Here is a 57,671-nt window from a genome sequence, read left to right on the forward strand (position 1 = left end):
CGATTCGCTGAGGTCCTTGTCGTACCCCATGTACATCAGCGTCAGACCGGTGCGCAGGCGCTCGTCGGCGCGTTCCACCAGGCGATAATAGTAGCCGCCCATGGCCATGCGCCGCTGGTTGCTTTCAGTGTTCTCACCCAGCAGCCAATGGTTGCTCAGGCTCGCCCATACACCGTCATTGCCGCCTGTGTCATGGCTCAGGCCGAGGGTGAAACCGTTGGCCGTGACACCGCCCCAGTGGGTACCGGTGACCGGATCGACCGCACCGGCGTAGGACACCAGCGAATTGGTCAACGGTCGCCGCGATGCCGTCAGGCGATAACCCACGTCATTCCAGTCACCGCTGTAGGTTCCCCCGCCCACCCAGTTCGACACCGTGAACTCCTGCGGCGTATGACCAAGGTCAAAAGCCCAACGGTCATCATGCCAGCCCACGCCCAGCAGCGTGCCGCGCACGCTTTGTGAACCGCCGGCACATCCCCCCTGCACCACCGCGCACAAGCCGAACTGGTCGGTACTGGAGAAACGGCTGACATCCAGGTTGATCTCTTCGGCCTGGACGAAACCCTGCCCCTGCGCCACGGGTGCGTCGATGCGCAGGACGGTGGTCTGGGTGGTCAGGTCCGAGATGCCCGATGCGCTGTTGTCGGTGCGCCAGGCAATGTCGTGGTAGAGGTTCACCGTCGGGTTCTGCTGCTGGTACAGCTCGTCGACGTCGCTGCGGATGCTGCGCTGCAGCCAGTCATCGCTGTCCCTGGCACGACTCGCCCGGGTCATGGCGCGGTTGTCACGCGGTTCGACCTGTTGCGGTTCGATCATCCCGGCTGCGCCCATGCTGCGCGCGTAATGATCCAGCGCGAGCTGCGGTGCCTGCCAAGACAACAGGCGCGCCGCGTCCCGATGCACCAGCGGATCACTTTGCGGGGTCTTGAGCAACTCCTCGAACAGCGCGTTGGCACGTGCCTTGTCACCCAGCCTCGCCCAGGCATTGGCCAGGCGGCGCTGGAACGATGCCTGGGCCGGTACTGGCATGGTCACTGCCATCAGGCTGGCCTTGGCCGCGTTCGGACGACCGCGTTCGATCAGCACTTCGCCCAGGCCCAGTTGCGCTTCGGCATTTTTCGGCTCGCTGGCCAGCAGCTTGCGGTAGCGACTCTCGGCCCGTACCAGATCGCCACGCTGCCGGGCCCAGTCAGCCAGGGTCAGGTAGTCGTCAGGGGTCGGCGCTTCCATCAGCAGCAATTCTGCCTCGGCCTCACGTCCTTCATCATGCAGTGTCCGAGCCTTGGTGAGCAGTTGGCGACGCTGCAGGCTGGCCCACAGCGCGTTCATGTTGTCGTTCCAGACGGCGCGGGGGATCTGTCGCAGGCTGTCCATGGCTTCGCCGTCACGCCCACCATTGGCCAGGAACAGGCCGTGGGCATAGCGCGCCTCGGTGTCCTGGCCCAGGCGTTGCAGCAGCAGGTTGAAGTTTTGATGGGCCTCGGCCTCAATGCCCAGTTCCCGCTGGGCATTGGCCAGGCGGTACACCAGCCAGGGATTGTCCGGGTCCAGTACTCGGGCCTCGTTCAAGATCGTCGCCACCAGGGGCCAATCGCCGCGTCGAGCGGCGCCATCGGCCTGGGTATTGAGGCGCTCCAGCGTCAGGCCCCGGCGCACGCTCTGGAACCCCTCGCGTTCCTTGGGCGCCAGGCTGTCGAGGTAGCGCTCGGCCTTCTCCGGTGATTGCGATTGGAACAGGCGGACCATGGCACGCACCACACTCGCGTTGTTCGGATCAAGCTTGCGCGCTTGCACCAACAAGGCTTCGGCGGTGATGTCATCGGATTCGCCCCGGGCAACATAGGACAGGCCGATCAGCGGCGCAGGATCCTTCGGCTGGGTTTTGCGCGCCTGCTGATAGAATTTTTTCGCGACGGGGTAGTCCTTGCGCTCCAGCGCTTCATCGGCCTTTTGCAACAACATCCACTGGTAGTTAATGGTCTTGAGGTCCTGCCACTTGGTCATCCAGTCGGTGTCCTGCTCGATGGCCGAGGCACGGACAAACGCGTTGTATGCCGCTTCGTGCCGGTTCTGGCGCATCAGCGAAATCCCCAGGGAACCAAGCAGGTTGGAGTCTTGCGGATAACGCTTGAGCGCCCGGCGCAACTGAGCTTCGGCACCGACGTTGTCGCCGGCCTCGATCAATGCCTTGCCTTTGACACCCGCTTGCCAGGCCGGATCAGCCAGGTATTGCTCCTGTTCTTGCAACTGCCGGGTCGCGTCGGCGCGAAAGCTGGTGTAGGGGTAGAACGCTAGGAACGTCCGCCAAGCCTGCGCGGTTTCGGGCCCTATCGGCTGTTTAAGCAAATAATTGTATTCGCGTTCAGCGGCGTTGTTGCTGGTGCCAGGATCGCGGGCCAATTGATGCAAGACGTCCAGCGCCTCAGCGTCGCGTTTCTCGGCAAACAGCAGGCCAGCCAGGGTCTGGCGCAACGAGGCATTGCCGGGGTACTGCTGATCCAACTCGCGCAGTTGCTCGATCACGCGCGGGCGCTGCCCCTTGATGCCGCTGCGCACGCTCAGGTATTCCAGGGTGATGGCAAAGTCCGGCATGTCATCGCCGAACAATTGCCGATAGGCCTGGGCGGCGTCTTCAGAACGGCCGGCGGTGACCAGCAAATGCGCTTCTTGCAAAGCCTTCTGGCCCTCGGCACTGTGCATTTTCAGCAAGCTCTCGGCTTGACGCAGCAGCGCCGTGCCAGGCACCTGCTGGCGCAGTTGGGCAACCAGGCGCTCGGCTTGCGAGCGATTCTGTTGCAGCAGCGCCTGGCGGACCTCGATGACTTTCACCTGTGGATCGTCCGGAGCGATCAGTTCCAGGCGTGCCAGCGAGTCACGCACCAGGTCTTCGCGATGCAGCGCCTCTCCCACGCGGATCTGCTCCAACAGCCATTGCTGCTGGTCGGGCGGACTGAAAGGCTGAGCCAGGGCGACGCCGTAAATGCTGCTCAACAACAGCCCAAAACCGTTTACTTTGCGCATGCAGCCGTCCAATCTGGCACGAGGCGTCCATCCTTATCGAAGCGATAACGTTGTTGGTCCCAGCCTTGGCCGAACAGCGCCAACGACTGGTTGTAGTAGTCATCTGCCAACGCTGGCTGTTGTTGCAAGCGTTGGCGCTGGGCCGCAAGGGCAGCCGCACTGTCCGGACTGGCGGCCAGCATGGGCAGCAATGCGGCGCTGAAGCCGACCGGGCCAGTGCCCTTGTCGAGGCCGGTGGCGCTGTCGACGACTTCCGGCACATAGCCCCGGCGCGCGGTCAGATTGACCATGGGCCTGAAATGTTCGATCAGTGCGAAGCGACCCGGTGCGTCCTTGGCCAGCATGCCCGTCCAGAGGTAGACGCGGATGGCGTCATAGCTGCCGACACTGCCCTTCTGGCTGTCGACGCCCCACCCCTGCCCGGCTTCCCAGCGTTGCCAGTCGGACGCCAGGCCCTTGGGCGAGCTTTCGATCAACAGGCGCCGGGCGTTGCTGGCCAACTCCTGCCAGACCGATGCCTCCTGGCCGAAGCGCGCCAGCAATTGCGGCGGCAGATAGCTGGCATTCAGGCGCCATTGCCCGGCGCTGTCGAACCCGACATCGCCGGGCAACAACATCACGCCCAGGCCTGGCAGCTTGCGCAAGCTTTGCGCGGCGCTGCGCCAGAGCAGGTTGCGGCCCAAGACCTGGTAAGCCGGTCGATGCCACAGGCGCCCGGCTTCGAGCAGGCTATAGGCGATGAACAAGTCGGCATCGGTGGCGTTGTTGCCATCGAGGACCTGCCAGCGCCCTTCTTTGTCGCGCCCCCACAACCATGCCGGAAGTTGCCGGTCAAAGTTCCCGCCCGCCAGGTTGTCCTGGGTCCAGCGCAGTATCTTGGCGAAGCTTTCAGGGTCGTTGCCCACCAGGGCAAAAAACAGCCCGTAGCTCTGTCCTTCAGACGTGGAGATCAACGCCTCCGAGGAGCGGTCGATGACCCGTCCGTCCGGGCTGAGCATGGCCTGACGATAATTCTCCCAGGCCGGCCAGGCGCATTGGGCAGCCCCGGCAAAGCCGGGCATGGCAAAGATTGCGGTCAGCACCCGCGCGACGACAGCTTTCACCCGGTCACTCCTGGCCAGCCAGACGACGACGGGCAGCCCAACGCAGGGCGCGCCACAGCAGGAAGGCCGTCAGCAGAACGCTGGTGAAGGCCAGGCCCGCCAACAGGACCGGGTGCTCGGACAACTGGTACCAAAGCAGCAGCCACCACGGAAGGCGACCGACGAAGTACTGCTGGCCCACCCAACTGCTGCCAACGCCGCTGCTGCGGATCAGCGTCACGGAGCCGGCCACGGCGTCCATTTTGCCGCTGTCGCCCAAGGTGTCGCGCAGCAGTTGGTAATCGGCCTCATCGCTGGCCAGTAGGGCCACAATGCTGCGCTGTTCATGACGGGGCGATTGCAGGCCGACGATGGCAGCGATCGGTGCCTGGGCGCTGACTTCGACGCGGTTGGTCCCCTGGTCGCGTTCATCGCTGAGCTGGCCGGCCCGGGGTGACTTGCCATTGTGCTCACTGGCAGGTTTCAACAGCCAGTCACGAGTCTGGTCCAGCACCAGGTTGGCATCGGCGCCATTGCCCACTCCCGGCGCCATGGCGCCGAATACGAGCAGGTCGACATCCGCCTTCGCGTCGTCCCAATTGTCCGAGAGGCGCAGGCCGAACGCCGGCAGCCCAGTGCGCGCGGAGATGGCGGCGATGGTCTCGAACAAGGTGCTCAGTTGTACAGGAAGGCTGCGAGCCGGGACCATCACCAGGGTTTCCGACAGGTCGGCCATGCGGCTGTACGGAAAACCGCTGCGGGCAAAGACGCGCAGGTCGGGCATGGCGATGTAGTGATGGTAGCCGGTCAGGTCGATCGTCGATTCTTCATCGATCACCGCCTGGTTGTTCACCGGCAGCGACGTCTGGCAACGATCGCGCTGGGCGCTGCCGAAGGTGCTGGCGAAGTTGAAGTCGAAACGCAAGGTGTTGCGATCGCCAATCTTCAACCCAGGCACCAGCAGCTTTTCGTTGAGGTCAGCCGATTCGCTGGACAACACCGCCAGGCGCAACTCCTCCAGACGGCTGCCGGCCTTGCCTTGCAGTGCCAGGCTGGTGATGAACTGGTTGTTCAGGCTGACGGCCAGGCGCGATTCGTCGTTGACCGACGGTGGCGTGTAACGGAACCGGGTTTGCAGTGCAATTCCCTGGCTGCGCCAGACGAACAGGTCGGGCGGCAGATTCACGTCCACGGTGATCGGCCGTGGCTGCAGGCCATTCGCCTGAAGCTGCTCGGGGTATTTGATCAGCTCGGCGAAGCGCACCGCACGGTCCGTACGCACCCAATTCGGCGCGTCATAAGGCACCCGGGGCTTGAGCTGCCGGACCTGGTTGACGGTTACACGCGAACCACGGAACAGGTCCCCGCCCAAGGCCAGGGCACGGGCGGCCACAGCCAGGTCATCGTCGTTGCGGCCCAATACCAGCAACACCTTGCTGTAAGGGTCCTGGGGGTTGTCGATCATTTGCACCACAGGCGCATCCACGGCCGGGTACGTGTCCATGTCGGCCAGGAAGGACGGGCGGTGATCGTTGGTCGCGAAGACAATGGCCGACGGGGCGCGATTCTGCCCGTCGGCGGGCGGCAACTGGTCGAACAGCACAGGGAACTGTGCACCACGCCAACCGGCCTGGCTGCCGAAGTAGGATGCCAGGATACCGGCAGCACGTTGCTCGCCCAGCGTCGGCGCGTCGGCGAAGACCAGGTTGACAACCGGCTTGCCCTGGCCCCGGATGTCGAAGAAAGGCATCGGGAAATAGGCCAGGTCGTTCTTGAGCGTCAGAGGCTGCTCCTGCACCTGGATCTGACTGCTACGCCCAACGTTCAACCATAACGTGCTGTTGGCCGGATCTTCGCAGGTATCGGTGTAATGGCCGACGAACTCCAGGCGCACGCGGTTGAAATCGGAAACCAGGCGCGGATCCAACGCCACCGACTGGGTGACCTTCCTGCCCAACTGGTCTTTCTCGATCGGTACAACGCTCATCAGCACGTCGTTGAGATACACACGCAAGTGCGAGGTCTGGGGCAACAGCGAAGGCGACGGTGTGTATTCCAGCTGCAATTTTGCATCGCTGGCGATGCGGTCGCGGCGCAGGCTGAATTCGATCTGGTCACTGTTACGGATACCCAGCAACAGGTTGTCGGCAGGACGCCCCAGCTGTTCAAAGCTATAGGCGGTGCTCCAGCCCGGTAGGCTGCTGACCGCAGCTGGCATGTCAGGTGTTGGCTCGGTGACTGCCTGGGCGCAATCCATGGTCAGGAGCGCCAGACTGGCAACAAGGTGTTTGCTGAAGAAGCCGCTCATAGTGCGCTCACTGATCGGGAATCGGAAAAAGGGGAAGCCGCTGGCATACGCGGCAGGAAACTGAACACCCCGCGCAACAGGCGCAGCGGCGGGCGGGCGATGCGACGGACCCAGGCAGGCAGGTATTCGTAAAGGCGGTAATAGCCGATGCCGCCAAGCTTGAGGATGTCGACGAAGCTGTGCAGCGGACGATCCGGGGCAAAGTTCTCGCCCCAGTTGAGCCAGGCGTCGGCACGGGCGAAGGTGCACTGCACAAAATCGATCTTCTGCTGCGTACTGAGGGCGGTGAAACTGATACCGACGAAATTCTTGTGGCTGCGGCTGATGTGGCCCGGGAACAGGAACTCGCGATCGCCGCGCTGCATCATCAGCGAGATACGCCCGCCCAACGGCAGCGACAACGAAGCGTCGAGCTGGATGCCCACGCCACCGTCCGAATAGTCCTGCAATGTGCCGGGGTAAGAATGACCACTCTCCAGGCGCACCGCAGCGGGCAACTTGGCGTGCACTCGGTGGGTCTGGCGAACCTGGCGCACTTCAGCGGCCACCGCCACGGCGGCTCCGATGATCAGCAGGTTGTAGATGACCCAGAGAATGCTCACCCACACGGTGGCGATCTCGTTGTCGGGTCCGCAGACCAGACGCCAGGCGGCAAAGCCCAGGCCCGCAACGTTCAACAACGCCAGCAGCAAGTACGGCTGGGCGATTTTCCAGTCGAACTGGTTGCGCTCCATCAGGCCGCCCTTGGCGGTCACGTTGAACTTGCCCTTGCTGGGGTTCAACAGTGCCACCGTGGTGGGGCGTGCGATGTACCAGGCCAGCACGGTCTCGTACACCTCGCCCCAGAACGTCTGGCGATAGGCGCCCTGCATTCGCGAGTTGGTCAGGCTGGCGTGGATCATGTGCGGCAGCACGTACAGCAGGATCATCAGCGCCGGCGCGTAGATGATGTAGGCATGCAGGAACAGAAAAGCCAGCGGCGCCGTGAGGAACACCAAGCGCGGCAGACCGGCCAGGAAATGCATCATCGCGTTGGCGTAGCAGATGCGCTGGAAGAAGGTCAGGCCCTTTCCGAGCAAGGGGTTATCGGTGCGGAAGATCTGCGCCATGCCTCGGGCCCAGCGAATGCGCTGGCCGACATGCGCCGACAGGCTCTCGGTGGCCAGGCCCGCCGCCTGAGGGATCTTGATATAGGCCGAGTTCCAGCCGTTGCGGTGCAAGCGCAGCGCTGTGTGGGCGTCCTCGGTCACGGTCTCGACGGCAAAGCCGCCGATCTCGATCACCGCCGCGCGGCGCAGCACCGCGCACGAGCCACAAAAGAACGCGGCGTTCCACATGTCATTGCCGTCCTGGACCATCCCGTAGAACAGCTCGCCTTCGTTGGGGCGCTCGCGGAACACATTGAGGTTGCGCTCGAAGGGGTCTGGCGACAGGAAGTGATGCGGGGTCTGCACCAGCGCCAGTTTCGGATCACGCAAGAAACCGCCAGTGGTCATTTGCAGGAATGAGCGCACGGGCACATGGTCGCAGTCGAAAATGGCGATCAGCTCGCTGTCGAGCAACGTCAGCGCGTGGTTGAGGTTACCGGCCTTGGCGTGACGATTGTCGTTGCGGGTGATGTAGCCGACACCGACTTGCGCGGCGAACTGGCGGAAACTCTCGCGCTTGCCGTCGTCGAGAATGTAGATGTTCAGTTTGTCGGCCGGCCAGTCGATGCCCATGGCCGCATACACCGTGCCCCGCACGATGGACAGATCTTCGTTGTAGGTCGGGATCAACAAGTCGACGCTGGGCCACAGCCGCGTGTCGCGTGGCAGCGGCGCCGGCTTGCGGCCCAAAGGCCAGCAGGTCTGGATGTAACCGAGGATCAACACCACCCACGAATAGGTTTCGGCCACCAGCAGGATCAATCCGCACGCCAGGTCCAGCGGCTGGTTCCAATTCAGGGTGGAGGTGTAGCGCCACCACAGGTAACGGCACGAGACGATGACCGACAAGACCACCATCAGCAATGTCGTAAAACGCCCCGGCACCCGTCGCACAAGCATGGCCAGGCCCCACAACAACAGGACTAAGACCAATTGGGCGAGGTAGCCGAAAGGCTCGGTGATGCACAACAACATCAACATGAAGGCGACGGCCCCAAGGGCCACGTTGATCAGCCGCTGGTTGCGACGGTCCAGCCCCTTCCACCAATGGCTGCCCTGGCGAATCTGCTGGTTGGTCCAGGCGCGCCGGGGTGCGCTTTCCAGCGCCTCCCCCATCCACGCCCCCAGGCGCAGATATCGCCTCCCGAGGGCCTTGAGCCAATCGGGGGACGCCAGTCTCCTGGCCCGCCGCGGTACCGGGCGAACCAGCAGCAGCCAGAGACTTTGCACGGCATAACGCAGCGGGTCGCCCAGCCTCGGTGACCGATGGGCCAGTTGCGGATACCAGCGCTTTGGCTGATCGAGCACATAGCGCCAGCTCGGCGACTCCAGACGAAAGAACATCCACGCCAAGGCGTTCAATGTCGCCAGCAGCAGCGCAACCGGCAAGCCACTGTCATAGCGCCGATACAAGCGGGCAAACGGGAAAATGCGGGCAATCATACGGCCTCCAGGCGTCGAGCCAGGCACCAGGTGGCCAGGCTCAACACGTCCTGGGCCGCTAGGCTGGCCTGGGCATAAGCCCCCACCGGCTTCTTGAAGGCCAGGGCTTCGTGCATGGCTTCATCCCGATGCACGTTGAGTGGCAACAGCCGGTCGCCATATTGTTTGCGCCAGATCAGTTGCAGGTCGCGCTGCAATTGACTGACCGGGTCGAAGCGGTTGATCAGCAGATACTCGCTAGGGTCTTCTTCCTGCTGCAACAGCACATGGCAGGCGGCATCCGCCTCGACAACCTGCAGGCGCAACGCACAAGGCCCGACACGGGAATGACCGGGCAGGCGCAGCGGTACATCGAACAGAATCCAGTCAAAGCGCTCGGCGAGACTGGCCTGTCGGTGAAGCCACAGCTCCGGCGTCTTGCGCAGGTTTTGCTCGACCTGCTCCTGCTCGGCCAGTTTCAGGCGGCCATAAGGCAGCACGTCCAATCCCGGCTGCACGGTCCAGGCCTGGGTGTACCAATCCTCCCCGTCGATCATGGCGCGCGCCCAGCCGCTGCGCTCGCTGACCCGGACATTGAAATGCAGGCGAAGCAGGTTCTGCGGACACATGTCGACCAGCAGTACGCGCTCGCCAAGACGATGCAATGCATGGGCAATGGCCGCCACCAACGCGCTGGTGCCAACGCCCCCGCGCAGACCTCGCAGGCTCAGAGCTGTCACGACAGCGCCTCCTGCTCAGACTTTCGTGTCGGTACCAGGACCGCCGTTCGCAGGCGCTCCACCTCTCCCAGCAGTGGCCAGCGATGCAGGGCCTTCTGCAATTCGATCTGCGCCGAAATGTCCACGTAGTCCAGTTCGGGCAGCTCGATCTCCAGTTTCAAACGGGCGATGTCGTCGGCACGATCCGCACGCGACTGCGCCCTGGCTTTCACTTGAAGCGCTGTGGGTAGGGCAGCCATCCACCTTTCTCCTTGATTCGTACGTAAGGTTTTCCGGCGTAGTCGACGACCACGGTGCCAGCGTTCTCGGAAACTGCCGCCGTCTGCGGCAGGTTGCTCAGCAGGGCCGGCCAGTCGGGACCCTGGCCATCGCCCTGGGGCTGGGCGGTGTAGAGACGGCTGATAATTTCCGACAGGGCCAGGAAACTGCTCGGCTCGGCGATGTGCAGTGGAGCGGAATTGGCGTTGCGCCCCATGCCCACCAACTTGATACCGACCGGCACGTGGGTGATGGACCGGCTTGGGATCTCGCGCATGCCGGAGATCTGCATGCGATCGCCATGCAGCGCCGCACCATGCTCCGGTACGATCACCACGACCACCCGCCGGCCAGTCGACTCCAGTTGCTTGATGAAGCCACTGAGGTCATCGATCAGCCCCTGGGCACGCGGTTTGTAATCGGCGCTCTTGGTGCCGCCATCGGGGGTCAGCGCACGGTTGCCGTCATGCAGCGTGGTGGTGTTGTAGAACAGTGCCACGCGCTCGTTCGTCCCGGCTTCACGGTGCTTCCACCAAGTGTCCAGGACCTGCGAATCGCGCAGGATCGGCGAACCGTCGAAGCCCACCAATGCACGGGGCAGTTTGCTGGTATTCACAGCAGGCCCCGGCAACGAGCCCTGGGCACGGACTTCGTCAAGAAAACCTTCGAACTGGCCGGTGTGGTTGAGCATCACTTCGCTGGCAAAGCCCAGCTTGCTCAGGTCGGCCATCAACATGCACTGCGGTGGCGCAGTGCCGTAGAGCTGCATGTGGGGGACCTGCCCGCAGCTAGCGCGCAACAAACGGATGGCAGCCGGGCCACTGTAGGCGGTGGCCGAGTTGAAGCTGTCGAAAATCACGTCCATTTGCTGAAAGAGTGCGTTATCGCGCAGGCCCACGGCTTCCAGATCATCCCAGGCCATGGAGCAGATATTGATCAGCAACAGGTCGAACGGCTGCGCGGCAGAGGTCGACGGCATGAACTCCACCTGACGCCCGGCTTCGGTGCTGTAGAACTTCTGCAGGTACGCCTCAAGCGTCGCACTGTCCGGCTCGGCGGAGCTCGCTGCCGCCACGGGGGCGTCGCTGGTCGACGTTGCGGCCGGTTCGCTGCGCGCATGCAGGGCCAGCACATTGGCGCTGGCCAGCCAGGCCAGCCCTAGCACACTCAGGGTAGTCAGGCGCAGCCAGTGACGGGCAAAGGCATAGATCACCACCAGTACGGCCAGCAGTGCACACAGGTTCCAGTCGATGAAACGGCCAGCCAACTCGACCACGTAGGCACCGCTGAAATTCAGCACCCCTGGCTGGTCGAGCAGGCGGCTGAAGGGGGGCAGCCAGGTGTCCTGGTAAAACAGCGCAACGCCCACCGGGATTGCAATGAACGTGCGCAGGTAACGCAGATAACGGTACGGCAACGGCAGCAGCAAGGCAGCCGCGAACACCAGGTTGGGCCATACCTGCAGGTTCAGGTAGCCCGCCCACAGCAGTGCAAACTTGAGGATGAAGTACAGGTTCCACGCCCCCAGGCCCGGCCAGACGGGCACTGGCGTTGGATAAGCGACTTCAGACCGATTCATGGGGCTCACTCCGGGCTGGGGCGCGGCGCCGCACCCCACCGGATTTCAGGTAACGCGGGGGCAAGAAGCCCTGCACAACATCGAGAAGATGGCGCCCCACCCTGGCCAGCACCAGGATCAGCGCCAGGGTCAACAGGCTGCTAAGGCCGATTACCTGAAGCAGTTCGGAATAACTCATGGACAATGCCCCGCAATGGCAAGCGTGATGCGTTCAGGAGAATAAGCGCCACACTCGGCGACGTCGGCAGCGCCAGCGGCCCCGCGTTCTTCTACCGGAGGGAGCCTGGAAGGCAGCGACGCCTGCGCAAGGAAAGCCTCGCGCGGCAAGGCGTCGACGCCGGAGAGAATCTGGATGTCGCTGAACAGATCGCGCCAGGCCAGCCGGCAGATATTCTCCAATGCCGGCTCCAGCCCATCCGCGCGACAGGCAAACAGGAACAGATAAAAAGCCCCATCGACCACGCAGGCGACATCACCGAAACGACGCAGGTCGATCTGATTGAGGTACTGCTCGATCTCCAGGCCACCGCGCGGTGTCAGCCTGAGCATCTGGTGGCTGATTTCACCGGAGGCACCGCCATAGACGCGTTCCACCGTGCTGATGAATTCGCGCGGCAACAACAGACCGCGCTCGGCAGGTGGACGCAGGCGTTTGAACAGCGACTGGAGGTCGGAGGTACGACTGTGACGCCAGGTCTGGCCCTGGGCGCTGTCGATAATGCTGAAGAAGTACGCCAGCGTAGTGCCATAAGGCACCGTCATGTTGGCCCCACAGGACACCAGCAGACGCTCGTCCCGGTAACGCAGGCAGGGCTCCATTTCACGTACGATGATTTTCAGCGCGCTACCGCAGCGCTTGCGCAAGGCATGGATCTGACGGGCCAATTCCTCGACCTGCAAGTTGCTGTCGATGGCGACGATGATGCTGGCGGCGCGGGCGCGGCTCGCTTGTTGGAGCAAGTCCTCGCGGTTCTCGAACAGCCTCCACTGATCCGACAACGGCGGTGCGCCTTCGAGCACGGCACGCTGGGTCAGGTAGATGCGCTGATCGTCGGTGTGGGTGAGTTGCGCGCCGCTCTGCTCATTGGCCGACAGCGCAAAACCGTCCACGCGCAACTCCAGCTCGAACGCCTGCCCACTGCACACGCCCAGCTCGCTGTGCCAATAGTGCAGTTGGTAATGAATACCGCCGTCACGGCGATAGAGCTGGGCAAGCCCTGAAATGGTCTCGTTGAGCCGCAACAGACGCTCATGCAATTGAGGCGCCTGGCCGTGACCGATCATCAGCAAAGTGCATTGGCGTCGCCCCAACCATTGCCCCAGGGCCTGGCAACAGTGCCGCAGCCCTGGCGCGACTTCGCTCTGCCAGGCGCTGGTGGGCAGCATCAGCACAATGGCACTGCCGGCCACCGGCGCTGCACGGGTCAGCTCGCCGACCAGCGACTTGAGGGCCCGGCCGACGTCGGCTTCGTTGATGTCGAACAGCTTCAGCTCGCCGGGGCCGGCATAGGCCGCCATCTTCTGGGCGACGTCCCGACTTGAATGCCCGCAACACACCAGCATCGCTCGCGCATCGGCCGGCATCGCTGCCAGGCACTGGGCTGCCAGCGTCGCCGCATCGCGCGCCTGATCCACAGCCACCCAATAAAAACCGCCCTCGCGCAACAATATCTGCTCATCACGCAGATCGCGGATGGCTAAGGTGACCTGACTCAAATGCAACTCCCTTTCCCTTTGAACCGGATACAACACGAGCGTGATCGGCCCCTCGACGCCTGCTCGCGAGGGACTTTTTCTAATGACGTACACAAGCGCCCCGAGCCAGGCTCAGGGGGAGACTGTTAAGTCAGCGAAATTGGCTGGGCCGAACCCTGAAACTCGGGGCTGGAAGCTTTAAATGCGGGATAGTGCCGTTGGAAGAAAATGAGAAATCACTTTTCCGCCGTTCATCACCGATCATTCACCGATCACCCTTCCGGACGCTCCTGCGCCCGGAAATGGCGCGCAATTATCATGACGCCGGGCGAGAAGTGTCAATAACCCGTTAACGGTAGGCAAAAACCATTTCAGATGAACGGTAATCGCCATTTTATTGGCACCCCGCACTTGAGGAACGAGGCCGGACCCGTAGCCTCGTTGCCCGACGGGGCTTTGTGGCTAGGCCCTCTTGACCTTGAAACGCCCCAACACCCGCTGCATCAGCGATACCCGCTCCGAAAGGTCGCGGGCCGCCAGCGCACATTCCTGCGAGCTGGAATGGTTCTTCTGGGTGACTTCATCGATCTGCTCAAGCCCGACGCTGGCCTGTTGCAAACCTGACGCCTGCTCGCTGGAAGCCTGGTAGATCAGCGACACCAGGCTGGACACCGCGCTGGTGCCATTGACAATGTTCTTGAGCGACTCGGCTGTCCGGCCTGCGATGATCATGCCGCGCTGGGTCTTGTTCGAGGAGTCGGCGATCAGGGCGGCAGCAAGCTGCTGGCGTGATCCACACCGACTTAGAGAAAGGCTTCATCCGCGCCGAAGTCATCGCCTACAACGACTTCATCCAGTTCAAGGGTGAAGCCGGTGCCAAGGAAGCTGGTAAATGGCGTCTGGAAGGCAAGGAATACATCGTCAAGGATGGCGACGTGATGCACTTCCGCTTCAACGTGTAAAGAGGAACCGTGGTTTTCCACGGACCTCGATAGACACAAAATCCCCGTAATCACTCGCTGATACGGGGATTTTGCATATTGGCCCCCCCCTCCTCCATCCGTAGCCTGTCCGGTAACGCGGGAACGCTGCCCAGTTATGCAAGAATAGTTTTATTGGCAATCACTACAGGGATGAAGAGCATGCCATTTCCTTTCGAGTGTCTCCTGGTTTTGCTTGATGGCATTGCCATCAGGTCCCAGATCATCGCCGGAGAACACCTGGAAAAACATACCTCAGGCTTGCCGCTTCAGGTCGCCAGCGTTTTCGTGCAGTGGGCACACAGGAATTTCAACAAGTGAGCCTGGTTACAACCAAAGACGCCTCTTTCGCCTATCAGGCGGTGTACCGCTATCTGGTCGAGCTGATCGAAACCGCCAATTCGGAACGTGAACAGAAATTGCCGTCCTTGCGGCAACTGGCCCGGCGCCTGAATGTGTCGGTGTCGACGACCAAGTACGCCTATTCGCTTCTCGAAGACGAGGGACGGATCTATGCCAAACCCAAGTTCGGTTATTTCACCAAGGCGATGCCGGCCCCCTTATTGAACGAGGGCTCGCCCAATCTGCTGGACAGCGTATTCTCCAACGCGCGCCAGCCGGGGATGCTGGCCCTTAGCAGCGACGCGCCGGCGATGTTGTTGTCGCTGGAAAACCCGTTGTTGATGATGGAGCGCGAACTGGCCCGGCAATACCCGCGCTCCCATGCGCCACTCTATCAGCCGTTCGGCGAGCCCGAGTTACGCGGCGCCCTGGCCGACCGCTACACCCGTTCCACTCACAGCTACTGGCAGGCCGAGCACGTGTTTATCGGCTCGGACCTGCGCAGTGTGCTGGAATTGTCCCTCAGCGCCTTGAATCTGGGGGGCACTGTGGCGCTGGTGGAGTCGCCTTGCTCATGGGCGATCCTGCGTCAACTGCAGGCAGCAAAGATTCGCGTGATCGAAGTCCCGCTCGGCGAGGATGGACGCTTCGATCTGTCCACGCTCAGTGAGTTGCTCAGGCGTGAGCCCATTCGGCTGGCGGTGCTGTCGTCGACCGTGAATATTCCCCAAGGCAAGCTGATGCCGGCGCAGGATAAACAGCAAATCTGTCGCTGGCTGGCGGAGCGGGATGTCTGGCTGTTCGAAAACGACAGCTACGGCGAGTTCTATTTCTCTCCCAAACCCGCGCGCTATCGCGATTTTGCCGATCCGGAAAAGCTGCTGGTGTTCTCAACCTTCGACAAGATCATCGGCTCGGAAGCGCCCTATGGTTATGTACTGTGTCGCCGACACGGGCCTCAGTTGCATCGGCTATTTCTGGAACGGGCATTTCGTCTGTCGCCGATCCGTCAGAAAGCGATCGCCAAACTCTTCAGCTCCAAGCGCATCGACCAGCATCTAATGGTGCTGCGGGCCATGCTGCTGGACCGGATGAAACGGATGGAGGCCTTGCTGGAGGCGCACGGCGATGGCCAGTTACGGGTTGTCGCCCCGCAAGGCGGAGCGACCTTCTGGCTCGAGGCCAGACACTCGGTGGACATGCGGCGGGTGTTCGAGCGCTTGCTGGCCCAGCGCATCGTTATCGCCCCCGGGGAAATATTCAGCCAGCAGGGGGCCTGGCGGCATCACGTGCGCCTGAGCTACACCCTCGACTGGAGCAAGGATATTCCCCTGGCCCTGAAGAAACTGGCCCAGGCTATCAGCGAAGAACCATAGCTATGCCTAGAGCCCATAGCAATGCCGCGATTCAGGGAAGCGGCCATCGCGCACCTCTTCGGCAAAACGCTCACAAGCGCCGCGAATCACCGCGCCGACATCAGCGTACTGCTTGACGAAGCGCGGCACCTGTTCACCGCCCAGACCCAGCACGTCCTCGGTCACCAGCACCTGGCCGTCACAGGCCGGTGAGGCGCCAATGCCGATGGTGGGCATTTTCGAATCCAGGGTAATTTGCCGGGCCACGCCTTCGGCCACCCCCTCGAGCAGCAGACTGAAGGCACCGGCTTCGAGGTTGGCCCGAGCGTCCTCGGCAATCATCGCACCGGCTTCGGCGGTCAGGCCCTGGGCCTTGAACCCTCCCATGACATTGACGAACTGCGGCATCAGCCCGACGTGGGCCATGACCGGAATACCGCGTGCCACCAGAAACTCGACGGTACCCGCCAGGGCCTTGTTGGCTTCCAGCTTGACGRCATCGCAACCGGTGCGCGCCAGGACCTGCGCGCAATTGCGAAAGGCCTGTTCGTTAGATTCCTGATAGCTGCCGAAAGGCATGTCGGCGATGACGCAAGACAGGCGCGTGCTGTCGACCACGGCCCGGGTGTGTCCGATGATTTCTTCGAGCTGCATACTCAGCGTCGAGGCCCGACCATAGCCGACCATAGCAGTAGAGTCACCGACCAGAATGAAATCGACGATTGGGTCTATCAACCTGGCAATAGAGCTGGAGTACGCCGTAAGGGATACGATTTTCTGTTGGCCCTTCATCGCGACCAGTTGCGGAACCGTCAATCGTTTAGTACGGGTATGAGCGCTCATAAGTGTCTTCCTGTGATGATTGAAAACCCCGGGGATGGGGCGTCTGTCACTACAACCAGTCTTTCTCCCATTCACGCCAGGTTTCATGGTCCTGGCGGATTCTGTCGGCGCTCGGGTGCACAAGGAATACGGCACCCGGCGAGCTGTTGAGGTCGATGGTCGGCGTTTTTGGGCGACCTTCGGTAAAACGAAAGCGCGCGTTATAAAAGCTCGGCAGAGCCTCCAGGCGCTTGCGTACATCGAGTTGGGCGAAGACGCCGCTATGGCGGGCGATCAGGTTTAGTCCGCGGGCGTGCTGCTGCAAGCGATAGCGCTTGGGAAACGATGCCAGTCGGGCCGGCTCCAGATAGCTGGTGCAGGTCAGCGCGACCTGGTCGTTGCCAGTCGCCGCTTGCAGCGCCGGTGGGTTGGCCAGCCCGGAAAGACGGGCACCGGTTTCCAGCAGGCGCGGGCCGCGAGTCGTGAGGATCACTTCGGTATGGGCCGGACCGTGGGTGATGGCCAAGGCATCGAGCACGCCTTCGACGTAATCGATCAGCCCATCAAGCTCCGGCGCATCGGCGGGCAGCAGGTCTTCACGGTCATAGATCTTGCGACCGTCGGCGCTCAACGTCTTGGTGCATTTCCAGACATCAGTGATCCAGTGCTCGCCCTGATGACTGACACTGTTGATAACGTACTCGTCGCCCTCCAGGTATTCCTGCAACAACAGCGCCCGGTTGCTGCGCATCATCAGGTTAGTAGCGCCGAGAATGCAGTCGATGGCCGCATGCAGTTGAGCGGCATCGTGACAGATGAACACATTATCGGAGCCCGCACTGTCCAGTGKCTTGACCACCACCGTCGATTCGCCACGAGCCTGGAACCAGGCCAGAGCCTCTGCGCTGGAGGCGGTACGCAGTTGCGCAGCCACCGGCAATCCGGCAGCAGCGACCTGTTCGGCCATCAGTGATTTGTCACGACGGGCGGCAGAGTATTCGGGATCATTACCGGGCAGGCCGAGACGGGCGGCCAGCAAATCCGCCAATTCGACACCGAATTCGCTGCCGGTCAACACCGCCGCTGGCGCCTGGGCCGCGAGCTTTTCCAGCAACGGTTCAAGGCCTTCCTCATGCACGCCGTAGTGCACGCGGAACAGTGTCTGCGGGCAACTCGCGGCAAAGGCCGGTGGCATGTCGTTGCGTGAACGCACATGCAGCAGTGGGCGATGCTCCGCCAAAGCCTGGGCCAGCAGAGCGCCGGTGGAATAGGCGTCGACCAGAATCAGCGGCGCCAAAGTGGAGTCAGTGCAAGGGTTGGTCATAACGGTTCACCGTGTAATGCAACATCTGGAACAATTCGGACGAGGTAATACCCGGTCCGATCGAAGAAAGACCGCAGCTCTGGGGCAACGGCAGGCCACCGACATTGCCCCAACGCAAGGCACCGTGGTCGTCAATGCGGGTCGTGGCGCGGCCAGGGTTGTCGGGGTGCAGGCAGTAGGGAATGTCGAGCCGCCCACGGGCGAAAGCCTGGAGTAACGCGACGCCAATATCGGTGTGCAGGTCCAGCGTGCTTTCCACCAGTTGCCGTGCCTCGAACAACACTTCCTGGCGATAGCCTTCACTGACCGGGTCGATCTCCAGTGCGTCGCCCGCGGCGGCTTCGGCCGCCATTGCCAGGGCTTCGAGGTTGTCCTCGACCGATGGAATCTGCCGGGATTCGGCAACGGTCTTGACGATCAATCGCTCGCAGCCGGCAGCCTGGGTCAGGCGCGCACTGTCATAGATCAGGCGGCGAGCACCATGACCGGTGGAGGGAAAGACCCCCATGTAGGAATACACCACGACATGCCAATGGACGCCGTCCAGATAGTCGGCAGCCAGTTCGCGCAGGGCCTGCAAAGCTCCGAAATCCTGGGCCATGGACGTGCCTTGGGCGTAGCTTAACGAGACGCTGCGAATGCCCTGCTGGCGAAAGAACAAAGCCTCGAGCAAGGTCATCGCGATCAGCATTGACGGCGGGCACAGCTGACCCAGCAAACAACCGCCGAAGCTCTCGATATGACCATGGGCAGTGGCATCGGTCAGCAACTGACAACTTTGCGCCCAAGCCTCGACTGCCCGCGCCAGTGGCAAACGGCTGTAAGGCATGCAGTAGGACACCGGGCCGCCTTCGGTGGCGTCGAGTCCGAGGGCCGCCAACCGCTTGAAAACATGCTGCGGTTGGGCGGTGCCATGGCGGACCTGGATCGGGAACGACGGGCCGTAGAGCCCATCGAGCATGCCACGCACCGCTTCCAGCGGATGGCTGATGATCGGGAAACCGTTCAGTGGGCTGTCGCTGTTCAGGCACTGCAGCGCGCTCTGGTAATCACCGACCCGGGTGTAACTGTCCAGGGTGATGGTTCCGATGGTGGCGCAGGGCAACCCGGCCACCGCGGCCAACCCGGCGCGCATCGGCGCCAGTCCGCCGAAGCCCATGCGTGGTTGCACCACCAGTTCGCGCCGTTCCCGGGCCTGCTCGATGAAGCGCTGGAAATGACCTCCTGTCATGTCCATCACTTAGCGCCCCGACACCAGTTCAACCACGTTTTCACCCGTGGCCGGGTCGAAACGGGTTATCCGGCCCTTATGCGGATCACCGGCGCGAACCCGGGCAATCAGGCTGCTGTCGCTATCGAAATCGATCTGTTGATGGGCGTACAGACTACGTAGCGCCGGCAACGGCAAGCCGCTGACCTGGTTCAGCCACAGGCTCAGAGCGCTGTCCTGGCGACTACCGGCCAGGACGCCGTGAAGGTCCTCCAGATCTGCCAGGCGCTCAGGGTGACAGGTCGTGATGAAGCTCGACAGCTCGCGGCCACGCTCGACGAAGGGCGCGAACTGCAGACAAGTCAGTTGTATCTCGTCGAGCCCGAACGCCTCGCTGGCGAAACGGTTCGCCAGCGCCCGACGAGCGTCCTTGCCTTCGGCCCCGGCGTAGGCCGACAGTGCCAGGTCGATCAGGCGCTGGGGCATTTCCTTTTTGCGCATCAAGCCCTGGGCCAGCTCCAGGTATTCGCTGATACCGTCATGGTAGTGACGACCCTGTACGTACTGCGCCTTGAGCCCGCGAAAGTGCGCCATCAGCATGGGGTTCGCGCAGTCTGATTCGGTGAAACTGAACGCCAGTTCTTCGAAGCGGAAACCGAGAAACTCGGTAATCAACTCCCAGTGGTCTTCCACCCGGTAGCTCACCAGGTCGTAGATGCTGATGAAGTCCGGGTCGGCGCTTTCGCTGCCGCTGGCCACCCGACGTTCAGCCCGCTGTTCGTCGAAGCCCTCACCGAACAGTTCGACGAAATACACCTGGGCCACACCATCAAGGGCCTGGAGCAGGCCGCGAAATCCCTGGCGCCGACACTCGTCGACGTTCAGCCCCAAACGTTGGGCCAGGCGCATGATCCAAGTGAAGTAATGCTTCTGTTCCTTGCGCGAATCACCCGTGACCACCGCGTCGACACCGCCTTGCCACCAGGCCGCACGCCCGTAGAAGTCGGCGACCGCCAGGTTGCAACTGTTACAGAACGTCGGGCGGCCGTCGCCAGCGGTACGATGGCCGTTCATCAGCACATCGAAGCGGTTCATCGCGCGCACCTGCCCAGGGAATGGCAAGTGACGTTCGAACGGGCGAATCTGCTGGTGATCGACCACCAGCATCTCGACCCGAGGATCGTCATACAGGTGCAGGGCCCGATAGACCCGGTCGATGTTCGCCATGACCGCATCCGGGACCCCGGCGTGACGCATATTGGCAATGCGCAAGAAGAAGGTGCGGCCATGCAGTACGTTCAGGTGCAGTTGCACGGCGCGGATCAGCGATACGGTGTAGGAACTGTCCTTGCCGCCGCCATAGGCCACCATCAGCTTGTAGTCCGCGAGCCCGTCAACACCGCCAGCGGCATCGACCAACCGTTCCCCCAGGGTGGCGACGGCACGTCGGTCCACCGCACTGAGGTAGCGATTCAACTCGCCGAGCAAGGGGGCGTCGGCCATTTCAGAGGTAATGGCAATGTTCATATCGGTTCGGCCTGGAAGTGAAAGTTCTTGATCGCGTGCTGGATGTCGCTCTCGATATCCATTTCGCTCGCGTCGGTGAAAATGAAGCGACCGCTGTGCAGGGCGTCGTAGCTGCCGCCGGCTTCAAGGATCTGTCCGGGCCGGGGCAGCAGTTCTCGCCAGAGCGAGTTCAGGTGCGGGCGCAGCGTTTGCGCCTCGATTACCCGGCATGGCAGTTGTGCCGGTTTGGGGACGACCAGCCAGCCACCGCTGGGATCCGCCTGGATCGTCGGCAAGGGCACGCGCTCACCGGCCAGGCCTTTGAGCCAATGCTCATAGAGGTTCACACCGAAGACTTTGTTGATCAGATGTGGCACTTCGGCGCCGCCCACCCGGGCTCCCACTTCAAGGAACACTAGCGAGCCATCCGCCTCGACGAATATCTCCAGGTGAAAGGCGCTGTTGCGCAGGTCCAATGCCCGCAGGCAGGACTCGCTGAAGACTTCGATCCGGGTGCRCAACTCCGAAGACTGGAGGATCACTGAACCCAGCGGTTTGGCGTTGGCGAAATCCAGGCAGCTGTTGATATAGCGCGACACCACCTGGAAAGGCACCCCGGCGCTGTCATCGGTGAAACCGTCGATGTGATAAGTCTGGCCCTGGATGAAGGCCTCGACTTCATAGCGCCCCAGGTCCACTTCGCTGAGTATCACGCGCAGGGCCTGGGCGTCCTCGACCTTGGCGACGCCGATGCTGGCGGCGCCATCCACCGGTTTGACGATCACTGGATAGCCGACAACATCGGCGAACTCCAGCGCCTGTTTCACGTCATTGCAGCGAATGAACGGTGGCACCGCCAGGCCGTGTTCCTGGAGGACTTCTTTCATTCGTGCCTTGTCGCGGTAAACCGCCACCTGCTCCAGGCCGTGACCAGGAATGTTCAGGGTCTGTCGTACCCACGCCGCGATCTCCAGAGTGAACTCCGACAGCGCGATCAATTGGTCCACGGGACCGACGCGATCGATGATTTCCTGAACGCCTGCCAACAACTGAGGGTACTGATTGACGTCATCGACCTGTACCAGATGGGCGATGTGCTCCCGGGGGGCCAGTACGCCCTCGGCGCCAAGGCCGTCGACCACATAGCTGATCCGATGTCGCTGATGATCGAAGAACTCTTCGTAGCGGGTCAGTTCATTGTCCCAGCGACTTGGGTCCTGGAAACGCGGCCAGCGATTGACGATAACGATATGCATCGATTCGATCCTGTGAAAAAAAGAGGGCTGGACTCAGGTCCAGCACGGTGCCGTGCCGGTACCCAGGACGAGCGCAGGTTTCGAGCGCTCAAGGGTGTTCAGGTAGTTTTCGAAGTTCTCGATGGCGTCGGGGCCGATGAACACCTCGTTGAAACCGGCGGCCAGCAGCTCCTGGCGAACCGCCCGCGTGTGGTCTTCCGAGGTGGTCAACTTGCCACCGATGACACAATGCAGATCCGGGTGCTGTTGACGCACCTGACGAATCAGCTCCAGCCCCTGGAAATGTCCATGGCCGTTGACGCTGCTGACCACCAACAATTGCGTGCGCCGCAGCTCAAGGGTGGCGAGAACCACCTCCACCGGAGTGCAACTGCCGAGGTTCTTGACGTTGAAACCGTGCTCCGCCAACCACAGCTGCAGATAAACCAGATTCCACATGTGCGAATCCGATTCGACGGTTGCAATCAGGCAGTCTTGCGATCCTTTCATTGCGTTGCCTCCATGGCTGAGGGGGGAAAGTCCAGGGCGGTGCGAAAGCGCCGGGTGGTCAGGTTGAACAGCAAGGCGCCGGGGATGGCGAGCAGCAGCGCGAGGGCCAGGATCAATGTCTGGACTCCGTACTCATGGCCGATACTGGCGGTCAGCAGGCCGCCCAATGGGTAGGACAGCAGGTTGACCAGGTAGAACGGGCCCATCACCTTGCCCAAGTGGTCGGCGGCAATCGCCTTGATACGCTGAGTCCGATTGAACACGTTGAACAAGGCACAGCCGGCCATCGCCAGGAGAAAACTGATGGCATAGAGCGCTACACCGCTGGCCGCGCCCATACAGATCAGCCCCAGGCAGAGCAAGGCAAAACCCCATGTACCGAGGCGGTAGATCGACATCCGCGCCAACAGCCGCGGCACCAGAATGAAATTGAGCAAGCCCAGTGCACCGGCCCCGGCGTTCATCAGGCCGAACACCCCGTCGGCGGCACCGAACACGCCACTGATGACAAAGGCATTGGCACTCAGAACGCAGGCAAAGGCCAGGTTGATGGTGAAATTGAGCAGCGCCAGGGATAAGACCGGCGGATTGTTCAATAACAGACTCCAGCCCAGGACCAGGTCCTTGCGGATGCTCTTCGGCGGGCTGGCCGACTGGGTATTGGGCAGGCCTTTCCAACACACACCCGCCGCGGCGAATGCCAGCGCCGCCAGCCCCAGAAGCAGGCGCTTGTCGGCGTACATCGCCAGCAGTGCCGCCAGCGCCGGGCCCAGCGCCATGGCCAGCAGCTCCATGTTCTGCACCAGGGACTGGCAGTGGGCCAGGCGTTCGGGGCCAGCGATCAGCGGTACGCTCTTTTCCACCGCCATACGCACCGGCGCCATCAGCAGCGAGAGCACGATGCCGTTGCCGATCAAGGCCCAGACCGTAAGCATTGGCGCATACCAGCAGACCCCGGCAGTCAACCCCAGGCTTACCGCTCGCGCGGTATTGGCGTGGCGAAACAGCAGACGCCCGCCGAAGCGGTCCGCCAGCAGTCCGGCAAACGGATAGGCCAGCAGTGCCGGTAGCCACTCCAGAGCGAACGCCACTCCGGAGTAACGGACATTGCCGGTGAGCTGGAAGATCATCAACGGTACTGCGAACAGCACCGTTTGTTCCGCCAACAGCGCGAACAGCAGGCCGGCACCGAAACGCCGCAACCGGGCTGTGTCATGCATGCTGGCTTTCCAGTTCGGCCTCGAGCTTGCGCAGGCGTGGCAACACATGGCGACAGAAACCGCGCATTTCGTCACGAGTCGGCCAGCCGGAAAAGATGAACTCGCTGACCCCTACTTTCTTGTATTCCAGCAGATATTCGGCCACTTCCTGATAGCTGCCGACCACGCACAGCGCCGGGCCGCCACGGTAGGCCACGGCACCGGACCAGAGCATTGGCGACAGCCAGTCATGTTCAGCCTTGTCGGCCAGACGGAACGAAGTCTTGACGGCTTCGGAGTCGCAACGCCCGACGAACTGACGAACCCATTCGCGATGCTGCTCATCCGGGTTTTCCATCATGCTTTCAACGGCCGACAGGGCTTGCGCACGGGTTTCCCGAGCCAGCACATGCATGCGAATCCCCACCGAACAACCCGCCTCGAGCACTGCCCGGCTGGCCTCGGCGATACCCTGCGGCGTGTCGCCGTAGCGTAACCAGCAATCGCTGTGTTTCACGGCGATCTGCTGGGCGATTTCCGAAGCGCCACTCAAATAGATGTGTGGACGTTCGTTGTCCTTGAAAGGCAGTCCCAATTGCGCTTGCTCGATACGGTAATGAGCGCCGTGATGGGTCAGGGGCGTTTCGCCTTTCCAGAAACGATGCAAAATCTCGAGGAATTCGCTGGTGCGTTCATAACGTCCATCGTGGGCCACGAAGTCGCCATAAAAGGCTTGTTCATCGGGGGAAATACCGGCGACCAGGTTCAATGCAATACGCTTGTCGGACATCCACGACACGGTATTGACGATCTGCGTGAACAACGTCGGCGGCAGCAGGCCGGGGCGATACGCCAGGATGAATTTGACTCGGCTGGTCTCTCGGACCAGGGCGCCGATCATTGGCAGCGGGTCAGGCATGTGGTAGCTGATACCCATCAGCAACGAGTCGATCCCTAACTCATCGGCTTCCTGAGCGAAGTCGACAATACCGGCAAAGTCCAGGGCACCAGTGTTGTATTTCTCGGAAGCCTTTTGTTGACCGCTGTCGAGCGGTGAGCACCAGTGGATACGCAACGCGGGCATGGTTTTTCTCCAGAGCAGCACCTGCCGCCGCCTGAAAGCGGGGCAGCGCAAAAGTGACGGTGGGTCAGAACAGGAAGCTGGTACCGACGGTGCGGTCGAACAGCGCAACATCGCGGATGCGACGTTTGCCGCAGATAAACTTCAGCAGTCGCTCGATCCCCAGCCCGCCGCCGGCGCTCGGATGAAGCAGGCCGCGCTTGGCGACTTGGAGGTAATTGGCGAAGGGCGCAAGGTCCATCGACAACTCTTCCATGCGGTAGATGATCTGTTCGTACTCGAACTCTCGTTCGGCACCCGACAGGGCTTCGCCATAGCTGTCGGGATAGATCAGGTCGTAGTTGTTGTACTGGCCGCGCTTGCCGGGTGTTTCGCGATCATAGAATTCCCGGCGGTAGTTGGTGACGAAGAACGGCGTGTGGGCCTTGGCCGACATGATCTTCTCGAAGTCGTCGCCATACTCGGCGCGCAACTCGTCCGAGCTGTATATCGGAAAGTGCGTCTCGTAGTGCGGCAGCTGGCGATTGAGGTGGGCCAGCTGGGCCGAGCAGTGTTGCCTGACCTCGGCGAAGGTGTGCTTGATCAAGCCTTCGATCAGCGCCATGACCTGGTGCATGTTGCCGCCACGTATTTCGAAGTCGAACTGGGAGAATTCCAGCAAGTGGTTCTCCGAATCCTTGATCTCGGCTTTTTCCAGACGAATGTTCGGCGCCACGATAAAGATCTTGTCATGACCTCTGGCGGTCAATGCCAGCTGTTTATGGAAGATCATGCTGGCGGTCAGTTTCAGGCGCCGCGTTTCGTACTGGAGTTCAGCGGGGTAGACCGCATGGTTCAAGGGGTCAGTGATGGGCGACATGAGAATGGGCATCAGCTGCTTGAAGTCGCGCTCCAGCAAATATTGTTGCAATGCCTGCAACACGCGACCGCGGATAATCGCGATCGCTTCAACGTCCGGGTGATTAAAATCGTCGAAATTACGCTGAATTTCTTCCATGTTGCGCTCAATATCCAGGGTTAGGAAGTGCCCGATTATTGGTTAAACACGCAAAAACTCAATGTACAGATTTGCCCTAAAAAGCAACCCAGATGCATTGTCTGGTTGTCCCGCCCGGTAATTGGATGGACCATTACCGGCTATGTACCTGATGGCTTCATTCGAACGACACTGCCTGTTCAAGGGCGTGGTTTCGAATGCTGTTTCAGTCGCGAGTTTTCATGAGTTCCTGTTTAGAGTCCCTTTATGACGGCCCACATTGATCCACAACCCGGTCGCTTTTCCCGGTCTGACTACAAGACCCTGGGCCTGGCGGCGCTGGGTGGTGCGCTGGAAATCTACGACTTCATCATCTTTGTGTTCTTCGCCCTGACCCTCAGCCAGTTGTTCTTTCCGCCAGAGATGCCTGAGTGGCTGCGCTTGCTGCAAAGTTTCGGAATTTTCGTCACCGGCTATCTGGCCCGTCCGCTGGGCGGCATCCTGATGGCGCATTTCGCAGACCGGGTGGGGCGCAAGCGGGTGTTCAGCCTGAGCATCCTGATGATGGCTTTGCCCTGCCTGTTGATCGGAATCATGCCGACCTACGAACAGATCGGTTACTGGGCGCCCTTGACGCTGCTTCTGTTGCGGGTGCTGCAAGGCGCCGCTGTGGGCGGCGAAGTGCCTAGCGCCTGGGTGTTCGTGGCCGAGCATGCACCGGTCAGGCGTCGTGGCTATGCCCTGGGTGTGCTGCAGGCCGGATTAACATTTGGCTATCTGCTGGGGGCACTGACCGCAACCCTCCTGGCGCGGCTCTATAGCCCCGCCGAGATACTCGACTTCGCCTGGCGCCTCCCCTTCCTGCTGGGTGGTGTATTCGGGGTGATCGGGGTCTGGCTGCGGCGCTGGCTGAGTGAAACCCCGGTGTTCATGGCCTTGCAGGCGCGACGTGAGTTGGATGCGGAGTTTCCATTACGGACAGTATTGCGCGATCACCGCAAATCCATCCTGCCGGCGATGCTTTTGACCTGTGTGTTGACATCGGCGGTGGTGGTGCTGGTGGTGATCACCCCGACTGTCATGCAGAAGAGCTTCGGCATGAGCGCCAGCCATACGTTCGCGCTGAGCAGCCTGGGCATAGTGTTCCTGAATATCGGCTGTGTACTGGCTGGATTACTGGTGGACCGGATCGGCGCCTGGCGCGCGGTGCTGGTTTATAGCCTGCTGCTGCCGGTGGGGACCGCGGTGCTTTACGCCAGCCTGATCAGTGGCGGCTACTGGATCAGCGTGGCCTATGCGCTGGCCGGCCTGACCTGCGGCGTAGTGGGTGCGGTGCCCTCGGTAATGGTGGGGTTGTTTCCGACCCGGATCCGGGTGTCCGGTATCTCCTTTACCTACAATATTGCCTACGCACTCTGGGCCAGTACCACACCGCTTCTGCTGATCGGACTGATGCCGTGGAGCCCCTGGGTCTGCGTAGGCTATTGCGTGGTCATGGGGGCCGTCGGGGCACTCATGGCGTTGTTCTTCGGCTTTCGCTCCTCGTCGGTGGCTGACGTTTCGGTGGTTCCAGGCGCCTGAGCCTGACCTTTTCGCGCCGCCGGTCGCGGCGCTTGCCCCTGAATACCAAAGGACGGCAATTGGCATGAGCTGCGTCAACGATTTGCATGATCTATCGGCGGTGCAACTGTTGGTGTTGTTCGCCAGCAAGGAACTGTCACCGCTGGAATACTACGACCATTTGCTGGCCCACATCGAGCGCTGGGAACCCCATCTGAATGCCTTGTACGCCTTTGACCCGCAACGGGTCCGGGAACAGGCAGCTGCCGCCAGCGAGCGCTGGAGCCGGGGCCAACCCCGTGGTCTGCTCGATGGTTTACCCGTGACACTCAAGGAGTTGATAGCGACGCAAGGCGACTGCATTCCCCTGGGCTGCGCCGCGACCGAGCTGATCCCGGCCACAGCCGACGCACCACCGGCGGCGCGGATGCGTGAGGCCGGAGCGATAGTCCTGGGCAAGACAACGGTTCCGGACTACGGGATGTTGTCGTCGGGGCTGTCGAGTTTCCACGGCGTGACACGTAATCCCTGGAACCTGGCGAACAATCCCGGAGGCTCCAGTGCCGGCGCGGCGGCGGCAGCAGCGGCCGGCTATGGGCCGCTGCATGTCGGCACCGACATCGGCGGGTCGGTCCGTTTGCCCGCAGCCTGGTGCGCCCTGGTGGGGTTCAAGCCGACACTCGGGCGCATCCCCATCGACCCCTATTACACCGGCCGTTGTGCCGGCCCCATGACCCGCAGCATGGATGACTGTGCGCTGATGATGCGCTACCTGTCCCGCCCCGATGCGCGGGATGCCACCAGCCTGCTACCGGAACAAGGCGATTGGGCCCTGGGACAGTTGTCGGTCCAAGGGCTGAAAATCGGTCTGATGCTCGATCCCGGCTGTGGCATTCAACCAGACGAACAGGTGTGCTCGGCGGTTCGGGAAGCGGCTCGCCTATTCGAAAGCAGGGGCGCCCAGGTACGTCAGATCAAGCCACTGATGGACCGCGCCGTGCTCCAGGGCCTGGATCAATTCTGGCAGGCGCGACAGTGGAGTCAGTTGCAGGCCCTGAGCCCCGAGCGGTTCGATCAGGTCTTGCCCTACATTCGCGACTGGGCGGCAGCGGCCGAGAACCTGAGCGCCGTGCAGGCGGTTGAGGGGTTCAACCAGACGTTTGAAATCCGGCGCCGGGCAGCCGAGGTCTTTCATAATGTCGACCTGGTGTTGTCGCCGACCAACCAGGTCAGTGCCTTTGCGGCTGAATGGGCCTCGCCCACCAATGACCCGCGCCTGCCGTTCGAGCACATCGTCTTCACTGTGCCGTGGAACATGGGCGAGCAGCCAGCCCTGTCAATCAACTGCGGCTTTACCGACCAAGGCATGCCGATCGGCCTGCAGATGATCGCTCCGCGCTTCGCAGACCAGTGGTTGCTTCGGCTCGGCAAGACCTATGAAAACTGGCGCGGCACGATTCGCCACTGGCCCAGCCCGCCGTCTCGCCTGTGGGAGCGTGGCTTGCCCGCGAAGAACGATAACGCGTAATCGCTGAAAAACCGCGGTGCATTCTTCGCGGGCAAGCCTCGCTCCCACAGGATTTTCGTTGCTCAAATTTCTTCACTGACAGCATTAGCGACGTGCGCCTGATTTGTTCCTCTAGAGACTTATCGAAATGGATTTTCGTGTACTTCTGATGGCCGGCATTGCCGTCGGCAGCCCTTTGATTGTAACGGCGGATGAAACGCCGAGCACTCAAGCCCAGGCCCCGGGTTTTGTCGACGGCAGCCATTTGGGGCTGAACTTGCGCCATTACTATGCCAACCAACACACCCGACGTTCTACCTACCTGGGGATCAAGAAAGAAGATGGCCTGGAGCGGACCCGCATCCGTGAAACCTGGGTGCAAACCGCGATGCTCAACTACAGCTCCGGATATACCCAAGGGGCGGTCGGCTTCGGGCTGGACGCTTCATTGTTCAGCGCCATCAACCTGGAGCGCGGACATGGGCGTGTCGCCAATGGTGGCGATCGGGTGCTGGTGGACAGCGATGGCGATGCGCTACCGACCTGGAGTCGTTTGGGTGTCGGTGATCTGCGGCTGCGTTTTTCCAGCACAGAAATCAAGGCCGGTCGCTTGCTCACCGACAACCCGATTCTGCGTTACAAGGACAATCGCGCCCTGCCCTCGAGCTTTCAGGGCGTAGGCCTGTTCAGCAACGAACTCGATTGGCTGTCATTGCAGGCCGGCAGCTTCGAACGGGCGATTCCACGTACTGGTACCGGCAGCGAAAAACTCACCACCACCTTCGGTAACCGGGCGTATTCGGGGTCGCGTATTTCCTACCTCGGAGGAATGGCCAAAACCCCTTACGGTCTGGACGTCAGCCTCTACACCTCACGCTTCGAGGACATGTGGCAGCAGACCTATCTGGGATTGACCCAGTTGATCGGGGATCGGCGCGAGATTGCGCTCAAGACTGCACTGAATTACTACCACACCGGGGATCAGGGCGAGCAGCGCCTGGGCTACATCGACAATGACGCCTTCAGCCTGGCGTTCACCGCATCGCACCGGGCCCACAGCCTGACTCTGGCCTGGCAGCAGGTGTTTGGCGACGAGTATTTCGATTACGTCTGGGAGTCCACGGGCAATTACATGGCCAACTCGTTGTACTCGGACTACAACGGCCCGAACGAGAAGTCCTGGCAACTGCGCTACGACCTGGATCTGGCGTCTTTAGGGGTACCGGGCCTGACGACCAGTCTGTGGCACGCAAAAGGCTGGGACATCGACGGCACCCATTACAGCGGCGACCGTAACGGGCGCAATACCGGTTACAACGTGCGGGGTCTGGACAATGCCAAACACGACGAAAACGGTTTAATGGTGGCGTACGTGGTGCAATCCGGAGCACTGAAAAACGCGGTGTTTCGCACCATTGTCTACAATCATCGGGCCACGGGCGGGCAGATCGACGGTAGCTACGACGAGGTCCGCCTGGTGGCGAATCTGCCGATGTGGATTTTTTGAGGCGGGCTTTTTGGGCCGAACAGAATCATCGGCCCCACTTGCGAAACACTGTGGAAGCTTAGCGAGCTCGCCGGTCCCCACAGTGGAGGGATGTTGGTTCAGACTTTTTTGGTTCTTGGCAGAAAGATCGCCAACACCCCAAACAGCGGCAAGAACGAACACAGGAAGTACACATACTCGATGCCGCGAATATCCGCCAAATGCCCGAGCAACGCCGCACCAATCCCACCGAAACCGAACATGAGGCCGAAGAACACTCCGGCAATCATCCCGACATTCCCCGGCACCAGTTCTTGCGCATACACCACGATGGCCGAGAACGCCGAGGCCAGAATGAAACCGATCACCACACTCAACACACTGGTCCAGAACAGGTCCACATGGGGCAGCAGTAGCGTGAACGGCGCCACACCGAGGATCGAGAACCAGATCACTGCCTTGCGCCCGATCCTGTCGCCGATCGGCCCGCCGAAGAAGGTCCCTGCCGCTACCGCGCCGAGAAACAGGAACAGATGCAGCTGCGAGCTGGCCACCGACAGGTCGAACTTCTCGATCAGGTAGAACGTGAAGTAACTGGTGAGACTGGCCATGTAGAAATACTTGGAGAACACCAGCAACCCCAGTACCACCAACGCACTGATCACCCGGCCCTTTGATAAGCCGTGCGTCGCTGCCTGACCTTGTTTGAGTTTGAACAGGTTCAAGTGATTGGCGTACCAGCGGCTGATCCGGTACAGCACGAACAACGCAAACAGTGCGAACACGCCGAACCAGGCCACATTGCCCTGACCATAGGGAATGATGATCGCCGCCGCCAACAACGGCCCGAAGGCCGAGCCCGCATTACCGCCGACCTGAAACGTCGATTGCGCCAGGCCGAAGCGCCCGCCCGAGGCCAGTCGCGCGACGCGTGAAGCTTCCGGGTGAAAAGTCGACGAGCCGATGCCGATCAACCCTGCTGCCAGCAAAATCATCGGAAAGCTACCGACCACCGACATCATCAGAATGCCGATCAATGTGCAGACAGTGCCGGCCGGCAACAGCCAGGGCTTGGGATGGCGATCCGTGTGGTAACCCACCCACGGCTGCAACAACGAGGCCGTCAATTGAAAGGTCAGGGTAATCAGGCCGACTTGGGTGAAGGTCAGGCCATAGTTGGCCTTGAGCATCGGATAGATCGACGGCAGCACCGCCTGAATCAGGTCGTTGATCAAGTGCGCCAGCGCCACCGCGCCGATGATGCGCATGACCAGCGGACTGCTTTGTGAAGGAGCGGGCGTCGATGTCGCGGCGGACTGAGCGTTGCTGATGGCCATGAGAGTTTCCGTACTGCGGATGGGTGCGCACAGGCAGGTCGGTCAATGTGCCATTTTTCGGTGCAGTCGCGCCATCCCCTTAGCTTGCTAACGACCTCAAAAAAGGTGATAGCGCAAAGCCATGGTCTGAATCTTGCCTTGCTTATCCGCTTCAACGCGGCCCCTTACAAAGGGGACCGAGAATGGGAAGTTTCGCTACAGAGTCGGCCTACAGAGCGGACCAAGGTGAACTTTCGAGGCCTTTTAGAAGGACATCAGTCGCGGTCGCCATGGCCTCGACGCACGCCAATGGTGCGTGGTGTCCAGAGGAGTCATGGGGCATGCAGGCTTTTTTATCACCGGGGATCGGGCTGCTGGGGCGTTTCGGCTTCGCGCGCAAATTTCAGCTGCTGTTTCTGCTGTTTATCCTGCCGCTGGCAGGCAGCTTGTGGATGATCGGCCAGGACTATCGTGACAAGTTGAGCCTGATCGCCGGCGAACGCGCCGGGGTCCGGCAATTGATTGCCCTGGATGCGCTCGACAACTTGCTCGCCGCCCAGCGTGACCGCGCCGCGCGCTGGCGCGCCACCGAAACCAATCGCCAGCCGACACCTGCAACTATCGCGGCGATGGCAGCGTTCGACACGGTTCAGCCGGCCGTGGCCCAAGCGATCACAGACTTGGGCAATGCCCTGAAAACCGAAGGCGCCGAGGGCGAGACCCTCACCCGCTATCAAGCCCTGCAAAGCGCCCTCACCGGCCTGGATTCGAAAAGCCTGAGCAGCGTTGGATGGTGGCCGGACGGCTATGATCGCTTCACCAATGCCTTGAGCGCCCTGCAAGCCTTGCGCGAACAAATCGCCATGGACAATCGCCTGACCCTCGCGCCATGGCTGGAAACTTATCTGCTGACGCAGATTTCCACTCAACACGCACCGGACCTGATCGAACGGGTCGGTCGCCTCGCCGCGGTTGGTCAAGCTTCGGTGGTGTCCGGGCAGTTCACTCTGCAAAGCCGCCTGCAATTGCGCGACTTGCGCAGCCGCATCGGCGATGCTCGGGAACAGCTGGTGAAAACTGGTAGCCTACTGGAAGCCCGCTTGCCCAGCGCCCTGCAAACCTGGGCCGGGCAGTACCATGACAGCCTCAAGCAGCTGGATGCCGGTTTGAAAGTGCTGGACGACGGCGTCTTCGGTGGCAGCATCAACCTAAAGCCCGAAGACTTCGAACGCAGTCTCGACGCCCTCCTCGGTAACCTTGCCTCGCTGCGCCAGCAATCGTTGGTTTCTCTGGATCAACGACTGGATTATTACCACGGCTCGGCCATCCGCCAGTTCATCCTGGTGGCGACAATTTTTGGCTGCCTGCTGCTGGCCGCGCTGTACCTGTTCATCTGTCTACAGGCCTCGATCCGTCGCAGCGCCAGCGGCATCACACTGCTGGCCGAAGCTCTGCGCGACGGCAACCTGAGCCTGCAAGTACCGGTTCAGGGGCGCGACGAACTGGCGGCGATCAGCACCTCGCTTAACGTCGCCGTGGTGCAACTGCGCAACAGTTTGCTGGGAGTCGATCACGAAACCCTGCAGTTGAGCAACGCGGTGCGCACCCTCAACGATCACTCCAGCGGTGCCCTTGGCGAAGTCGAAGCCCAGCAGTTGCAGATCAGCCAGATCGCCGCCGCGGCCACGCAATTGGCCGCGACCTCCCAAGGGGTCGCCCAGAGTTGCGAACAGGCGTCTGGCAGCGCTCAGCATACCCAGCGCATCGCCGCCGATAGCAGCCGTGACAGCCAGCGTACGACAGCGAGTATTCAGCAACTCAATCAGCGGTTGAATGACACGGCGGCGGCACTGGGTCGGGTCAGCGAGCAAGGGCAGCAGATTCAATTGGTGGTCGATACCATTAGCGGCGTGGCCGAGCAGACCAACCTGCTGGCCCTCAACGCCGCCATCGAGGCCGCACGGGCTGGCGAGCAAGGTCGCGGCTTTGCCGTGGTGGCCGATGAAGTGCGCAGCCTGTCGCAACGCACCCAGTCCTCCACCGCGCAGATCGCCGGCACCGTCGACAGCCTGCGCAGCACCGTGAACGAAGCGGTAAGCCTGATGGAAGCCGCCTGCGGCCAGGCGCAATCGGATGCGCAAGCCGTCACCGGTCTCGGCGAACGCCTGGGGGAAATCGCCAGCGCGGTGCAAAGCGTCACCGACACCCTGGCACAAATCGCCACTGCCGTTGAAGAGCAAGCGAGTACTGCTGATGAAGTCAGCGGCAACATCCAGCAAGTCGATCAGGCGGCGGTACGCTTGCTCGAAGGCGCGCGGGCGGTGAACCTCGCCGCGGACACCTTGAGCCAGGGCAGCAAGGCCTTGAGTGCGAATACCGGGAGATTTCAGCTCGGTTGATGCCCTCCCCTGACCCGTTTTTTCGGGTCAGCGGGATAAGCGGTTGAAAGTGTGGAGAAATATTTTAGATTTACGCTTGACGCATCGTCGTTCCAGGTGAATAATGCGCGCCACTTGGCTACATAGCTCAGTTGGTTAGAGCATAGCATTCATAATGCTGGGGTCCGGGGTTCAAGTCCCTGTGTAGCCACCAAGTACTAAAAACGGCTTACCGAAAGGTAGGCCGTTTTTTTATGCCTCGAGAAAAGTGGCGGGCGAACCCTGATTTGCGTAGCACTCCTTCGGCCGATAAAGTCCCTGGACCTTTTATCCCATGGACGGAGTGCCTCGCGTGTTCTCAGCCTTCCACTTGAACCGCTATCGCCTGTCAGCCTTTTCGCTGATCGCCACCGCTTTAACCCTCGCCGCGTGTAACGCCCCGCCCTCTTCGCCTTCGGTCTCGACCTTGCCGGCCGCGCCGGAAATCACCTCCGGTTATCGCACCGACCTGCAGACGCAGCACGCCTCCAGACACATGGCCGCGGCCGCCAACCCGTTGGCGGCCGAAGCCGGGCGGGGGATGCTACGCGAGGGTGGCTCGGCGATTGATGCGGCCATTGCCATGCAAGCGGTGTTGACGCTGGTCGAGCCGCAATCGTCGGGCATCGGCGGTGGCGCGTTGATTGTGCTGTGGGATGGCAAGGCCGTGCGCACCTACGACGGTCGCGAAACCGCACCGGCTGGTGCCACCGAGAAACTGTTCCTGCAAGCCGACGGCAAACCGATGCCTTTCACTCAGGCGCAGATCGGCGGGCGCTCGGTGGGTACGCCGGGTGTGTTGCGGGCGTTGGAGCTGGCCCATCAAAAGCACGGTCGGCTGCCGTGGGCGAGGTTGTTCGAACCCGCGATCAAACTCGCCGAGCAAGGTTTCGCCATCTCGCCACGGCTGCATCAGTTGATCGCGGCCGACGCGTTTATCCAGCGCTCACCGGACATGGCCGCCTACTTTCTGAATGCCGATAGCAGCCCGAAAGCCGTCGGTACACAGCTGAAAAACCCGGCACTCGCCGCGGTATTCAAGCGCATCGCCAAGGAAGGTCCCGACGCGCTGTACACAGGAACCATCGCAAAAGAGATCGTCGCCAAGGTTCAGGGCCATACCAACCCCGGCAGCCTGTCGCTGAGCGATCTCCAGGGCTACAAGGCCAAGGAACGCGCGCCGCTTTGCACCGACTACAAACGCTGGCAGGTCTGCGGCATGCCGCCACCGTCGTCGGGCGGGATCGCCGTGGCGCAAATCCTCGGCACCTTGCAGGCCCTGGAAACCCGCGACCCACGCTTTGCCCTGGCACCACTCAAACCGGTCAAGACCAACAAACCGGCGGGCATAGAGCCAGCCCCTGAAGCCGTACACCTGATCGCCGAAGCCGAGCGCCTGGCTTATGCCGATCGTGCGCAGTACGTTGCCGACACCGACTTCGTACCCGTACCGGTCAAAGGGCTGGTCGACCCGACTTACCTGGCCAGCCGCGCCGCCTTGATAGGTGATCGCAGCATGGGCCAGGCCAAACCCGGCACCCCGCCGGGCATTCAGGTCGCCTACGCGCCGGACCGCTCGCCGCTGCGCATCTCCACCTCGCAGGTGGTGGCAGTCGATGACGAGGGCGATGCCGTGTCCATGACCACCACCGTGGAAGCGGCATTCGGCTCACACTTGATGGTCCAGGGTTTTCTGCTCAACAACCAGATGACCGACTTTTCGTTCATCCCCGAAGAGCAAGGGCAAAAAGTCGCCAACCGCGTCGAACCCGGCAAACGCCCGCGCTCGTCCATGGCACCAACGCTGATCTTCGACCGCCAGAGCGGCGAGTTCCTGGCCACCGTCGGCTCCCCTGGCGGCTCGCAGATCATCGAGTACGTGGCCAAATCCACCATTGGCCTGCTCGACTGGAACCTCGACCCACAGGCCGCCATCAACCTGCCCAATTTCGGCAGCCGCAACGGCCCGACCGAACTGGAACAGGGTCAGTTCAGCCCGGCACTGATTCAGGCACTGAAGGACAAAGGGCACAGCGTGGGCGAGATCGACATGACTAGCGGGACTCAGGCGATTGTTCGAGTCAAGGATGCGCAGGGGAAAGCCGCGTTGGCCGGCGGGGCCGATCCACGGCGTGAGGGGGAAGCGTTGGGGGATTGAGTCTTACGCAGGAATGAGGAAAGGCTTACCGGGAGGTAGGCCTTTTTGAGGACTACCCGCGCCGGATAGATAGCATCAAGTCGATAATTGGTTGGCAAACTGCCCGACTGCGTTCACCACTTTCTGCGCACCGTCCTGGATCTCGACGATCACCGTGCCCGCCTCCGCCGCCAGCGCCAGGCCTTGTTCAGCCTGGAGCTTGCCGTCAGTCATGAGCGCCACGGCGTTGCGCGCCATGTCCTGGTTCTGACGCACGACGCCGACAATTTCATCGGTCGCCTGACTGGTGCGCGAGGCTAATTGCCGGACTTCGTCCGCCACCACGGCAAACCCACGTCCCTGTTCACCGGCACGAGCCGCTTCGATGGCCGCGTTGAGCGCCAGCAGGTTGGTCTGCTCGGCGATGCCGCTGATGGTTTTGACGATGGTGCCGATCACCAGCGATTGCTCGTTCAGTGCTTCGATACCTTCGCCAGCGGTTTGCATGTGTTTGGCCAGGTCACGCATCACGTCTACAGCTTGGGTCACCACGGCAGTTCCGCGCTGTGCACTCTGGTCGGTTTGCTGAGAAGTGCTGTAGGCAATGTTGGCCGCCTCCGCGACAGCCTGCTCCTGATGCACCTGATCGGTAACCACCGTGGCGAACTTCACCACTTTGTAGAGCTTGTTGTTGGCGTCGAGCACCGGGTTGTAGGAAGCCTCCAGCCAGACCACGCGACCGTGGCTGTCGACACGCTTGAAACGATCAGCGACGAACTCGCCAGCGTTCAGACGGCGCCAGAAGTTCTGATACTCAGCGCTGTTGTATTCCTCTGGCTCACAGAAGATGCGGTGATGTTTACCTTGGATCTGCGCCAGGCTGTAACCCATGCCACTGAGGAAACGCTCGTTGGCCATCAGCACGTTGCCATTGAGGTCGAACTCGATCACTGCCGTCGAACGCACCAGCGCGCCAATCAGGTTTTCATGCTCACGGGACGCCTCGATGGTACGGGTCAGGTCGCTGGAGTAAATCGAGAAGTTCTTGATACGGCCGTCCGAGGAGCGCACCGGCTGCATGATCGAACGCAACCAGGCTTCGGCACCGTTGCCGCGTAGCAAACGGACCGCGCCGGCAAAGTGCTCACCACGGGTCAGCGCGGCCTTGAAACGGTTATGGAATTCATCCGATTTCACATGGACCGGAACAAGGTCTTCGATGTGCCGGCCGATCAGATCATTGCTTTTGTAGAGCATCTCACTGACGAAGTTTTGGTTGACCGATTGAATTCGCCCATCGGAGTCAAGAGTCAGGACCAGCATCTCGCTTTCCAGACTCTCCTTGACTTGCAGAAGGCTGGAGAGTTCTTCGCGAAGAGCCGACAGCTCCTGCTTCAAGCGTTTATTGAACATGGGAAGCACCGATGGACAGAGATAAAAAGCGGCTTACAGCCTAGCCATCGGCTTTGCAGGTATTTTCTGAAGAGTGTTGCAGGGTTGTCCTACAAAAATAGTCGCGGCACAAACGGCCTCATGCCGCGCCAGCCACCGAACAGCGCCCGACTCGCGGCATTCGCGCACCGAAATACACCGCGCTGCTGATGCCCACGGCCCCCATCACCGCGCAGAAGATCACACAAATCCACGGACTCCATGGCATCAGACCGATCAACAGCAGCGGTGTGACACTCGCCCAGGCGGCGTAGGCAATGTTGTAGGTGAAGGAAATCCACCGTGCGCAGCGGCAGTTCGACAGCGGCCTCGCGCTGGGCCTGCATCGCCATGAACACCGGGGTTTCGCTGAGCCAGCGGCGCAGCCAGACACCGATCACGCCAAACACACCGCCCAGCAGAAACGGGTAACGCCAGGCGTAATCGAGGATTTGCGCCGAGGTGAACGCCTGAGCCAGAAAAGTCGCCGTCAAGGCGCCGATCAGGTAACCGAAGGTCAGCCCCGCTTGCAGGAAACCGAGGGCATAACCGCGATGTCCGACCGGCGCGTGCTCAGCGACGAACACCCAGGCACTCGGCACCTCACCACCCACCGCCGCGCCTTGCAGGACCCTCAGGGCCAACAGCAACAGTGGTGCGAAATAGCCGATCTGGGCGTAGGTCGGCATGATCCCGATCAGCAAGCACGGCAACGCCATCATCAGAATGCTCAGGCTGAACACCTTCTTGCGTCCCAACCGGTCAGCGAAATGCGCCATCAGGATCCCGCCCAACGGACGCGCGAGGTAGCCCGTGACGAAGATCCCGAAGCTTTGCAGCAGACGCAGCCACTCGGGCATTTCCGGCGGGAAGAACAGCTGGCTGAGGGTCAGCGCGAAGAATACGAAAATAATGAAGTCGTAGATTTCCAGCGCACCGCCCAAGGCTGCAAGCCCCAGGGTCTTGTAGTCCGAGCGAGTGAAGGGCGCCGGGCGCGCATTGATGTTGGCCGTCATGTAAAAGGACTCTGGCAGGCAAAAAACCAAGGCGCCCACGGTCTACGCAAATGCGCTTGTGGACAACCCGTTAGACCATAGTCCCAAACGCCCCAAACAGCGTCCCTGCAACGGGCCGATTGATTTACTGTTGGCACCGACCGGATGGGCCATTGCGCCCTGAACCCCACAATAAACATAAAAACGAGGTACTCCCGTGGCCGCTGATATCGAAGATAGCCGCTATGCGCGCTTTGCCCTGCATTGTTCAAACTTTGCCGAACGTTGGTTTCCCGACTCCTGGGTATTCGCCGCGCTGGCAGTGATCATCGTCGCCGTGGCGACCATGGCCATGGGCGCCAAACCCATCGACGCCGCCATGGCCTTCGGTGACGGTTTCTGGAGCCTGATTCCGTTCACCATGCAGATGGCATTCGTGGTGATCGGCGGTTACGTGGTCGCCAGTTCGCCACCGGCGGTGAAACTGATCGATCGCCTGGCACGGGTCCCGAAAAACGGCCGTTCCGCCGTGGCCTGGGTGGCGCTGATTTCCATGGTCGCGTCGTTGCTGAACTGGGGGCTGTCACTGGTATTCGGCGGACTGCTGGTACGTGCCCTCGCCCGCCGTACCGATCTGAAAATGGATTACCGAGCCGCCGGTGCCGCCGCCTATCTTGGTCTGGGCGCGGTCTGGGCCTTGGGTCTGTCGTCGTCCGCGGCACAATTGCAAGCCAACCCCGCCAGTTTGCCGCCATCGATTCTGTCGATCACGGGCGTCATTCCCTTCACTCAAACGATCTTTCTCTGGCAGTCGGGTGCGCTGTTGCTGGCACTGACCGTGGTCTCACTAATCGTTGCCTACGCCACCGCGCCCGGCCCCGCGACAGCCCGTGACGCCAAAGCCTGCGGTATCGATCCGGGTTTCAGTCTGCCGGCGCCAGCACCGCGTACCCGCCCTGGTGAATGGCTGGAATACAGCCCGCTGCTGACGATTCTGCTGGCATTGCTGGCGGCCGGATGGCTGTTCCATGAGTTTGCGACCAAACCGGCGATCAGCGCGATTTCCGGACTGAACACCTACAACTTCCTGTTCCTGATGCTCGGCGCGCTGCTGCACTGGCGCCCGCGCAGCTTCCTCGATGCGGTGGCCCGTGCGGTGCCGACCACCACCGGCGTGCTGATCCAGTTCCCGCTGTACGGCTCGATCGCTGCCCTGATGACGGTGGTCAAGGGCACCGACGGACAATCATTGGCCCACCACATCTCGACCTTTTTCGTACAAATTGCGTCCCACGACACCTACGCCCTGCTGATGGGCGTGTACTCGGCCATCCTCGGTTTCTTCATCCCGTCCGGTGGTGGCAAATGGATCATTGAAGCGCCGTATGTCATGCAAGTGGCCAACGACCTGAACTATCACCTGGGCTGGGCCGTGCAGATCTACAACGCCGCCGAAGCCCTGCCGAACCTGATCAACCCGTTCTACATGCTGCCGCTACTGGGCGTGCTCGGGTTGAAGGCCCGGGATCTGATCGGGTTTTCGTTCGTGCAGCTGCTGGTGCACACGCCACTGGTGCTGTTTCTGCTGTGGGCGCTAGGGACGACGCTTACGTATATGGCGCCGGTAGTGCCTTGACGCCGACCTTCAATCCACTACCAATCCAGTGTGGAAGCGGGCTGCTTCCACACTGGCGACTTATTGTTTTCACAAACGTAACCCCTCTGTCACACCTCGCTGCTAGCGTCCCGCCGAAACATATTGAAACAACTTAGCAAGACGGAACTCGCCATGAACGATGAAGAAAACCGCAACGACGCCTCTTCCCCGCAAACAGATACGCCCACCGACACCAGTCGCCGCCGCTTCCTGGGTGGCGTGGCGGTACTCGGTGTCGGCGCGACCCTCAGCGCTTGTGGCAGTCATGGCGATGAGTCGGATAAACCGCTCGAACGCCTGCTTTCACCTGTCGAATTGGACAAAGCCCTATGCGACCAGGTGAAAACCGTAGTGGTGATCTACGCCGAGAACCGTAGTTTCAATAACCTGTTCGGCGACTTCCCTGGCGTCGAGAAACCGCTCTCGGGCCTCAAGCCCGTCGAATATCAGCAGCGCGATCGCGATGGCAGCCTGTTGCAGACCCTGCCGCCAGTCTGGGGCGGCGTGCTGCAGATCGGCCCGCAAACCCTCGATGGCGTGACTTACCCCAGCGCATCCCAGTTCCAGGAACACCTGCCTAACGCGCCCTTCGCCCTCAAAGGTCCGAACGCAGAAGACTTGCCGTTCGGTCTGGTGACGCGCGACCTGTGGCATGCGTTCTATCAGAACCAGATGCAGATCAACGGTGGCAAAAATGACGGCTTTGTCGCCTGGGGCGACTCCGGTGGCCTGCCCATGGGGCATTACGCCCAGAGTCGATATTCCCTGCGGTTGTGGGACGTTGCCCAAGAATTTGTGCTCTGCGATAACTTTTTCCAGGGGGCTTTCGGCGGCTCGTTTCTCAACCATCAATACCTGATCAGCGCCACCGCGCCGTTCTATCCGGACGCCGTCAACTCGGTGGCCAAGACACAAATCGCCACGCTGCAAAGCGATGATCCGGCCGACCCACGCCTCAAGCCCCTGGAACAATCCCCAGCCAGCGCCATGACCGGCCCACCCCAATTCGGCCCCAGCGCGCTGACGCCGGACGGCTATGGGGTCAACACGCTCGCTCCGCCGTACTGGCCGACCTGGATTCGCGACCCGGAGCGTCCTGCGTACGCCAAACCAGACCTGCCGAACGTCATTGTCCCCCAGACCCACGAGCACATAGGCGACAAGCTCTCGAAGAAAAACATCGACTGGGCCTGGTATGCCGGAGGTTGGCAGGCGACGCTGGATCAGTACAAGGACTCTGGCGGTATTCCGAAAATCCCGAACTTCCAGTACCACCACCAACCGTTCAACTACTTCAAGCAGCAGGGGCCGGAAAACCCGCTGGAGCGCGGTAAACGTCTACGGGATGCGGGGCTGGGCGATGAATCGAATACCAACAAGTTCTTTGCCGATGCCGAGGCGGGCAAGCTGCCGGCGGTGAGTTTCTATAAACCCCAGGGCAACCTGAACATGCACGCCGGTTACGCCGATGTAGCGTCCGGCGACCGGCACATCGTCCGCGCCCTGAAAGTGCTGCGGGAAAGCCCGCAGTGGAAAAACATGGTGGTCGTGGTCACGGTCGATGAGAACGGCGGTTGGTGGGATCACGTCGCACCGCCCAAGGGCGACCGCTGGGGACCGGGCTCGCGGGTACCGACGCTGGTAGTTTCGCCGTTTGCGCGCAAGGGCATGGTGGATCACACGGTCTATGACACTGGCTCGATTCTGCGGTTGATCACCCGGGTGTTTCAGCTTGAAAAGCTCGATGGCCTCAGGCAGCGGGACGATGCAATGATTGCCCGTGGCCAGAAACCCATGGGCGATTTGAGCAATACACTGCACTTTGCCTGATGAAAAAGGGGCTCTGACTGGCGCTCTTTTCACTTGTGTACTAGACCGTTCGACACAACTAGTTCCAGTATGTACCCGCCCCACCTCCGAGGGCTCACGCTGAAAAGGATCTGAGCATGTTCAAACTCGCAGGATTCACCCTCGCCGCGCTCACCCTGAGCGCCGCCGCTCACGCCGATGTCGATCTGAATCTGGGCAGTACCGAGCGCGTTACCCGGCTGTTCGCCTACCCCAACAACTGTAATGTCATCTGCTTCCGCAACTGGACACTGGAGCAGACCGTCGAGCATTACCTGACCCAAAGCGTACAGCGCGATGGCTACAAGACCGCAAAAGTGCTGGTCAAAACCGAAAACAAGCAGCTTCACGCCCATATCAGCGGTGTGCCCAAAGGCTATGACAAGCCACTGACCGCACTGCTCAATGCTGGGGATTTGGCCTACAACGGTGCCAACAAGCTGAGTGCCGATGGCAAATGGACCTATAACTGGTACCTGTTCCTGCCGCTGGGCATGGCGCTGGAAAACCGCAAAAGCGTCGAACTGCTGCACTTCCCGCCAGATTATTCCCTGACCCAGGCCCAGGACTATCTGGAGTCCAAGACCACCGACCGCTGGGCCGCGCTGCTGACCGCCAACAACATTCCCGCCGACCAGACGCCGGCCTATCAGACCATCATCGACATCGCGCCGATTGCCGCGCCGTCCACCGCCGGCAAGGATCTGGAAGGCGTCTACAACTACTTCACGGACTACCAGACCACCATGGTCAAGGAAGTCAGCCAGAATGCCAAAGGTGCAGCATTGCCAATGGTCGCCTTTGGTTCACCGGTGCGTAACTGGATCAAGCAACAATACGGGCAGACCGTAGAAATATTGGGCCTGGCAACCATCAGCCCGAGCAAGGGGGTGACGGTACCCGTACTGGGTTCCAACCACCCGAGCTACATCTGGTACGCCGCCGACCCCGAAGCCTATAGCGGCGACGATGCGCAGGCCAAGGCCGACGCCGCGGGGCTGAAAGTCATGGGGCAGGATTTGAGTGCCGCGTGCTGGCAGGCCGGAATGGGCAGCAAACCGGGCACTGACCCTACCGCTCAGCTGAAAAGCTGCACTCAGACCTGGCAAGTGACCCAGAAAGAAAAAACCTGCGAACTGTTCTACACCTCGATTCGCAACCTGACGCCTGAGCAAGCGGTGGCCAAATGCTCGACAGCGCCGGTCAAATCCGAGCTGAAACAGCTGCAGACCCCGGCCCTTATGACCTCCGCATCTGCCCCACACTTGTAAAACGAAGGAAGTCTTTCCCGCGTGAGCCATGGCTGACGCGGGAAAGAGCTTTTCTCGACTGTCATATCTGACAGTAGACCGGTTATCTCATTTGCGAGAGGCTTGTGTCGTATCCACGTGCTGCAGAGCTGACAGGATGTCAGCAGACGGAGGTCGTAGCACCCAACTGACAAGGATTGTTATGAGACGCCATGCCGAACAAGGACTACCACCGCCGTCATCAAATGGCATCTATCCGTTTGTAGAGTTGCCCCTTCGCCTTGGATTCCCCTCCAAAGACGACTTTGAAATCATCCATAACGCTCAGGGCTCGGCAATGGCGGTCGCGGCACTGCGCGAGTTTCCCCGCATCAGCCGAATCTGCCGTGTTTCCGGACATCTATTGCCCTATCGCTGCCGACACACCCGGCAGTTGGCGCCGGGAATCCATGTCTACGATCCGTGCTTCAGTGGTCTGCTGAGTCACTCCTGCGACCCCAACGTCTTTCTCGATATGAGCGAGCTGTGGTTATGGGCGCTCAAAGACATCAAGAAGGGTGACCGACTGACGATGGATTTCGCCGCGACAGAAGACAAGCTGCTGCGGCAGTTCGCCTGCCGTTGCGGTTGTCCTTGCTGCCGTGGCTGGATCATCGGCTACGATGAGTCGCCGAATGCCAATGGTGAACAGTTCTTTCAACACTGGCGTCGGCGAAGTCTCGGCTGAAAGGCTTTTACAACGCCTCGACCGGGCGCAAACGGTACTGCGGCGGCAACTGCTCGAAACCACTGATGGTGGCGTTCAGGCTCTTCCAGCGACCGTCCTTGATGCCATAGATGCAGCCGTGGATCGACAGGCTCTGCCCGCGGTGCCAGGCATTTTGCACAATGCTGGTGTGACCGACGTTGGCCACCTGCTGGATCACATTGAGCTCACAGAGGCGGTCGACCCGCTCTTCTTCGGTGGGCAACTTGGCCAGTTCGTCGCGTTTTTCATAGTAGAGATCACGAATCGAGCGCAACCAGCCGTCGATCAGGCCCAACTGACGATCCTGCATTGAGGCGCGTACACCGCCGCAGCCATAGTGGCCGGTCACCAGGATGTGTTTGACCTTGAGTACATCCACCGCATACTGAATCACCGACAGGCAGTTGAGGTCGGTGTGCAGCACCACGTTGGCCACGTTGCGGTGCACGAACAGATCACCCGGCAGCATGCCGACGATTTCGTTGGCTGGCACGCGTGCGTCTGAACAGCCGATCCACAGGTATTCCGGGGTTTGCTGACGGGCTAGCTTGGCAAAAAAATCAGGATCTTCGCGGGTGATCGCATCAGCCCAGCGTTCGTTGTTATCAATCAGATCTTGTAAGTCGTTCATGCAATGAAGCCTCGAGAATGATGCACTGCTTTGACAGACAACCGCCCGTCGGGGTCACGCACGAGATGCAGATCCCCCTGATGTCCTGATGTATGTAGCGGCTAGCCGGCGCTCCMTGCCCGCGGGAATTCTCGGCAGYCCAGTGGGTCAATTGTAGTAGGGCCTACAGTATGAGGAATAGCCATGACTGATTCACGACGTCCGTTCGATAAGGAGCCACCCGAGCCCATCGACGACGATGAAGACCGCATGGGCTCGGTGCATGAGCTGGATTTCGACGAGGAAGAGCCCGGCACCAGAATCGGCGACCTGGCACCTGAACACGAGCATACACAGCAAATGCCCGACGCACGCGTCCGTAAACCCCGCATGACTGGGGGCTCGACCAATGACAATGACGCCACCGACGATGACTTGACCCCGGAAACCCTGATCCGTGAAGACGGCGCACGGGATGCCCACGAAGCGGGTGAAGACGGCCAGGCGGATTGGGATCTGAGCATTGTCGACGGGGACGACATCGGTGGGGGCGATGGGCTGGATGAAGCGGAACTGGCCCGGCAGGATCCATTGGACGGCAAGCCTTGATCGTTGACGTCCGTGCAGACGCCTTCGCGGGCGAAGCTTGCCCGCGAAGCCTTTAGAAACGATCAATCAACCAAGGTGCAGGCCATCACCACGGCATCTTCTCGCCCGCCAACCGCCGGGTAGTAATCCCGCCGACGTCCGATCTCGTTAAACCCATACCGCTCATACAACCGAAATGCCGCCCGGTTGCTGTCACGCACTTCCAGAAAACATTCCCGCGCCTCAGCCTTGTAGGCAATCGACATCAAATGCTCCAGCAGCGTCAAGCCCAGGCCGCGGCCCTGATTTTCCGGTTTGACGGTGATGTTCAGCAGATGCGCCTCATCAAGGATGATCTGCACTACGCCATGACCGACCTGCTGCTGCCCTTCGAACATCAGCCAGATCTGGTACTTGCCCAGGCCATCGAGAAAAATCCCGCGGGTCCAGGGATGGCTGTAGGCCGCGTATTCGATTTTCAGTACAGCGTCCAGGTCCGCCTCGGTCATCGGGCGGAACGATACAGCATCACTCATTCGATTCTTTCCAACGCGCCATCAGCCGACGCATGGCTTGCCAGACATCAGCCTTACGCTGTGGCTCTTCCATTAATAACTCCAGGCCCGGCAAGGCCCAGACCGACCCCAGGCCTTCGACCTGAAGTTCACGGTTGAAGGATTCGGCGCTGGCCTCACCGGCAAAACGCACCGCCGGCAGGCCGATCAGCCACAGACAGACGCACGGTGCGTCTTCCAGGCGGGCCGACAGAAAACCTTGTACGAAATCCCGAGCCGCTTCCGGCCCTTGGTCCATTGTGCCGCGAGCCAGCAGCGGCCAGCGCACCGGCTCGCCGACGATCTGCGGGCTGTCCGGCAGGCCGGCGGCGCGCAGCATGTCTTTGAGCAACAGATAAGCGGGGTCGCGGGTCTGGAAAGTTTCGCCTGTGGGTAACTCCACCAGCAACAGGCAGCGACCGGCTCGCAGCAATTGCAGAGCGAAACGCGGCGGCGGCACTGGCGCAGCCTTGGCGACGAGCGGTACCTCTTCGCTCTCTTGCGTCGCTTTGCTTGCTGGTTTTCCAGCCGATGGCGTCGGCCGTGGCACCTCGATTTTCACCCGCTCGGCCGGTTTGGCCGCGGGTTCCACGGGCGTCTGCGCCACCGGAGCAGGTGCAACCGGGGCGACGACCGCTGGCTCGGGCATCTCCAGCAGTTCGGGCCGCGATGGCGCAGCAAAGGGCAATTCGGTGCGCGGCAGCCAGTTGACCACCTGCATGGCGGTCAAATAAGCGCGGCGACGGGACTCGATAAGCAAAGGTCGGCCACTTGTGGATAACTAAAGTGCGGTGATTCTACCGCCCTTCGCTCAAGATCGCCCACGCTTGATCGATAGACTTCACCGATAGAAGAAGCGACAGCCCATCCCCAGAGTGAATCGACACGGCTGCGATGAAGTACAATCGCGGCTTTTAATTGCCAACCAGCCGGCCATTCCGATGATCGAACCCAAGCGCGTCTTGCGCGCCCTCGCTGAACACTGGGCACTTCTGGAGCCACTGTGCGAGCACTTCGACCAAGGCACCCTGAGCCTCAACGAACTGCGTTCACAGTTGGCCGCCCAGCAACTGGACAGCACACCGCAGGACATCACCAGCCTGCTGGACGTGTGGATTCGCCTCGACATTCTGGTTCCCGTGGCGAAAAGCCCGAACCGTTTCGAACTCAACGCGCAGATTCACGACTTCCTCGCCTACCTGCGCCGTGAGCACCGTCTGGGCCTGTGCCTGGAAATCGAAGCCTATCTGCGCCATCTCGAACGCCTGGCCGGTTACATCCAGGACGCCTTCGACATTCGCGACGGCAACGATCTGGCGCGCCAGTTGCGCCTGCTCGACATGCGTGTGCGGGACGTGCTGAAGAAACTCGCCAACGATGAACAGGCCCTGGTGGCCGTCGCCGAGCGGGCCAAGACCAGCGACCGGCAGATTCCGCTACGTCAGCGTTATGCTGAAGTGCTGGCGACCTGGGACGAATACGTCGAACCGATGATTCAGCTGGTGAATGCCGACGGCGCCTTCGAACAAGGCGTGCGCAAGGTTGAGAACGTGTTGTTGCGCATGCTCACCGAACAGCAGCGCCTCGGCCATCTGGTCGACGACGACATGCTGCTGCGCACCCACGCGCGCATCCTCGAAATGCAGACCAGCGCCCAGTTGACCCTGCGTCACGCCCGCGAGCTGCTGCTGCCGCTGCGCGAAGAAGCCCGCCGGCACAACGCCGTGACCCGTGGCGCAGCCCTGGCGTTGTCGGCCATTCGTCGTAAAGGCATCGATGCGGTGCCGCAAGCCGCGATGCCGCTGTTCACCCGCCCGCAAAGCACCTTCCTCGGCAGTGCCAGCCAAGTCGAAGCCTATGTCTACGCCCTGGCCCGTTTCGAGCCGAAACCGGCGCGTTTCCCCAAGGCCCATAAGACCCAGAAAGGCGAAGCCCCGCGCGCGCCACGCACGGTTCGGGAAATGCTCGAACGTTGTGAAGATGCCCTGCCGATGCCGGACCTGATGAGCTGGCTGCTGGAGCAGGAGCCGGACGGCGCCACCGACGAATTGCTCTATTGGTTCTCGCGCCTGTCGCGGGAAAAACGCTTCAAGCGCGAGCGTCTGGAACGCCGCGACTACCACACTCACGAGCACCAGGTCAGCCTGCGCTCCTTCGCCCTGCTCTCGGCCCGCGACACCGCCGCCGAGGATTCTGCGAGCACCCCACATGCATCTTGATCTAAACGAACTGTCCCAGCTGGCGCCGATCTTTCGCGAGCTGTTCAAGGGCTACCACGTCAGCCGCCGCGACCCGGAGCTGTACGCCCAACTGTCGAACTTCCAGGACCAGTACCGCACCCTGTTCAAGGCGCTGGGCTTTGAACTGGTGTGCGACACCCGTGGTTTCTATTACTTCGTGCCGGACCTGGCCGCGGCAGCGGTAAACAAGACGGCGCAACGTCTGGCGCTGTTCACCTTCATCCTCGTCGAACACCTGGCCGACCAGGGCCGCGACCCGATCGCCGTGCTCGACGGTGGCAGCCTCGGTCGCGATGAATTGCCATCGTTGCTGGAAAAGTACCGCGACCTGTTTATCCAGGCCGAAGTGCAGACCGTCGAAGAACTCGAAGAAAAAATCATGCGCCGCATGACCCAGCTCGGATTCGCCGGCGAAGAAAACGGTGTCTACCGTTTCCTGCCGCCGATGCACCGCTTCCTCGATGTCTGCCTGTCGGTCCAGCAAGACCGCGACCTGGCCGCCAGCCTGCACAGCGTGCTGCCGTTGCCGGCGCCGGTGCTGATCGACGAAGACAGCGACGAAAAGCTGCTGCAGACCGACGACCCGCTCGATCTCACCGAGTTTGAAGAAGAGAGCGAAGAAGACGCCCTGGCCCGCGCCATTGCCGAAGAACAGGAGACCGACGCATGAGCAAGGAACGCTACGGCATTCGCCGCTTTGCCCTTTTGAACACCGCCGGTTACAGCCTCGGCCTGTTCCCGCTGGAAGAGCCGCTGTCGGTCTACGGCGCGAACAACCTTGGTAAGTCCGCCTCGATCAACGCCTTGCAGTTCCCGATTCTGGCGCGCATGTCGGACATGAGTTTCGGCAAGTACAGCCTGGAACAATCGCGGCGTTTCTACTTCGCCTCGGACACCAGTTACATCCTCGTCGAAGTTTCCCTGCCCCACGGCCCGCACGTGATTGGCGTGGTCGGTCGCGGCCCGGGTGGTGGTTTCGGTCACCAGTTCTTTGCCTACGCCGGCAAACTCGACCTGGCTCATTATCAGAAAGACGACACCTGCCTGCGGCAGAAAGAGCTGTTCACCAATCTTGAGCGCGAAGGCCTGAAAGCCTACGAACTCAAGCCGGATGAACTGCGTCGTTTGCTGGTGGGCGGCCACACCTCGATTCCGCTCGACCTGACGCTGATCCCGCTGCGCTCCACCAGTGAGCAGAGCCTGAAGACCTTCCGCGCCCTGTTCATCAACCTGCTGCACATGCGTGAAATCACCGCGGCCAAGCTCAAGCAGCTGTTCCTCGATGCCTTCGAACACAGCCTGCGTTCCGGCAGTGTCGATTACATCGCCGCGTGCGAAGAAGCGTTCCGCGATGTCCGCCGCATGGAGCAGGACTACAACTCGCTGGTCGCGGCCGGTCCCTTGGTCGAAGCCTTGGCCAACGGCGTGAAACAGCGGGATATCCTGCGCGGAAAACTGCATCGCCTGTCGCCGCTGCTCGATTCCCTGCTCGGCACCTGGTCGGACTACGCCAGTGCTCGCAAGGAAGAACTGACGATTCAGGCCGAGCACTACCGCAACGAGCAGGACGCCCTGCAAAACGATCAACGCGGTGGCACTCAAGAGCTGATGCGCCTGGAGCGGGAAATCACCGGCATCCAGCGCTGGCTCGGCGAATTGTCGGTGCTCAAGCATCGCTTCGCCCTGGTCGATGACGTCAAAGTCCTCGAACAGCAATTGCTCGCCGCCAAGGACGCGCACGATGAACTGGCCGGTGCGCTGGCCCAGTCGCGGCAGTTTTCGGCCGAAGACCTGGAAGAGCGTCTGCGGGATCTGGAAAAACGCCTGAAATCGGTGAAGCAACAACTCGATCACGCTGACAACAACAGCTATGCCCGTCTGCGCGAAGAGTTCTCGCAGCAGGACGTCGAGCGCCTGATGCGGCTGTTCAACAGCGCGCTGTTCAGCCTGCCGTTGGGCGAACACGGCATTGCGCTGGATGAGGACGGTGAATGGGTCAAATCCATGGAGCTGATCCTCGATGGCTTCAAAGGCGAGCGCTTCGAAGTGCCGGGCCTGTCCATCGACCTGTCGCACATCGAGCCACCGGCCCTGCAAGCCTTGGCCGACCGTGCGGCACTGCGCGATCAGAAAGAGCGTCTGGAAAAAGAACTCAAGCAACTGAAAACCCAGCAAGCCGTAGCAGCCGACCGTGCGGCCAGCAAGACCCAGACCGAGGCGCTGTACCAACAGGTGCTGGATGCGCAGAAAGCCCTGGAAGACTTCCGCCGCGCGCAAACCCTGAGCGCCGAAGAAGGCGACAAGCTTGAGCAATTGGCGCAGATGGAAGCCGCCCAGGACGAGTTGAAACGCTCCAGCGATGCCTTCACCGAACGCGTCCAGCAACTGTCGGCCAAGCTGCAATTGGTCGGCCGGCAGATCGGTGACATGGAAGCCAAGCAACGCACCCTCGACGATGCCCTGCGCCGCCGTCAGCTGTTGCCGGCCGACCTGCCGTTCGGCACGCCGTTCATGGACCCGGTCGACGACTCCATGGACAACCTGCTGCCATTGCTCAATGACTATCAGGACAGCTGGCAAGGCCTGCTGCGGGCCGACGGGCAGATCGACGCGCTCTACGCGCAGGTTCGCCTCAAGGGCGTGGCCAAGTTCGACAGCGAAGACGATATGGAACGTCGCCTGCAACTGCTGATCAACGCGTACGCACACCGTACCGATGAAGCCCTGACCCTCGGCAAGGCGCGTCGCGCGGCGGTTACCGACATCGCCCGGACCCTGCGCAACATCCGCAGCGACTACGACAGCCTCGAACATCAACTGGCGCTGTTCAACCGCGAGATCAACAAACGTCAGGTCTCCAACCTGCAGAGCTTCCGTATCGTGCTCGCGCCGAACAAGGAAGCGCTCAAGCACATTGACCAGATCATCCACAGCGCCGGTCAGTACGAAGAAGGCGAAACCCTCTCCGTCTTCGACTTGAGCCAAAGCGCCGAGCAGGACAACAAGAACGAAGAAGCCAAGGAATACCTGGCACGGCTGGTGGCGGCCAACCACAACCAGCTCGGTCTCAAGGATCTGTTCGAACTGGCGTTCGAGATCACCAAGGTCAATGGCCAACCGGTGATCCACACCGACATCGACGGCGCGGCGTCCAACGGCACCACCATGACCATCAAGGCGCTGACCAACATGTACTTGTTGCTGCACTTGATGGACCGCGACCAGGCTGGTCGCGTGCGCCTGCCGTACTACCTCGACGAGGCAGCAGACATCGACGAGAAGAACCAGGCAGCGCTGTTGGAAACCAGCCTGCAACTGGGCTTCGTGCCGATCCTGGCGAGTGTGAAGCCGCAAGTCTGCGCCAGCGTCGCCATCGACCTGGAAGGCGGCAGCGGCCCGAACGGTATCTACATCGACGAGGCGGACTGGAAGTTCATCCGTCGTCACGATGAAGTGAAAGCAACCGTTAACATCCAGGCAGACGAACCGGAGCTGGATGCGGTCTGACGCCTGAATCGAAGCCAATGAAAAGGCCGCGATCCAATATGGATCGCGGCCTTTTTATTTATGGGTACATTCTTGAAACCTTCAGTCAGTTCCAAGGCCCCTTCGCGGACAAGCCCGCAATGAACGATAACGCTGTCTTACGTGATCGGCGCCGGGTTGAACAAGGTGATGTCGTTATGCAGCTTGTGCTGCTCCGCCCACGTCTGTTTCTTGCCGCTGGCCACGTCCAGGTAGTAGTGGAACAACTCCCAGCCGAGGTCTTCGATCGACGCCCGCCCGGTGRCAATCCGCCCGGCATCGATGTCGATCAGGTCCGGCCAGCGCTGCGCCAGTTCTGTGCGAGTCGAGACCTTCACCACTGGCGCCATCGCCAATCCATAAGGCGTACCACGCCCGGTGGTGAACACATGCAGGTTCATCCCCGCCGCCAACTGCAACGTCCCGCAGACAAAATCACTGGCCGGGGTCGCGCAGAAAATCAGCCCTTTGCGCTTGAACCGTTCCCCAGGGCCAAGCACCCCGTTGATCGCACTGCTGCCGGACTTGACGATCGAGCCCAAGGACTTCTCGACAATGTTCGACAACCCGCCCTTCTTGTTCCCCGGCGTGGTGTTGGCGCTGCGATCCGCTTCGCCCTTGGCCAGGTAACGGTCGTACCAGTCCATTTCCCGCACCAGTTCCTGAGCAACTTCTTCAGTTTCCGCCCGGGACGTCAGCAGGTAAATCGCATCGCGCACTTCGGTGACTTCGGAAAACATCACCGTCGCACCGGCCCGCAGTAACAGGTCCGAGGCATAGCCCAGGGCCGGGTTGGCGGTGATCCCGGAGAACGCATCGCTGCCGCCGCACTGCATGCCGAGGATCAGCTCGGACGCCGGCACGGTTTCCCGGCGGCGTTGATCGAGCTTCTTCAAACGGGTTTCGGCCAGCGCCATGATCTGCTCGATCATCTCGGTAAAACCGTGACTGGAATCCTGCAAGCGATACAACCACGGCTCGCTCAAATCCACCGAGCTGTCGTTCTCATGCATCACCTGCCCGGCCTGCAATTTCTCGCAGCCCAGGCTGATTACCAGCGCCTCGCCCCCCAGGTTCGGGTTGCGCGCCAGATTGCGCACGGTGCGGATCGGGATGTACGCGTCGGTGGCGGTGATCGCCACGCCACAGCCGTAACTGTGGGTCAGCGCCACCACGTCATCGACGTTCGGGTACTTGGGCAGCAACTCGTCCTTGATGCGTTTTACCGCGTGATCCAGCACGCCGGTGACGCACTGCACGGTGGTGGTGATGCCGAGAATGTTGCGCGTGCCGACGGTGCCGTCGGCGTTGCGATAGCCCTCGAAGGTGAAGCCTTCCAGCGGTGCCTGCGCGGCCGGCACTTCGGTGGATAGCGGCAAGCTGTCCAGCGGTGGCGCGGTGGGCATGCGCAGTTGATCTTCCTTGACCCAACTGCCGCGAGGAATCGGCTGCAACGCGTAGCCGATCGTCTGGCCGTATCGAATCACCTGGCCGCCCGCGGGAATGTCCTCGAGGGTGACCTTGTGGCTCTGCGGCACGAAATCCACGGTGACCAGGCCATCGGGGAATTCGGTGCCGGCCGGTACGCCCTGATCGTTGACCACGATCACCACATTGTCCCGCTCGTGCAGGCGGATGTAGCGCGGCGAGTCGGAATGTTCAATCAACTGCATGACGCCGCTCCTCAGGAATGCGCTTCAGATAACTTGTTGTTCGTTTCAGGACCGCTGACTGGCGGCTCTTTGAGTACCACACGTTTGATCGGGCCAACGATCACCAGGTAGCTGAATACCGCGACCAGCGCGTTGCAACCGACGAACACCAGCGCCCATTTGAAGGAGCCGGTGGAGCTGATGATGTAGCCAATGACAATCGGCGTGGTGATCGACGCAATGTTGCCGAACATGTTGAACAGGCCACCACTCAAACCGGCGATCTGTTTCGGCGAGGTATCGGACACCACCGCCCAGCCCAATGCGCCCACACCTTTGCCGAAGAAGGCCAGGGCCATGAAGCCGACCACCATCCATTCGATATCGACATAGTTGCAAGCCACGATGCTGCTGGAAACCAGCAGACCGGCGATGATCGGCGCCTTGCGGGCGAAGGTCAGCGAGTGGCCCTTGCGCAGCAGATAGTCAGAAATCACTCCGCCGAGCACGCCACCGATAAACCCGCAGATTGCCGGCAACGAGGCAATGAAACCGGCCTTGAGGATGGTCATGCCGCGTTCTTGCACCAGGTACACCGGGAACCAGGTCAGGAAGAAGTAGGTGATGCCGTTGATGCAGTACTGGCCCAGGTACACGCCGAGCATCATGCGGTTGGTCAGCAACTGGCGGATGTAGTCCCACTTCGGACCGTCGACCTTTTTGCCTTTACCTTTGTCCTGGTCCATGTCGACCATGCCGCCGTTGTCGGCGATGTGCTTGAACTCGGCGTCGTTGATCATCGGGTGCTGGCGCGGACTGTGGATAACTTTCAGCCAGATCCCCGAGAAGATGATGCCGATCACGCCCATGACGATGAACACGTGCTGCCAGCCGAAGCTGTAGACGATCCAGCCCATCAGCGGCGCAAACAGTACGGTGGCGAAGTATTGCGCCGAGTTGAAGATCGCCGAGGCGGTGCCGCGTTCTGCGGTCGGGAACCACGCCGCTACGATGCGTGCGTTGCCGGGGAAGGATGGCGCTTCGGCCAGGCCCACCAGAAAGCGCAGCATGAACAGCGCGACGACGGCGGTGGAAAGCCCGAACTCACCGACATAGCCTTGCAGTACGGTGAACAGCGACCAGGTAAAGATGCTCAGGGCATAGACTTTTTTCGAACCGAACCGGTCCAGCAACCAGCCACCGGGAATTTGCCCGGCCACGTAGGCCCAACCGAATGCGGAGAAGATATAACCGAGAGTGACCGCGTCGATGCCGAGGTCTTTTTGCAGGCTGGAGCCGGCGATCGCGATGGTCGCCCGGTCGGCGTAGTTGATCGTGGTCACCAGAAACAGCATGAGCAAAATCAAATAGCGGACGTGAGTCGGCTTGGTCGATTGCATTGTAGATGTACTCCCACTGATTATTTTTATGCGGGTAATAACGATTTATTTGTAGGCGCCGGCTTTTGTGGGAGCCGGCGCCTACAGGTATTGCGGCGTATCAGGAACCGATGTAGGCAGTTTTTACGACCGTGTAGAACTCTTGCGCATAGCGACCTTGCTCACGTGAACCATAGGATGAACCTTTACGCCCACCGAACGGAACGTGGTAATCCACACCGGCGGTCGGCAGGTTGACCATCACCATCCCGGCCTGGGAATGGCGCTTGAAGTGGTTGGCGTACTTCAGCGACGTAGTGGCGATACCCGCCGACAGGCCGAACTCGGTGTCGTTGGCCATTTCCAGTGCAGCGTCGTAATCCGCTACGCGAACGATGTTGGCCACCGGGCCGAAGATCTCTTCGCGGCTGATGCGCATCGCAGCTTCGCTGTCGGCAAACAGCGTCGGGGCGAGGAAGTAACCCTCGGTGTCGCACGTCACCAGACCACCGCCGCTGACCAGACGCGCACCTTCGGACTGGCCGATGTCGATGTACTTCAGGTCCTGTTCCAACTGCGCTTGCGAGACCACAGGGCCGATGTCGGTGCCGGACTTCAACGCATGACCGACCTTGATCGACTTCATRCGCTCAGCCATGGCTTCGACGAATTTGTCGTGAATCCCGGCGGTGACGATGAGACGGCTCGACGCGGTGCAACGCTGGCCGGTGGAGTAGAACGCGCTCTGCACCGACAGTTCGACCGCTTGCTTGAGGTCGGCATCGTCGAGAATGATCTGCGGGTTCTTGCCGCCCATCTCCAGCTGCACCTTGGCCTGGCGCGACACGCAATTGACCGCGATCTGCCGGCCCACGCCGACCGAACCGGTGAAGCTGATGCCATCGACTTTCGGGCTGTTGACCAGCGCCTCGCCGACTACTCGCCCGCTGCCCATCACCAGGTTGAACACGCCGGCCGGGAAACCGGCGCGGGAGATGATTTCCGCCAGCGCCCAGGCACAGCCCGGCACCAGATCGGCAGGTTTCAGCACCACGCAGTTGCCGTAAGCCAAAGCCGGAGCGATTTTCCACGCCGGGATCGCGATCGGGAAGTTCCATGGCGTGATCAGGCCGACCACGCCCAGCGCTTCGCGAGTGACTTCGACATTGACGCCCGGACGCACCGACGGCACGTAGTCACCGGACAGACGCAGGCATTCACCGGCGAAGAACTTGAAGATGTTGCCGGCGCGGGTCACTTCGCCGATGGCTTCGGGCAGGGTCTTGCCCTCTTCCCGGGCCAGCAACGTGCCGAGCTCTTCGCGACGGGCGAGGATCTCGCTGCCGACTTTATCCAGCGCATCGTGCCGAGCCTGAATACCGGAAGTGGACCATGCCGGGAACGCGGCGCGGGCGGCGTCGATGGCGGCGTGGACCTGCGCCAGATCAGCCTTGGCATAGTCGCCGAGGGTATCGCTCAGCTCGGACGGGTTGATGTTGGCGCAGTAATCACTGCCCGTCACCCATTCACCGTTGATGTAGTTATCAAAACGCTTTGCATCTGCCACAACAAATCTCCTCACGCAAAAAGCCGCTGATCGCTCAGCGGCCCTGGTTTTATCGAGTGTTACTGCGCGCCCTGCTTGTCGATCAGCGCGGCGAGCATTTCGTACTCTTCGCCCGTCAGATCGGTCAGCGGTGCACGCACCGGGCCTGCGTCATAGCCGGCGATTTTTGCCCCGGCCTTGACGATGCTCACCGCGTAACCGGCCTTGCGGTTGCGGATATCCAGGTACGGCAGGAAGAAGTCATCGATGATCTTGCCGACGGTGGCGTGATCTTCGCGAGCGATGGCGTGGTAGAAATCCATCGCGGTTTTCGGGATGAAGTTGAACACCGCCGAGGAATAAACCGGTACGCCCAAAGCCTTGTAGGCCGCGGCGTAGACTTCAGCAGTCGGCAAGCCGCCCAAGTAGCTGAAACGATCGCCGAGACGGCGACGGATCGACACCATCAGCTCGATATCGCCCAGGCCATCCTTGTAGCCGATCAGGTTCGGGCAGCGCTCGGCCAGTCGTTCCAGCAGCGGCGCGGTCAGGCGGCAGACATTGCGGTTGTAAACCACCACGCCGATTTTTACCGATTTGCACACGGCTTCAACGTGCGCGGCAACGCCGTCCTGGCTGGCTTCGGTCAGGTAGTGCGGCAGCAGCAACAGGCCTTTGGCCCCCAGGCGCTCGGCTTCCTGAGCGTATTCGATAGCCTGGCGGGTCGAACCACCGACACCGGCGAGGATTGGCACGCTGCTGGCGCAGGTGTCGACCGCAGTCTTGATGATTTCCGAATATTCGCTGGCCGCCAGAGAGAAGAACTCACCGGTACCGCCTGCGGCGAACAACGCCGAGGCGCCGTATGGGGCCAGCCACTCGAGACGCTTGATGTAGCCCGCGCGATGGAAGTCGCCCTGGGCATTGAAGTCGGTGACCGGGAACGACAGCAAGCCGGAAGAGAGGATGGACTTCAGTTCTTGTGGATTCATTATTCGAACACCCTGGTAGCAACGTTGTGTGAGAAAACCGTTCAGCCTTCGCCGAAGTTGTAGGTCATCGTACAACTTAAAATACAACCGTCAACTGCATTTCATCACTGGGTGGGTATTTTTGTCAGACAACATTGTTGTTTAAAGGGGTGAAAGCGGCGCCTTTCAAGCTTAGGAGGGAGATACGTTGTCGGAAGAGTACCCTCGGGGATTTTTCACTCAACGCCCCAGGATCATTGCCTGCGCGCAGTGTTGAACCTTGAAATGCCTGGTCATGATCGGGTTCGGCAGATCACCGATGCGCCCGGTAAAGTGCGACGACTGCCGCGAAGGATCGCGGCAGATCTTTCAAGGAGAGCGATTCAACATGACTTTTGCTATTGCACACCTTCCGCAGTTCCCGGAGCACTCAGCCGATCGGGCAACCATCCAGCTAT

At 61.1% G+C, this 57,671-nt stretch carries 42 protein-coding genes, 1 tRNA gene and 4 pseudogenes (2 of these 47 cut by a window edge); 17 read left to right on the plus strand and 30 right to left on the minus strand.

Annotated features, from left to right (window positions below; all coding sequences use genetic code 11):
* From bcsC to AC1DIS_RS04680, 10 genes and pseudogenes are all read right to left on the minus strand, one after another.
* Positions 1 to 3,024: the 5' portion of a cellulose synthase complex outer membrane protein BcsC gene (gene bcsC / locus AC1DIS_RS04635; RefSeq protein WP_477780789.1), read on the minus strand. The gene continues 453 nt to the left of window position 1, outside the view; the window shows 3,024 of its 3,477 coding nt (coding positions 1-3,024); its start codon is at positions 3,022 to 3,024; its stop codon lies off the left edge, out of view.
* Positions 3,012 to 4,127, minus strand: coding sequence for a cellulose synthase complex periplasmic endoglucanase BcsZ (gene bcsZ, locus AC1DIS_RS04640; RefSeq protein WP_477744023.1), 1,116 nt, complete (start codon positions 4,125 to 4,127; stop codon positions 3,012 to 3,014). Before bcsZ ends, bcsC begins: the two co-directional genes overlap by 13 nt.
* A 4-nt stretch (positions 4,128 to 4,131) precedes the next feature.
* Positions 4,132 to 6,414 (minus strand): cellulose biosynthesis cyclic di-GMP-binding regulatory protein BcsB, encoded by a 2,283-nt coding sequence (gene bcsB, locus AC1DIS_RS04645; protein ID WP_477744024.1) that lies wholly within the window; start codon positions 6,412 to 6,414, stop codon positions 4,132 to 4,134.
* Complete coding sequence (gene bcsA, locus AC1DIS_RS04650) at positions 6,411 to 9,005, minus strand: UDP-forming cellulose synthase catalytic subunit (RefSeq protein WP_477744025.1); 2,595 nt, start codon at positions 9,003 to 9,005, stop codon at positions 6,411 to 6,413. Before bcsA ends, bcsB begins: the two co-directional genes overlap by 4 nt.
* The gene (gene bcsQ / locus AC1DIS_RS04655) at positions 9,002 to 9,724 is read right to left on the minus strand and encodes a cellulose biosynthesis protein BcsQ (protein ID WP_204125533.1); all 723 of its coding nucleotides are present in this window, start codon (positions 9,722 to 9,724) and stop codon (positions 9,002 to 9,004) included. The genes bcsA and bcsQ overlap by 4 nt, the downstream gene beginning before the upstream one ends.
* Positions 9,721 to 9,963 (minus strand): cellulose biosynthesis protein BcsR, encoded by a 243-nt coding sequence (gene bcsR, locus AC1DIS_RS04660; RefSeq protein WP_204125534.1) that lies wholly within the window; start codon positions 9,961 to 9,963, stop codon positions 9,721 to 9,723. Before bcsR ends, bcsQ begins: the two co-directional genes overlap by 4 nt.
* The gene (bcsG, locus tag AC1DIS_RS04665) at positions 9,933 to 11,561 is read right to left on the minus strand and encodes a cellulose biosynthesis protein BcsG (RefSeq protein ID WP_477744026.1); all 1,629 of its coding nucleotides are present in this window, start codon (positions 11,559 to 11,561) and stop codon (positions 9,933 to 9,935) included. The genes bcsR and bcsG overlap by 31 nt, the downstream gene beginning before the upstream one ends.
* Positions 11,548 to 11,739 carry a cellulose biosynthesis protein BcsF gene (gene bcsF, locus AC1DIS_RS04670; protein WP_204125536.1) on the minus strand — a complete coding sequence of 64 codons (192 nt, stop codon included), beginning with the start codon at positions 11,737 to 11,739 and terminating at the stop codon, positions 11,548 to 11,550. Before bcsF ends, bcsG begins: the two co-directional genes overlap by 14 nt.
* Positions 11,736 to 13,277, minus strand: coding sequence for a cellulose biosynthesis protein BcsE (gene bcsE / locus AC1DIS_RS04675; protein WP_477744027.1), 1,542 nt, complete (start codon positions 13,275 to 13,277; stop codon positions 11,736 to 11,738). The genes bcsF and bcsE overlap by 4 nt, the downstream gene beginning before the upstream one ends.
* A 441-nt stretch (positions 13,278 to 13,718) precedes the next feature.
* Positions 13,719 to 14,039, minus strand: a pseudogene (locus AC1DIS_RS04680) (methyl-accepting chemotaxis protein); the annotation flags it as partial.
* Between AC1DIS_RS04680 and AC1DIS_RS04685 the strand changes: the two are divergent.
* Positions 14,033 to 14,218: pseudogene (locus tag AC1DIS_RS04685) on the plus strand (DUF933 domain-containing protein); the annotation flags it as partial. The pseudogenes AC1DIS_RS04680 and AC1DIS_RS04685 sit on opposite strands and share 7 nt — an antisense overlap.
* A 335-nt stretch (positions 14,219 to 14,553) precedes the next feature.
* Positions 14,554 to 15,954, plus strand: coding sequence for an aminotransferase-like domain-containing protein (locus AC1DIS_RS04690; protein WP_018929559.1), 1,401 nt, complete (start codon positions 14,554 to 14,556; stop codon positions 15,952 to 15,954).
* Between the two features lie 6 nt (positions 15,955 to 15,960).
* On the opposite strand, the gene panB is transcribed toward AC1DIS_RS04690, so the two are convergent.
* From panB to AC1DIS_RS04735, 9 genes are all read right to left on the minus strand, one after another.
* Positions 15,961 to 16,776, minus strand: a complete 816-nt coding sequence (gene panB, locus AC1DIS_RS04695; RefSeq protein WP_477780790.1) for a 3-methyl-2-oxobutanoate hydroxymethyltransferase — start codon at positions 16,774 to 16,776, stop codon at positions 15,961 to 15,963.
* Between the two features lie 49 nt (positions 16,777 to 16,825).
* A complete protein-coding gene (locus tag AC1DIS_RS04700; protein WP_477780791.1) occupies positions 16,826 to 18,079 on the minus strand; it encodes an ATP-grasp domain-containing protein in 1,254 nt (417 codons plus the stop codon).
* Complete coding sequence (locus AC1DIS_RS04705) at positions 18,060 to 19,316, minus strand: methylaspartate mutase (protein ID WP_477744028.1); 1,257 nt, start codon at positions 19,314 to 19,316, stop codon at positions 18,060 to 18,062. The genes AC1DIS_RS04700 and AC1DIS_RS04705 overlap by 20 nt, the downstream gene beginning before the upstream one ends.
* 3 nt (positions 19,317 to 19,319) lie before the next feature.
* Positions 19,320 to 20,816, minus strand: coding sequence for a hypothetical protein (locus AC1DIS_RS04710; RefSeq protein WP_477744029.1), 1,497 nt, complete (start codon positions 20,814 to 20,816; stop codon positions 19,320 to 19,322).
* The gene (locus AC1DIS_RS04715) at positions 20,813 to 22,051 is read right to left on the minus strand and encodes an ATP-grasp domain-containing protein (RefSeq protein ID WP_477780792.1); all 1,239 of its coding nucleotides are present in this window, start codon (positions 22,049 to 22,051) and stop codon (positions 20,813 to 20,815) included. Before AC1DIS_RS04715 ends, AC1DIS_RS04710 begins: the two co-directional genes overlap by 4 nt.
* 33 nt (positions 22,052 to 22,084) lie before the next feature.
* Positions 22,085 to 22,540 (minus strand): cobalamin B12-binding domain-containing protein, encoded by a 456-nt coding sequence (locus tag AC1DIS_RS04720; protein WP_018929553.1) that lies wholly within the window; start codon positions 22,538 to 22,540, stop codon positions 22,085 to 22,087.
* Positions 22,537 to 23,760, minus strand: coding sequence for an MFS transporter (locus AC1DIS_RS04725; protein WP_064616173.1), 1,224 nt, complete (start codon positions 23,758 to 23,760; stop codon positions 22,537 to 22,539). The genes AC1DIS_RS04720 and AC1DIS_RS04725 overlap by 4 nt, the downstream gene beginning before the upstream one ends.
* On the minus strand, positions 23,753 to 24,823 hold the full coding sequence (locus tag AC1DIS_RS04730; RefSeq protein ID WP_018929551.1) for an LLM class flavin-dependent oxidoreductase: 1,071 nt from the start codon (positions 24,821 to 24,823) through the stop codon (positions 23,753 to 23,755). The genes AC1DIS_RS04725 and AC1DIS_RS04730 overlap by 8 nt, the downstream gene beginning before the upstream one ends.
* 64 nt (positions 24,824 to 24,887) lie before the next feature.
* Positions 24,888 to 25,817, minus strand: coding sequence for an asparagine synthetase A (locus AC1DIS_RS04735; RefSeq protein ID WP_018929550.1), 930 nt, complete (start codon positions 25,815 to 25,817; stop codon positions 24,888 to 24,890).
* A 246-nt stretch (positions 25,818 to 26,063) separates the two neighbouring features.
* Between AC1DIS_RS04735 and AC1DIS_RS04740 the strand changes: the two genes are divergently transcribed.
* The 3 genes from AC1DIS_RS04740 (at position 26,064) to AC1DIS_RS04750 (ending at position 30,370) form a co-directional block, all read left to right on the plus strand.
* A complete protein-coding gene (locus AC1DIS_RS04740) occupies positions 26,064 to 27,377 on the plus strand; it encodes an MFS transporter (protein ID WP_064616172.1) in 1,314 nt (437 codons plus the stop codon).
* Positions 27,378 to 27,441: 64 nt separating this feature from the next.
* On the plus strand, positions 27,442 to 28,884 hold the full coding sequence (locus AC1DIS_RS04745; RefSeq protein ID WP_086946014.1) for an amidase: 1,443 nt from the start codon (positions 27,442 to 27,444) through the stop codon (positions 28,882 to 28,884).
* Between the two features lie 148 nt (positions 28,885 to 29,032).
* Positions 29,033 to 30,370 carry an OprD family outer membrane porin gene (locus AC1DIS_RS04750; protein ID WP_477744071.1) on the plus strand — a complete coding sequence of 446 codons (1,338 nt, stop codon included), beginning with the start codon at positions 29,033 to 29,035 and terminating at the stop codon, positions 30,368 to 30,370.
* A 98-nt stretch (positions 30,371 to 30,468) separates the two neighbouring features.
* On the opposite strand, the gene AC1DIS_RS04755 is transcribed toward AC1DIS_RS04750, so the two are convergent.
* A complete protein-coding gene (locus AC1DIS_RS04755; protein ID WP_064616169.1) occupies positions 30,469 to 31,686 on the minus strand; it encodes an MFS transporter in 1,218 nt (405 codons plus the stop codon).
* A gap of 320 nt (positions 31,687 to 32,006) precedes the next feature.
* On the opposite strand from AC1DIS_RS04755, the gene AC1DIS_RS04760 reads away from it, so the two are divergent.
* The 3 genes from AC1DIS_RS04760 (at position 32,007) to ggt (ending at position 36,240) form a co-directional block, all read left to right on the plus strand.
* Complete coding sequence (locus AC1DIS_RS04760) at positions 32,007 to 34,064, plus strand: methyl-accepting chemotaxis protein (RefSeq protein ID WP_477780793.1); 2,058 nt, start codon at positions 32,007 to 32,009, stop codon at positions 34,062 to 34,064.
* Positions 34,065 to 34,180: 116 nt separating this feature from the next.
* Positions 34,181 to 34,257: transfer RNA gene (locus tag AC1DIS_RS04765), tRNA-Met, on the plus strand.
* A gap of 138 nt (positions 34,258 to 34,395) precedes the next feature.
* The gene (gene ggt / locus AC1DIS_RS04770; protein WP_477744031.1) at positions 34,396 to 36,240 is read left to right on the plus strand and encodes a gamma-glutamyltransferase; all 1,845 of its coding nucleotides are present in this window, start codon (positions 34,396 to 34,398) and stop codon (positions 36,238 to 36,240) included.
* Positions 36,241 to 36,315: 75 nt separating this feature from the next.
* On the opposite strand, the gene AC1DIS_RS04775 is transcribed toward ggt, so the two are convergent.
* The 3 genes and pseudogenes from AC1DIS_RS04775 to AC1DIS_RS04785 all read right to left on the minus strand — a co-directional run bounded on the left by AC1DIS_RS04775 (position 36,316) and on the right by AC1DIS_RS04785 (position 38,666).
* Positions 36,316 to 36,876, minus strand: coding sequence for a methyl-accepting chemotaxis protein (locus AC1DIS_RS04775; RefSeq protein WP_371917775.1), 561 nt, complete (start codon positions 36,874 to 36,876; stop codon positions 36,316 to 36,318).
* Positions 36,856 to 37,632: pseudogene (locus AC1DIS_RS04780) on the minus strand (PAS domain-containing protein); the annotation flags it as partial. The pseudogene AC1DIS_RS04780 and the gene AC1DIS_RS04775, both read right to left, overlap by 21 nt.
* Positions 37,633 to 37,750: 118 nt before the next feature.
* Positions 37,751 to 38,666, minus strand: a pseudogene (locus AC1DIS_RS04785) (MFS transporter).
* Between the two features lie 196 nt (positions 38,667 to 38,862).
* On the opposite strand from AC1DIS_RS04785, the gene AC1DIS_RS04790 reads away from it, so the two are divergent.
* The 4 genes from AC1DIS_RS04790 (at position 38,863) to AC1DIS_RS04805 (ending at position 44,127) form a co-directional block, all read left to right on the plus strand.
* Positions 38,863 to 40,281, plus strand: coding sequence for a short-chain fatty acid transporter (locus AC1DIS_RS04790; protein WP_477744032.1), 1,419 nt, complete (start codon positions 38,863 to 38,865; stop codon positions 40,279 to 40,281).
* A 153-nt stretch (positions 40,282 to 40,434) separates the two neighbouring features.
* Complete coding sequence (locus AC1DIS_RS04795) at positions 40,435 to 42,132, plus strand: acid phosphatase (protein WP_477748813.1); 1,698 nt, start codon at positions 40,435 to 40,437, stop codon at positions 42,130 to 42,132.
* Between the two features lie 116 nt (positions 42,133 to 42,248).
* Positions 42,249 to 43,421, plus strand: coding sequence for a hypothetical protein (locus AC1DIS_RS04800; RefSeq protein ID WP_018929540.1), 1,173 nt, complete (start codon positions 42,249 to 42,251; stop codon positions 43,419 to 43,421).
* Between the two features lie 181 nt (positions 43,422 to 43,602).
* Positions 43,603 to 44,127 (plus strand): SET domain-containing protein-lysine N-methyltransferase, encoded by a 525-nt coding sequence (locus tag AC1DIS_RS04805; RefSeq protein ID WP_026286676.1) that lies wholly within the window; start codon positions 43,603 to 43,605, stop codon positions 44,125 to 44,127.
* A gap of 7 nt (positions 44,128 to 44,134) precedes the next feature.
* Here AC1DIS_RS04805 and can read toward each other — a convergent pair whose 3' ends face one another.
* On the minus strand, positions 44,135 to 44,779 hold the full coding sequence (gene can, locus AC1DIS_RS04810) for a carbonate dehydratase (RefSeq protein ID WP_007939732.1): 645 nt from the start codon (positions 44,777 to 44,779) through the stop codon (positions 44,135 to 44,137).
* Positions 44,780 to 44,962: 183 nt separating this feature from the next.
* Here can and AC1DIS_RS04815 point away from each other — a divergent pair, with 183 nt between their 5' ends.
* Positions 44,963 to 45,367, plus strand: coding sequence for a serine kinase/phosphatase (locus tag AC1DIS_RS04815; RefSeq protein ID WP_192351625.1), 405 nt, complete (start codon positions 44,963 to 44,965; stop codon positions 45,365 to 45,367).
* A 62-nt stretch (positions 45,368 to 45,429) separates the two neighbouring features.
* Here the strand turns inward: AC1DIS_RS04815 and rimI are convergent, their stop codons facing one another.
* Together rimI and AC1DIS_RS04825 are read right to left on the minus strand one after the other, a co-directional pair.
* Positions 45,430 to 45,882, minus strand: coding sequence for a ribosomal protein S18-alanine N-acetyltransferase (rimI, locus tag AC1DIS_RS04820; RefSeq protein WP_018929537.1), 453 nt, complete (start codon positions 45,880 to 45,882; stop codon positions 45,430 to 45,432).
* Entirely contained in the window at positions 45,875 to 46,621 is a 747-nt protein-coding gene (locus AC1DIS_RS04825; protein WP_111454503.1) for an energy transducer TonB, read from the minus strand. The genes rimI and AC1DIS_RS04825 overlap by 8 nt, the downstream gene beginning before the upstream one ends.
* A 220-nt stretch (positions 46,622 to 46,841) precedes the next feature.
* Here AC1DIS_RS04825 and mksB point away from each other — a divergent pair, with 220 nt between their 5' ends.
* The 3 genes from mksB to mksF are packed head-to-tail and all read left to right on the plus strand — an operon-like array spanning position 46,842 to position 51,647.
* Positions 46,842 to 48,119 carry an Mks condensin complex protein MksB gene (gene mksB, locus AC1DIS_RS04830; protein ID WP_026286675.1) on the plus strand — a complete coding sequence of 426 codons (1,278 nt, stop codon included), beginning with the start codon at positions 46,842 to 46,844 and terminating at the stop codon, positions 48,117 to 48,119.
* Positions 48,109 to 48,810 (plus strand): Mks condensin complex protein MksE, encoded by a 702-nt coding sequence (mksE, locus tag AC1DIS_RS04835; RefSeq protein ID WP_018929534.1) that lies wholly within the window; start codon positions 48,109 to 48,111, stop codon positions 48,808 to 48,810. Before mksB ends, mksE begins: the two co-directional genes overlap by 11 nt.
* Entirely contained in the window at positions 48,807 to 51,647 is a 2,841-nt protein-coding gene (gene mksF / locus AC1DIS_RS04840; protein ID WP_477744034.1) for an Mks condensin complex protein MksF, read from the plus strand. Before mksE ends, mksF begins: the two co-directional genes overlap by 4 nt.
* Positions 51,648 to 51,784: 137 nt before the next feature.
* On the opposite strand, the gene garD is transcribed toward mksF, so the two are convergent.
* From garD to kdgD, 4 genes are all read right to left on the minus strand, one after another.
* Positions 51,785 to 53,338, minus strand: coding sequence for a galactarate dehydratase (gene garD / locus AC1DIS_RS04845; RefSeq protein WP_477780794.1), 1,554 nt, complete (start codon positions 53,336 to 53,338; stop codon positions 51,785 to 51,787).
* A gap of 11 nt (positions 53,339 to 53,349) precedes the next feature.
* Positions 53,350 to 54,717, minus strand: a complete 1,368-nt coding sequence (locus AC1DIS_RS04850; RefSeq protein WP_018929531.1) for an MFS transporter — start codon at positions 54,715 to 54,717, stop codon at positions 53,350 to 53,352.
* A 100-nt stretch (positions 54,718 to 54,817) separates the two neighbouring features.
* Positions 54,818 to 56,263, minus strand: a complete 1,446-nt coding sequence (locus AC1DIS_RS04855; RefSeq protein ID WP_018929530.1) for an aldehyde dehydrogenase family protein — start codon at positions 56,261 to 56,263, stop codon at positions 54,818 to 54,820.
* A 59-nt stretch (positions 56,264 to 56,322) separates the two neighbouring features.
* Complete coding sequence (gene kdgD, locus AC1DIS_RS04860) at positions 56,323 to 57,234, minus strand: 5-dehydro-4-deoxyglucarate dehydratase (RefSeq protein ID WP_007939720.1); 912 nt, start codon at positions 57,232 to 57,234, stop codon at positions 56,323 to 56,325.
* 367 nt (positions 57,235 to 57,601) lie between these two features.
* On the opposite strand from kdgD, the gene AC1DIS_RS04865 reads away from it, so the two are divergent.
* Positions 57,602 to 57,671: the beginning of a hypothetical protein gene (locus AC1DIS_RS04865; RefSeq protein ID WP_477744036.1), read on the plus strand. The gene runs 305 nt beyond the window's last position; only the first 70 of its 375 coding nucleotides appear in the window; it begins with the start codon at positions 57,602 to 57,604; its stop codon lies off the right edge, out of view.

The sequence above is a fragment of the Pseudomonas sp. 05N433 genome, from assembly GCF_056396925.1.

Bases quoted from the DNA above. Each gene is read 5' to 3' on its own strand.
- bcsA (WP_477744025.1), bottom strand. From the start codon at position 9,005: ATGATTGCCCGCATTTTCCCGTTTGCCCGCTTGTATCGGCGCTATGAC.
- AC1DIS_RS04825 (WP_111454503.1), bottom strand. From the start codon at position 46,621: ATGCAGGTGGTCAACTGGCTGCCGCGCACCGAATTGCCCTTTGCTGCG.
- AC1DIS_RS04720 (WP_018929553.1), bottom strand. From the start codon at position 22,540: ATGAAAGGATCGCAAGACTGCCTGATTGCAACCGTCGAATCGGATTCG.
- AC1DIS_RS04705 (WP_477744028.1), bottom strand. From the start codon at position 19,316: ATGGACATGACAGGAGGTCATTTCCAGCGCTTCATCGAGCAGGCCCGG.
- kdgD (WP_007939720.1), bottom strand. From the start codon at position 57,234: ATGAATCCACAAGAACTGAAGTCCATCCTCTCTTCCGGCTTGCTGTCG.
- AC1DIS_RS04735 (WP_018929550.1), bottom strand. From the start codon at position 25,817: ATGGAAGAAATTCAGCGTAATTTCGACGATTTTAATCACCCGGACGTT.
- AC1DIS_RS04750 (WP_477744071.1), top strand. From the start codon at position 29,033: ATGGCCGGCATTGCCGTCGGCAGCCCTTTGATTGTAACGGCGGATGAA.
- can (WP_007939732.1), bottom strand. From the start codon at position 44,779: ATGAACGACTTACAAGATCTGATTGATAACAACGAACGCTGGGCTGAT.
- rimI (WP_018929537.1), bottom strand. From the start codon at position 45,882: ATGAGTGATGCTGTATCGTTCCGCCCGATGACCGAGGCGGACCTGGAC.
- bcsF (WP_204125536.1), bottom strand. From the start codon at position 11,739: ATGAGTTATTCCGAACTGCTTCAGGTAATCGGCCTTAGCAGCCTGTTG.
- AC1DIS_RS04795 (WP_477748813.1), top strand. From the start codon at position 40,435: ATGAACGATGAAGAAAACCGCAACGACGCCTCTTCCCCGCAAACAGAT.
- AC1DIS_RS04850 (WP_018929531.1), bottom strand. From the start codon at position 54,717: ATGCAATCGACCAAGCCGACTCACGTCCGCTATTTGATTTTGCTCATG.
- bcsR (WP_204125534.1), bottom strand. From the start codon at position 9,963: ATGGCTGCCCTACCCACAGCGCTTCAAGTGAAAGCCAGGGCGCAGTCG.
- mksB (WP_026286675.1), top strand. From the start codon at position 46,842: ATGATCGAACCCAAGCGCGTCTTGCGCGCCCTCGCTGAACACTGGGCA.
- AC1DIS_RS04755 (WP_064616169.1), bottom strand. From the start codon at position 31,686: ATGGCCATCAGCAACGCTCAGTCCGCCGCGACATCGACGCCCGCTCCT.
- AC1DIS_RS04745 (WP_086946014.1), top strand. From the start codon at position 27,442: ATGAGCTGCGTCAACGATTTGCATGATCTATCGGCGGTGCAACTGTTG.
- AC1DIS_RS04725 (WP_064616173.1), bottom strand. From the start codon at position 23,760: ATGCATGACACAGCCCGGTTGCGGCGTTTCGGTGCCGGCCTGCTGTTC.
- mksF (WP_477744034.1), top strand. From the start codon at position 48,807: ATGAGCAAGGAACGCTACGGCATTCGCCGCTTTGCCCTTTTGAACACC.
- AC1DIS_RS04730 (WP_018929551.1), bottom strand. From the start codon at position 24,823: ATGCCCGCGTTGCGTATCCACTGGTGCTCACCGCTCGACAGCGGTCAA.
- mksE (WP_018929534.1), top strand. From the start codon at position 48,109: ATGCATCTTGATCTAAACGAACTGTCCCAGCTGGCGCCGATCTTTCGC.
- AC1DIS_RS04740 (WP_064616172.1), top strand. From the start codon at position 26,064: ATGACGGCCCACATTGATCCACAACCCGGTCGCTTTTCCCGGTCTGAC.
- AC1DIS_RS04760 (WP_477780793.1), top strand. From the start codon at position 32,007: ATGCAGGCTTTTTTATCACCGGGGATCGGGCTGCTGGGGCGTTTCGGC.
- AC1DIS_RS04805 (WP_026286676.1), top strand. From the start codon at position 43,603: ATGAGACGCCATGCCGAACAAGGACTACCACCGCCGTCATCAAATGGC.
- bcsG (WP_477744026.1), bottom strand. From the start codon at position 11,561: ATGAATCGGTCTGAAGTCGCTTATCCAACGCCAGTGCCCGTCTGGCCG.
- AC1DIS_RS04800 (WP_018929540.1), top strand. From the start codon at position 42,249: ATGTTCAAACTCGCAGGATTCACCCTCGCCGCGCTCACCCTGAGCGCC.
- AC1DIS_RS04815 (WP_192351625.1), top strand. From the start codon at position 44,963: ATGACTGATTCACGACGTCCGTTCGATAAGGAGCCACCCGAGCCCATC.
- bcsB (WP_477744024.1), bottom strand. From the start codon at position 6,414: ATGAGCGGCTTCTTCAGCAAACACCTTGTTGCCAGTCTGGCGCTCCTG.
- AC1DIS_RS04710 (WP_477744029.1), bottom strand. From the start codon at position 20,816: ATGAACATTGCCATTACCTCTGAAATGGCCGACGCCCCCTTGCTCGGC.